This window comes from Paenibacillus cremeus (assembly GCF_007786445.1).
Classification (GTDB): domain Bacteria; phylum Bacillota; class Bacilli; order Paenibacillales; family NBRC-103111; genus Paenibacillus_G; species Paenibacillus_G cremeus.
In genome coordinates, this window is sequence record NZ_VNJI01000009.1 from 56,301 (window position 1) to 111,206 (window position 54,906).

Here is a 54,906-nt window from a genome sequence, read left to right on the forward strand (position 1 = left end):
CCCATTTGCCGGATGATCTCCGTCGCATGGTTGATTGCGTCCACCCCATGGACCACCACGTACAAAAACTCCCACTCGCCTGCATCCTCCGGCAAATAGTACTCCTGATCGCCCGGCACCACGGTCAAAAATCCGGTCTCCTTTGGCACCGCGTACTCCTTCTCCCCGTCCCGCAGCATCCCTTTGCCATTCAACGTGTATTGAAACACGACATAGCCGCCGCCCCGCTGGAGGCCATGCCACCGATACGCCTCCGAGGTCACCCGATCCCAGCCGATATTGATCAGTCGAACCGGCAGTCCCGCCCCGCTCATATATTTAAAGCCAAAGCTGGAACGCTCGCACGCCTCATGGGGAAACAGCAATATAGTCGCATCCTTTCGAAAATATGTTATCATTGTAAGCTCTTGCAGCTATCCCTTATTATGGAACTGTCCGGATGAGCGTGTCAATATAACCAGCTACCACAGCCAAATGGAGGCGTTGTTACTCATGCTAAAAATCGCCATGATCGGCGCAGGCAGTATCGGATTTACCCGCAGATTAGTGATGGATATTCTTGCAGTAGAAGCTTTTAGAGATGCGCAATTTCGTTTCATGGATATCAATGAAGAAAATCTGACGATGGCCGCGAATCTATGCCGGCACATGATCGAGAAAAACGGCCTGCCAGCGACCATCCTGGCCACCACCGACCAGCGTGAGGCGATTGCCGGCGCAGATTATGTGTTCTGCACCGCCCGCGTAGGCGGACTGGAGGCGTTCAAGCACGACATCGAAATCCCGCTCCGCTATGGCGTCGATCAATGCGTCGGCGATACGCTTGGGCCGGGCGGCGTATTTTTCGCCCTGCGGACGATCCCTGTGCTGCTCGACATCGCTCGAGATATGCGGGAGCTCGCTCCAGGCGCGCTGCTGCTCAACTACTCGAACCCGATGGCGATGAACACGTGGGCGCTGCGGCGCGCCGGCGGCGTTCGCACGGTCGGCCTCTGCCATGGCGTGCAGCACAGCCATTCGCTGATTGCGAAGGCGCTCGGATTGCCCAAGCAAGAAGTCGAGTTCACCGCTGCCGGAATCAACCACCAGACCTGGTTTATCCGCGTCAGCCATGAAGGCCGGGATCTGGTGCCGGACATCTTGGGGGCGATGGAGCAGAACACCGAGATCGCGCAAAAGGAGCCTTGCCGGATCGACGTGCTGCGCCGCTTCGGCTACTTCTCTACCGAGTCCAACGGCCATTTGAGCGAGTATTTGCCTTGGTATCGGAAACGGAACAACGAGGAAACGGCGAAATGGATTTACGATAAGGTATGGATCGGCGGAGAAACCGGCGGGTATTTGAACCACTGCCTTAGCCGTGGAGATGAGTATAAGGAGAATTATCCGAAATGGCTGAGCGGCGAGATGGAGTTCATCCGCCTCGGAGAGCGTTCGGAGGAGCACGGCTCATACATCTTGGAAGCGTTGGAGACCGGCAAGGTATATCGCGGACACTTCAACATCGGCAACCAAGGCTTGATCACCAACCTGCCGAACGGCAGTACAATCGAGATTCCTTGCTACGTCGATAAAAATGGCATCCAGCCGACGTTCATCGGCGACCTGCCGCTCGCCTGCGCCGCCACGTGCCGCGCCAGCATCAGCGTCCAAGAGATGGCAGTCGAAGCTGCGCTGACCGGCAACCGGACGCTGGTGAAGCAGGCAGTGCTGCATGACCCGCTGACCGCTGCGGTCTGCACGACCGACGAGGTCTGGCGCATGTGCGACGACATGTTCGAGGCACTCGGTCCGTGGCTGCCACAGTTTAACGGCGAAGGCCGCACGTGGAAGGACATTCCGCTGCCGAACGGCGGAAGGCTGTAACGGCCAGTCGCTAATTTATGATTGGTGATCGTTAACGGAACTGAGATCCGTTATTCCACCCTTCAGCTGCTCTTGCTGAGAGCTAGCGGAACTCCATTCCGCTATTCATGCCTATTCCACCGATCAGACGCTGAAAGAACGGAAATAACGGAATTCAGTTCCGCTATTGTATCGCCCCCGCCAAACACAAAAAGACCGTCAAAAGCTTCACGCTTCTGACGGTCTCTTCCATTCCTACCGGAAATCCGGCGGAATCCGACGAGCGACGCCGGTTAAGATGGCAGCCTCGATGATGGCATGCCGTACCTTCGTAACCACTTGCTCGTTGAAAATACTCGGGATAATATAATGCTCGTTCAGCTCCGCTTCGGTAACGACCGAGGCAATCGCGCGAGCAGCGGCGAGCTTCATCGGCTCGTTGATGCGGCGTGCGCGGCAATCGAGCGCCCCACGGAAAATGCCTGGGAAGCACAGCACGTTGTTGATCTGGTTCGGGTAATCGCTTCGCCCGGTTCCCAGCACGCGCACGTGCGGCAGCGCCTCTTCCGGATCGATCTCCGGCTTCGGGTTGGCCATCGCGAACACGATGCGATCCGGTGCCATCGTACAAACATCCTCAGCGTTCAGCAGCCCGCCGCGGGATACGCCGATGAATACGTCGGCATCGCGCAGCACTTCTTTCAGCACCCCTGGCGTAGCTTCGACCTGTGGCTGCTCCGCAAGCCATTGCCACATGGGGTACTCGTAAGATCCGCCGCGAACGATCGCCCCTTCACGGTCTACGGGCACAAGGCGAGTGACGCCGGCAGCCAGCAGCATTTTGCAGATCGACACGCCTGCCGCGCCAATGCCGTTGACAACCACACGGACGTTTTCGATCCGCTTGCCGACGACCTTCAACGCGTTGAGCAAACCGGCGACCACAACAACCGCGGTACCGTGTTGATCGTCATGGAATACTGGAATGTCCAGCTCCTCCGCTAGACGCGTTTCAATCTCGAAGCAGCGAGGCGAGCTGATATCCTCCAGATTGATGCCGCCGAAGATCGGGCTGATCGCTTTAATCGTACGGATAATTTCTTCCGTATCCTTCGTATCCAGGCAGATTGGGAACGCATCCACACCGGCCAGCTGTTTGAACAGCATCGCTTTACCTTCCATAACCGGAGCTGCAGCGCTCGGACCGATATCGCCGAGACCAAGCACGGCCGTTCCATCCGTCACAACCGCAACGGTATTACGCTTAATGGTCAGCGAATAAGCTTTTTTCGGGTTTTCGTGAATCGCCGTACAAACCCGAGCCACGCCCGGCGTGTAGACGCGAGACAGGTCGTCCCGGTTTTTGATCGGCAGGGTCGGCTGAACCGAAATTTTTCCGCCCAAATGAACGAGGAACGTGCGGTCGGACACGTTGATTAACTTGATGCCCTCATGCTCCTTCAGCGCATCTACCACTTGCGCCTCTGCAGACTCCGCCACGTCTACGGTAATATCGCGAACGGACGACTCCTTGCCGGGACGAATAACGTCAATGGAAGTAATGTCTCCTCCGGCCTTGCTGATCGTCGCAGCTACATCCCCAAACGAAACCTTCTCGTGATTCAGTTCAACCCGCAAAATGATACTGGTTTGAGCCATTCGATAACCCTTCCTCTATAACAAAATAGTAACTAATTGGTCGTCTTTTGATAGCGCCTTCCTGATCGTAACATGAACCATTTTCTCCCGCAATGCGTCCCTTTAATGCGCCACATTAGTATAACCAAGAAGAGCTGGAGATTATTTCCCCGGCTTCGCTTTAGTCGCTGCTTCCTTTAACATATCCGCATTCATCGGCCCCGGATGTTTATCCCGGATCACGCCATCTCCATCAATAACATAGGTCGCCGGATACGCGTTCACGCGATACGACTGGCTGACGTCTCCTTTACTATCCAGTGCGACGGGGAAGCTGAGCCCCCACTCGTCCACCCACGCCTTCACCACCGGGACGCTCGCCTCCGTCGAGGTCGCATTGACACCCAGCACGACGACTCCATTTTTCTCATTCTCGGCAAAAAAGCTCTGCATCTCCGGCATCTCCGCCTTGCACGGGGGGCACCACGTCGCCCAAAAGTTGAGGATCACTGTCCGTCCCCGATAGTCCGACAGCTTGGCCGGCTGCCCGCTCAGCAGCATCAGGTCAAAATCAGGCGCCTGCTGGCCAACCTTCAGCCCCACGTCTTCCGCAACCGCGGTCGTTCCCGGTTTGTCCCAGCCATGCGCAGCCAGCGATTGAATCAACGCGTACCCCAATATAAACATGACCGCCCACTGCACGGACATGCGCCAATGCGTCGTAGGCCTGGAGCGCAGCCACAACACCGTCAGAACAACCCCAAGCAGCACAATTAAGCCTAATGTAATGCGGTTTTGCTCCCCTTCAAAAAAAATAAAAGCCAAATATAAGGAGGCCCCCCCTAAAATGGAACCTAACCCCGAATCTGTATAAATGGGTAGATTTTTTTTGTTTTTCCAGCCCATAAAGCCAACATACCCTGCCGCAAGCAGCGTGGCAAGCCAGACTCCGCGTTCGCCGCCGTTAAAATACAGCAGCGACACCGGATTGCGCAGCACGCTCATGCCATTGAACAGCAGGAGGCTGAGCTTCCAGCTTACGATCCAGATCAGCAAGGCGTTAAGCAAGACAGCGCTCACAGCCGCTGCCGACTCTGATCCTCGGAGCCGAAGCCTCAATATTCCGTAACCCGCCGCCGCAGCCACGATTGCAAATAGCATATGCTTTTGCAGCACCAACGGTCCCCACGTCATTGTATCCATCCGATCTTTCACCGTTCTCTCATTAGTTGTATTTCTTACCATTGTGGAGCGCAAGGAATCGGTTTGTCAAATGTGGTGTCCCAGCTTGCGCTTACTCGCCTGAAGCGATGCTGAGCCTAAGCTTGTACATATAAACTAACAACTAGAACTGCAGGAGGGATTCACCTTGAAAAGGCAAATCACAACCTTGTTACTCGCCACTACTATCGCCCTTAGCTTCAATGCCGCTATTACACCTGGACAAGCCCAAGCCGCGTCCACCGGCTCGATCGTGAGCAGCGTAAACTTTCGGTCACAGCCTAATGTGAACAGCACAAGCTACGGCTATCTGAAAGCCGGAGAAAAGGTATCGATTCTCAACAAGGTGAACGACTACTGGTACCAGGTTCGTGACAGCAGCGGACGCGTCGGCTATGTCTCCACCAGCAGCAAATATATTACAACCTCCGGTTCGGTATCGGCTCCTTCGAACTCTTCCGGTGGGACAAGCAGCAGCGCCGGTGATTCCACAGCCCTGCGCAACAAAATCATCAGCGCCGGCAAAAAGTACTTGGGCACGCCATACGAGTACGGCTCCGACCGCTCCAATACCAAAACGTTTGATTGCTCCGATTTTGTAAGACAAGCCTTCAAAGACGGTGCAGGCATTACGCTTCCGGGCGATTCCCGCGGACAAGCTAGCTACGTGAAATCGATCGGAAAAACGACGACGAATTGGCGCGATCTGAAACCGGGCGACCTGATGTTCTTCATGGAATACCGCGGTGTGGGTGGAACCTATCCAAGCAACAAATCGAATCAGACCGTTACCCACGTAGCGATGTACATTGGGAATGGACAAATCCTGTCCACATACTCTAAGCAATCCGGCGGCGTCCGTATCGACTCTATTGCCGGCACACATTGGGAAAAACGCTTTATTTTCGGCGGCAGCGCATTGAAATAACGCTTCAAACAGTCCGTCTCTCCAATCGGAGGGGCGGATTTTTCGTCTATTCTTCTAAAATATGGTATAGTAATTAAGCTGCTATCCTGAGCGCGGAGGTAGATGGATGAAAACAACGGTCTATATGGTACGGCATGCCGAATCGCCCTATACGGAAGGGGACGAACGGTCAAGAGGACTCACCCCTCAGGGATCGGAAAAAGCCAAGCGTGCTGCGGAATTGTTGAAGGATGCGGGGATTACCGTGGTTGCCTCCAGCCCGTATGCCAGAGCCATTCTCACGGTGGAGCCACTGGCCCAAGCGATCGGGTCGAAGATTGAAGTCGACGAGGACCTGCGGGAGCGCTTGCTGGCCGCTGAGGATTACGTCATCCCTAACGAAGAGTTCACGTCTACGATCGAGAATGTCTTTGCCAATCCGGATCTTACCCTGCCGGGCGGAGAATCCAATACGACGGCGGCTCGCAGAGGAGTCCAGGCGTTTCAGCGTCTTCTCGACAAGCATCGGGGAGAAACGATCGCCGTAGGCACACATGGCAACATTATGACGCTGATCATGCAGCAATATGATGCACAGTACGGCCTCCACTTCTGGAAGCAAACCTCCAAGCCTGATATATATCGGATGGACTTTGAACAGGATGCTTTGGTGCATGTGACCCGACTGTGGACGGAATGAACGAAGGAGCGAACCTATTTTGCTAACTAATATGAAACACCGAATTGGAGACGAGCAGGTCCTGGAGCTTCTTGTCTATGCTATGGTGGCGGACGCGGACCGAATCGAGCACAACCTGCAAGTATATAAAACGGATGCCTCCCGTGAAATCTACGGCTTGGAGCAAGACGGCGTAGTCCTGGCCGTGGCGGGCTTTACGCTCGATGACCAGCTCACGCTGGAGCTTCATCATATCGCCGTACACCCGGAATACCGCAATCAAGGGTACGGCCGCGGATTGCTGCTGGAGCTGCTAGAGACCAAACAGCCTAAGCTGATCCGGGCGGAGACCGATGAGGCTGCAGTTGATTTTTATCGCAATGTAGGCTTTCAAGTGATTAGCTTGGGAGAGAAATATCCGGGTGTGGAGCGGTTTGAATGTGTTTATGAAGTGGAACCCGAGGACGAGTAAACGAAAAGCCCCGTGAGAAAAGCAATCCAATGCCTCTCCACGGGGTATTGTTCTATGGTTTGTTGTTATTCTAAGGCTACAGCCATTTCAAGCTTGTACGCGATATCCAGGATGATCGGAGCACATAAGATAACCGAGCCAACAGAAGAAATCTCCATCCCGCTGCCCGTAAATAAGTTCGGCGGCGTAATGTTGATTTGAATCCCCCGATTCGAAAACACGGTAGCCGTATTCCCGATAATCATATTCATCAGCTCTTTAATCGCGCTTTTCGAGATTTCATCCAATTTCCGCAGGCTGGTGCCCATCATCTTACCCGCGACATAAAGGGCATCCTCTAAGGACATGGTCAAGTAAACCGAGCCCCGCATTTCCCCTGTTACGCCAACACTTACAACAACGGAGTCATTAACTACTACGATCTCCCGTTTGAGATGAGGCTTCCCCAGCTTAGCCGTAATATGGGCAACCTTATCACAAATATCAGTCGTGGTTTCAATAAACGGATTAATATAATTTACATTCATCACTACAGCTCCCCAAAAAGTGTAATTCCTCCGATGGTATCCATGCTTGTTCCGCTTCGTAAACCACAGAGTGAAATACTAGGGGCTGTGTTGGGAATCGCTCGCAGGAGGTTACAACCTATTCATAAAAATTTTACCATAGTTCAATCCGTTATTGAATAGAAAAAAGGAACCCAACCAACAGAGGCCAGATCCCTTTTTGTCGAAAATTCATGCTACGTTCCCAAAATCGCATCTAATACCGGCTTGGTCGCGCCGCCAGGATACATCAAATAAAGCATTACATATACCACAACACCGGTTGGAGCGGTAAGGAGCCAGATTACAGCCGTAATGCGGCCGATTTTACGATGCTTCGCGAACTTTTTGTTGAAGGCCAGCACCAAGGTTACAATTCCAAAGACGGCGGCAACGGTAGCCAAGGTGATATGGAAAAACAAGAACAGGTGATACGGAAGCTTCAAGCTGTCCGGCCCCCCGAAGGAGGTGTTGCCCACAAACAGCGTCCGGCTCGCATAAATGAGGAAGAAGGCCAGCGCAAACGCTGCGCCCCATAGCATCACTTTTTGGTGCGCTTCCCGATTTCCTTTAACAATTTGGTACCAGCCAATCCCCACCAGAATGGCGCTAATCACGATAAAGCTGGTACTGATCGTAGGTAATATAAACACGAATACTCCCACCTATCACAATTCTCTATGCTTGATTCATATGGATTTGGGCATGGAACGCTTCCTCGGCCAAATCCTCTTCCTCTTCCTGCTTGCGCTCCATGCGGTACCAACGGTAGAAGGAATATCCTAAAGCGAACCCATAGACAATCTCTTGGATGATTTTCATGATGACGCCGCCCAGCTGCTGATCGTCGAGCATCGGCAGCAATAAAAACTGATCCGAAACCGTATTGTACATCGCATACATCGGCTGATTCGCAAAGATGATCAAAGCGCACGCCGGTGTGAGCAATATTCCATTGAGAAAAATGTAGCCCATTTTTTTGAGCTCAGACAAGGTATTGTACTCTGGCAGCGGACAGAATACCAGGAACCACATCTGGAAGGCAGCAAACAAAAAGATGGCTTTGTACACGGCAAGCGCCGTCGTATGATCCATCAGCCAATCCATGACCATCGGAATGTGGTACATAGAGAATACGAAGTTGAAGAAAAACAGCGCCAACAGCGGATTCGTCAGCATTCGGACCACAAATTTTATTACGCTCCCCTTCAGAACCGAGCGAAGCAGCCACCCCGGTGTCCCCACCAGCAAAAACGGCGGCATCATCAAGTAAAGAATTGACTGCTGGAACATATGGACGCTGAACATATAATGCTGACCGTAGAAAGCGATTGGCGATCCTTCCGCAGCATACCAAAGCGCCAAGCCGATCCAAAAGCTCAGCTGCTGCTTGAACGACACCGGCTCGCTGTTTGCAAACTGATGCCGCCAGCGGCCCACGGTAAAGGTGTACAAGATGCCGATCACCAGCATGATTAACAGAAAGCCCGGACTCCACAGCTGCGCAAACGTCGCTGCAGCTTCATGCCCTCCATGTGACATAGGCGAGTTCATAGTAAGCTCCTTTTCTGCCGCAACCGTGTTATCGGTCGTGGACTTACAGTTATTACATGTGGCAGATTCGTGAAAACTTTCTCATACCTAAGCAAAAGAGAGGGGCTTTTCTTTCAAAGCCGCCTCTCCTGCATGTATGAACCTAATTTAACGAATTACCACCACAGCCAGTATACGGCCATAGCCACGGCTGTCAGGGCGACAAACGCCCCCATAGCCAACCCCATAATCGGGAAGAAATGACCGCGGTCCTTCATGTGCATCCAATAAGCCAACTGGAAAACAGCTTGCACAATCGCAAGACCAACGAGGAACAGGATGATAAACGAACGATCCAAACCTCCGTACAGCACGATGGCGAAAGCCAGCATGGTCAGTACGATAGAAATAATGTACGAAAGATAATGGTTTCTTGGTCCTTCTAAGCGATGACGCTCCGTACCCGTTGTTGTATGGTTATGGCTGCTCATGTTATGGACCCACCTTCCCCATCAGGTATACTACGGTGAAGATAAACACCCACACGACGTCGATAAAGTGCCAGTACAGACCGGCAACATAAAACTTCGGCGCGGTAACAACCGTAAGACCTTTTTTCATACTCGAGATAATCAGCAGCGTGATCCACAATACCCCGAACGCTACGTGAGCTCCGTGGAAACCAACCAGCGAGTAGAACGACGTTGCAAATGCACTCTTACTGAAAGTATGCCCTTCATGGACATATTCGAAAAACTCTTTAATTTCCAAGCCCAAGAAGCAAAGACCGAGCAATACAGTAATCAACAGCCAGCCTTGTACTGACTTCAACTTGCCGCGGTGCAAAGCCATCGTAGCAAATACGCTTGTCAAGGAGCTCGTCAAAAGGATGAAGGTAGACCATGCTACCGTACCGATCTGGAACAAATGCTGTGCTGTAGGACCATCTGGAACTTGGTTGCGAAGCGCGATGAACGATGCAAACAACGTACCGAACAATACGCACTCGCCGCCGAGGAAGAGCCAGAAGCCCATGACTTTATTTTTGCCTTCCAAAGTTGCTGTTTCTGCGTGAGGTGGCAAGGCGCCGCCTACTCCGTGATGTGCTGCACTCATGCCTTAACCCCCTTATCATTTAACTCTTCAGGCTCGATGTGGAAGCCATGATCGTCATAAACGGATCTCAAGAACATGCAAATCAGTGTGATCGCCATACCGATGAAGCTAAACAGGTAAGTGTGATACATGAAGCCGTAGCCTGCGATGAACAAACCTACAGACATCACGAACGGCAAGATCGATGGCGATGGCATATGAATCGAACCGATCGGCTCCGCTGGCGTCATCTCTTTGTTGCCAGACATTTTTTCTTTCCAGAATGCATCCAAACCACGAACAAGCGGAGTTTGTTTGAAGTTATATTCCGGCGGTGGCGATGGAATCGTCCACTCCAATGTACGAGCATCCCATGGATCCGCAGGAGCCGTCATTGGTTTGCTGTTTGTAGAAATGATGTTGATGATGAATACGATTGTACCGATACCCATCAGGAAGGCACCCATCGTACTGATAAAGTTACCTTGCTCCAGGCCTACACCCGGTTGATACGTAAATACGCGGCGCGGCATCCCCATCAAGCCGAGGAAGTGCTGCGGGAAGAATGTCATGTGGAATCCGATGAAGAAGGTCCAGAAATGAATTTTTCCAAGCGTTTCGTTCAGCATGCGGCCGAACATCTTTGGCCACCAGTAGTACATAGCAGCGAACAAGCTGAGCACAAGACCACCGACAATTACATAGTGGAAGTGAGCAACAACGAAGTATGTATCGTGATACTGGAAGTCTGCCGCCGGAACAGCAAGCATAACCCCGGTAACGCCACCCATAACGAACGTCGGAATAAAGGATGTAGCAAAAATGTTAGCTGTTGTGAATCGGATTTGACCGCCCCACAGCGTGAACAGCCAGTTAAAGATTTTAACCCCGGTAGGTACGGCAATCGCCATGGTCGCAACCCCGAAGATCGCGTCACCGACAGCACCGATACCCGTTGTAAACATATGGTGAGCCCAAACCATGAAGCCCAAGAACCCGATGAGCGCTGTCGCAAATACCATGGAGCTGTATCCGAACAAACGCTTTCTGGAAAAGGTGGCTACGATCTCGGAAACGACACCGAACGCCGGCAAGATCAGGATATAAACCTCAGGGTGACCGAAGATCCAGAAGATATGCTCCCACAGGACCGGATTACCGCCCTTTGCGACATCGAAGAAGCCGCCGCCGAACAAACGGTCAAACATCAATTCAACCAAACCAACCGTAATGGCTGGGAATGCAAACAAGATCAAGAAGGAAGTGATAAACGCTGCCCATGTAAACATCGGCATTCTCATGTACGTCATGCCCGGTGCACGCATGTTGATGATCGTAACGAGGAAGTTAATCCCCCCGATCAGCGTACCGATACCGGCAATCTGCAGACCGAGAACGTAGAAGTCAACGCCATGGAATGCGCCGGTGCTATCTACAATACCGGCCAGCGGCGGGTAAGACGTCCAGCCTGCATTTGGCGCACCGCCCAAAAACCAGGACGTGTTCATCAGCAAGGCACCGAAGAAGAACAACCAAAAGCCAAGTGCGTTAACGAACGGAAATGCTACGTCTCGCGCACCGATCTGAAGCGGAACGACCGCGTTCATGAAGGCGAAGATAACCGGCATCGCCGCGAAGAAGATCATGGTAGTACCATGCATCGTTGTTAACTGGTTAAACGTGTCGCCGATGAAAATCTTTTGGTCCGGATAAAGCAGCTGAATCCGGATCATAATCGCTTCGATCCCGCCCATCAAGAAGAAGAGGCCGCCTGCGAGTAAGTACAAAATACCGATTTTTTTATGGTCCACCGTTGTAAGCCAATCCATAAGACCGGTGTGACGCTTGACCTTGTGATCGTGAGCCACCGTATTAACCTCCTTTTTCCCTCGCTGCGACTGGAATGATTCTCTCGAATCCCAGCCCGCAGCCTAATGCTCGTTACTTTAACTGCAGCGAATCCAAATATTTAATCACATCATTGATTTGTTGATCCTGCAGCTTTGCTCCTGTAGGTCCGAATGCAGGCATTTGAGTGCCTGGCTTGACAGACTGCGGATTGGTGATCCACTTCTTCAAGCTATCGTCATTATGAGGCAGGATGCCGGCAATAAGCTCACGGGAAGCTAGACCGTTCAAGTTAGGACCTGCGCCAAGTCCTTGTGCATTCACCGCGTGACAGGACAAGCAGTTGTCTTTAAACACTTGCTCGCCGGCCTTCGCATCCGCTGGAACGACCGCTGGCGTCTTCATCTTAGCAACCCATTGGTCAAACGCAGCCGGGTCCATCGATTTCACTTTGAAGTCCATTAAGGAGTGAGATGCACCGCAAAGCTCCGCACATTTCCCTTTAAAGGTGTCGACTTCGTCCGCTTGCAGGTAGTACACGTTGGTGAGGCCTGGGTTGGTATCCATCTTACCGCCGAGCGACGGAACCCAGAACGAGTGCTTCACGTCTGCCGAAGTCAATTCGAAGGCAATCTTCTTGCCTGTAGGGATAACCAAGTCTTGCGCCGTTGCAATTCCCAGTTCCGGGTACTCAAACTGCCACCAGAACGCATGCGCCGTTACTTTTACATGGATGGCGTCTTTGTTTTGGCGATGATCCTCGAGCACCTTAAACGTATATTGAACGGTAGGTACTGCCAGGACCAGAAGCAAGATGATCGGAATCACTGTCCAGATGATCTCCAGTGTGTGGCTTCCTTCCACTTGTTTAGGCACGATGTCTTTGTCGCCTTTTTTCTTTCTGAAGCGAACAAGAACATACAAATAAATCAAGAAAACGACCACAACGACCAGAAGCATGATCCCAAAGCTAAGCTTCATTAGGAACAGCTGATCTCTGGCCACGGGACCTCTTGGCTGCAGGGTGGAAATTGTTTTGTCTCCACATCCCGCTAAAAGCATCATCATCAACCCGAAAAGAGGGATGAAGCGCCACAGATTTTGCCATCGATTCATCTTATCAATCCCACCTTATAAAGCAAATATTTTTCGTTCAAAAAAGGTCATTTTTTGTCAAATGAGCCTGTTCACCATTAATAACTATAAATTCGTGCCAATCTTTTGTCAATGAATCTAGGGAAGTTCACAAAACGTTCGGAACTCTTGTGGAACTTGGGTTTGCGGCCTCACGCCTCTACTTGGTTATTTCCATTTAGCGGTTGAATTATGCATGTTTTGGCCTTGCTCGATCAGCCGCATAATTCATCTTTTGGAGCCAATCCTAAGATCAAGTGGATCGACCCCGGTGCTGTCTTTTGATTGCAGCGCCACTCTTAAAAGGAGGTTTTCAATGGTGCGAATTTCTCGCTTTACGATGACGGCGGTCTCAATCAGCATGGCGACGGTTCTGTTAACCGGCTGCTTCAGCAAGTACGATTACAACAGCGCTAGTAATTACGGCAGCAAAAGGGATGCGCCGCGTCAAGACACCTCCCGCGCTTATCAGACTCAGCAGCAGTATGCCCCGGTTTCCCACAAAGTAACCAAACTGGAAATGAATCAATTTTTGTCGGATCAGGTCGCCGCAATGGACGGCGTAAGCAGCGCCATAATTATAATGGGAGACAATGTGGCGTATACGGCCATCACGATCGACGCCTCGGCAACAGGCACCAAAGGAGGCAGCGGAATATACGGAGCCGGTTCGGAAACGAACCATTATGGAATCGTAAAGGGCTTGTACAATCCGTATACGCCGCAGGACGATTCCCAGCATCCGAGCGTTCTAATCTCTCCAGGCAACGGCGCCGAGACGGAAATGCATCATGAGCATCTCTCGCATTTGTTCAAACAGAAGATAGCGGAAAAAATCCGCTCGCTCGATCCGTCCGTTCAGGACGTCTATATTTCCGCCAACCGAACAGTAGTGAACGAATTCAACCAGCTCGCGAAGGAAAGCTGGAACGGCCGGTCGCTGGAGCCTTACCGTGAGCAATTCATATCTTTGGTGGAGGGCACCTTCGGCACAAGCCCTACCATCCCGAATCAAGCGGAGGCCAATGGCCGGGAGCAATAAGATGCTGTCGAGAGCTGCACAAGGCGGGCTGCCGTGTGCAGTTTCTTTTTGTTCGGGATTCCTGTAGAATGCAATATTAAGTAGAAGCAGTCCAATGCCTATCGGACTGTATAAGGAGACATTATAATATGAAGAAAAATGATTTTGTCCAGCTTGGTGTAAGCGAGCCCATCGCTGAAGCGATGAGCCAGTTGGGGATTACCGAGCCGACGCCGATCCAGAAGCAAGCGATCCCGGCCGTGTTTGCCGGTAACGATATGATTGCGCAAGCGCAGACCGGTACGGGGAAAACGCTTGCTTTTGTGCTGCCGATTCTTGAGAGCATCGATCCGTCGCGTGAGCACGTTCAAGCGCTGATCGTGACGCCAACCAGGGAGCTGGCCATTCAGATTACCGATGAGGTCAAGCGCCTTGCTCCGATTAAAGGGCTGCGAGTGCTTTCCTGCTACGGCGGACAGGACGTCGAGCGGCAAATTCGCAAGCTCGAAGGCAATGTACATATTATTGTAGCAACACCAGGACGACTGCTCGATCATATGCGCCGTGAAACGGTACAGCTGCACAAGCTGGCCGTGCTGGTGTTGGACGAAGCCGATCAAATGCTGCATATGGGCTTTCTGCCGGAAGTGGAGCAGATTATTTCCGTCACGCCAAGCCGGCGGCAGACGCTGCTCTTCTCGGCGACGATGCCGCCAAAGATTCGCGATCTCGCCAAGGCTTATATGAAGCCGGCGGTCGAAATTGAAGTAAAGGCGAAACGCGTAACACTCGATGAGATTGAGCAAGTAGTGCTTAAGACTTCCGATCGCGGGAAGCTGGACGCGCTTTGCAAGTCGATTGACGAGGAAGCGCCGTACTTGGCGATGATTTTTTGCCGGACGAAGCTGCGGGCAAGCAAACTTAACAACGAGCTGCTGGAACGCGGGTACGCCTGCGATGAGCTGCATGGCGATCTGACCCAAGCGAAGCGCGAGCAAGTGATGAAACGGTTCCGCGACGCGAAAATCCAGTTTCTCGTAGCGACGGATATCGCCGCCCGCGGACTGGATGTCGAAGGCATCACGCATGTGTTCAACTATGACATTCCGCACGATGCGGAAAGCTATATTCACCGGATCGGCCGCACAGGCCGGGCCGGACAAACCGGTAAGGCGATCACCTTCGCCGCGCCGCGCGATGCCTACTATCTCGAGCTTATCGAGAAAGGGATTAAGGCTTCGCTCACGACGCGTTCGGCGAAGGCCTCGGATCGCGAGGTGGAGATTGCGGGCGAGACGGTACGCGGCGGACGTGGACGTGGTGGCGAAGGGCGAGGTACAGGACGCGGCCGGAGTGCAGGGCGCAGCAGCGGCGCGGAGCGTGGACGCGGCGGCGAGCGCAGCAGCGGTGCGGAGCGCGGGCGCAGCGGTGAGCGCAGCAGCGGTGCGGAGCGCGGGCGCGGTGGCGAGCGCAGCAGCGGTGGCGAGCGCAGCTTCGGCGCGGAGCGCGGACGCGGCGGTGAGCGCAGCAGCGGTGCGGAGCGCGGGCGCGGCGGCGAGCGCAGCAGCGGTGCGGAGCGCGGACGCGGTGGCGAGCGCAGCAGCGGTGCGGAGCGGGTGCGCGGCGGCGAGCGTAGCTTCGGCGCGGAGCGCGGGCGCGGTGGCGAGCGCAGCAGCGGTGCGGAGCGGGCGCGCGGCGGCGAGCGCAGCTTCGGTGCGGAGCGCGGGCGCGGCCGCGGTGGCGAGCGCAGCAGCGGTGCGGAGCGGGCGCGCGGCGGCGAGCGCAGCTTCGGTGCGGAGCGCGGGCGCGGCGGCGAGCGCAGCTTCGGTGCGGAGCGCGGGCGCGGTGGCGAGCGCAGCAGCGGTGTGGAGCGCGGGCGCGGCGGAGAGCGCAGCTTCGGCGCGGAGCGCGGGCGCGGTGGCGAGCGCAGCAGCGGTGCGGAGCGCGGGGGCGGTGGCGAGCGCAGCAGCGGTGCGGAGCGGGCGCGCGGCGGTGAGCGCAGCAGCGGTGCGGAGCGCGGGCGCGGTGGCGACGAGTGGTTCAACTCGGCGCCGAGCAAGCGTGGAGTGACGGCAGCGCGCGGGCAGAGCGCAGGCGCACGAGCAGGCCGCGGCGGCGATGCTGGGCGTGGCGGAGCGAAATCCGGCGGCGCGGGCGCGCGTAACAGCGGCAAAAGCAGCGGACCGCGTGGTCGGGGACGTTAATCAACAGCTATAAATTTCTGGAAACTACATCCAATACTTTCACAATAGCATCAGTTTGGATGAATTCCCAAACCGCCTGCGCAGCAAGGCTTCTGAGCAAATGAAGCTCCAAAGCTGGGCACTGGCTTTTTTGACCATCCGAGTGCTTTAGCACCTGGTAATGCTTTACCTCCTTTGCAGGGCCATGATAAGATAGTGGTAGTCTCATCGGCAAGGAACTGCACACTTCCCAAACGAAGGAGGGTTTCTATGTACGAATTGAAGGATAAGGAACTGATTTTTGTTTTTACGGGTCCCAATGGGGCCGGTCGAAGAACGGTGGCGCAAATGTCCGGCAGCACGCTGGGTATGAGACAGGTCATTTCATACACCACACGAACCCCCCGTTCATCCGAAGTCGACGGTCAAGATTATCATTTCGTATCCAAAGAGCAATTTGCTCAAGCCGAGGGTGACAAAGCCTTTGTCGAGGTCATCGAAATCGATGGCAACCGGTACGGGATCAAGGGTGCCGATGTCGCCGAAATGCTTCAAGCTCATGGCGCGGTGTATCTGATTCTGAATCGATACGGAGCGGAGACGCTCAAGAGCATTTACGGCGATCGTGTGGTCCGGATCTTCATCTATGCCGACCGCGAAACCGTCCTGAAACGGGAGCAGGAGCGCGGTGATTCACAAGAGCTGATTAACCGGTACATGTCCCATTTTGAAGAAGAAATGGCTTATAAAGAGTCCTGTGAGCACGCGTTTGAAAATACGGATCTGGCGCACACCGTCTTCGATCTGACCAAGGTGCTCGATGACCGCTACTTGCACCGCAAGCTGCTGGATCTGGACTAATCGAATTATACACAAAACAAATTAAAGGACCGGCTGGCTCAAATGAGCCGCGGTCCTTTTTAGCGAACATATTAGGAGGCGCAACCTGTTATGCCTATCATTTCCATCGAACCTACACCAAGCCCCAATACGATGAAGCTCAACCTATCGACTCGTCTTCCCGACGGCGTCAGACAGACGTTTACCCGCGAACAAGCGGCCACCGCGCCCGAGCCGGAGCTCCAAAAGCTGCTCGCCGTGCAGGGCGTGAAAAGCCTGTACCGCGCAGCGGATTTCATCGCCTTAGACCGGCTTCCCAAAGGGGACTGGCAGCATATTTTGGCTCAGGCGCGGGAGATCCTCGGTGAAATCGGCGCTGGGCAGCAGCAGCAGCCCAACGCTCAACCGACAACCGCTGCCGCACAAGCCCAGACCTCAGACCAAAACACCAGCTTCGGAGAAGTGAAGGTGCTGCTCCAGCATTTTCGCGGCGTGCCGCTGCAGGTTCGCGTCTCGAACGGACTGGAAGAGCAGCGTGCCGCGCTGCCGCAGCGGTTCAGCGACGCCGCCATTCGGGCTGCCTCCGCTTCCCCGAACCTCATTAAAGAACGTTCCCTTGATGAATGGGATACGAGATACGGCGAGCTGAAGGAGGTGCTGGACGAGGTGGTTCAAGAGCTGGACGCCACCTACAGCGATGAGCAGCTGGAGCACTTGATCGAACAAGCGGCAGCAGGACCGCTCACCGGCGAGGCCAAAGCGCTGGCTGACACCGGACGCCGCTCGCTCAGCTACGAAGAAACGCAGAAGCAGCTCAGCTCCGAAGACTGGAAGCAGCGCTACGCCGCCCTGCAGCAAATCAAGCCCTCGCAAACCACGCTGCCGCTGCTGATTCAAGCACTTCGCGACGAGCAGTCTACTGTGCGCCGGCTAGCGGCCGTTTATATCGGCGATCTGAAGGATCCGGAGGTGCTCCCTTACTTATACCAGGCGTTGCGCGACAGCTCTGCATCAGTGCGCCGAACGGCTGGGGATACGCTGTCCGATTTGGGCGATCCCGCAGCACAGGAAGCGATGATCGGCGCCCTGCAGGATTCGAACAAGTTGGTTCGTTGGCGGGCAGCCCGTTTTTTATACGAGGTCGGTGACGAGCAGTCGCTGCCTGCATTGCATCAAGCTCAGGAAGATCCCGAGTTCGAGGTCCGCATGCAGATCCGCATGGCCTTGGAGCGCATCGAAGGCGGTCAGGCGGCGGAAGGCTCGGTCTGGCAGCAAATGACGCGCCGCAATCAGCCATAAACTGACGGAGCCAAGGAGGCTAGCGCTGGCTTTTCCGCATATAATGCCGCGGCGATTGTCCGAACCTCCGCTTGAACACCCGCTCGAAATGCGTCAGCGTGTTAAAGCCGGAGGCATGGCAAATTTCCGTCACCGGCAGATCGGAGGCGGTAAGCAGCGACCGCGCAAACGTAAGGCGCAGATCCAGCAAATACTGCTGGAAGGAGTGTCCAGTCATTTTGCGAAAGCACTCGCTAAAATAATTCGGATGCAGCTGCGCCTGCCCTGCTGCGTCCTCCAGGGTCAAGGGGCTGCGGAAATGGTGATGCATATACACGAGCGCCCGATGCACCGTTGGATACAGGGTCGAGCCGGACTCGCCAAGCTTCCTGAATTCCAGAGTCTGGCGCTCACACTCGCGGACGAGCTCAATGAGAATGCGCTCCAATGTGCCGCGCACCACCATCGCTCCTCCAGTCCGCGGCTCCATCGCTTCCTTCCATATGCGCCGGAACTCCGCCTCCATGCCGGACGCCTGCTCTGCTTCGAACCGGACAGCCAGTTCGGCCAAATCCCGGAACAGCAGCTCATGAATGGCTTCGTCGACGCATCCCTCTTTGAACACGACGTTAAACAGCTCGATTCGGCCGCCGTCATCCGGATAAATCTCATGAAAATCCGCAGGCGTGAGCAAAAACATACTGCCAGGCGCCAGCCTGTGCGGCTCCCCATTCAAAATATTGGTCCCGCTGCCGCCGATCACAAAGCAGAGCTCATAAAACTCATGCCAATGCAGCTCCCACCTCTCCCGCACCAGCTGATGATAAATATGAAAAGGAGCGGACGGCGACAAGAACTGGTCGTTCGTCAGACGCCTTGGCTGCTGATTCCCGCTTCTCATCCCTTCCACTCCTTTGAACCGATCCATTTTGCTTCAATAATATCAGTGTAAGCGCCGTGTCCCGAAAAATCCAGACCTCTCCTCGCTCGCACTGCGTTTACGCGTTTACGAATGGGCTGCCTGCGATATCTTTTCCTCGAGCTAGCCAAATTTTGAAATTCGGGTTCCGTTCTGGAAGCACCTTGCGCTCCGTGGAAAAGTACCGCATCGTATACCCGCACCGGCGGTACGGGCTTGTATTGGGCGTGGCACCATGAATGATCCTCGAGTCGTGCAGCGAGCACTCCCCTCGCTCCAGCTCGAAGTACACGGCCTTGCTGTCGTCGATATTTTTAATTTGGGTGCGGAACAGGTTTTTGCTGCCGTCCACTTCCTCATAGTCGGAAAATCCGTTGTTGTGCGTACCGGGAAGGACGCGCATGCAGCCGTTCTCCTTGTTGCTCCGGTCGATAGCCAGCCACACGGTCACGATCTTATCGAAGCCGTTCAGCCGCCCCTTCCAATACGCGGAGTCCTCATGCCAAGGGGTAGCCCGCCCTACGTAAGGATCCTTACAAATAAAGTGACTGGACCACAGTCCGATGTTCGGCCCGAGAATCGGCTCGACCAGATCGAGCACTTTGTCATGCAGCAAAAACTTCAGCAGCCGCTCCTCGCGAAAATGCGGTGTATCCAGCTCATCGGACAGCTTGCTCCCCTTTTGCGCCAGCTGCTCTTCAAAAATGTCCGTCAGCTCCTGCAGCTCCTCCGGCGAAAACAGTTGGCTTTTGTACAGATAATAGCCGTTCTTCTCGTAGTCCCTCACTTGATCAACGGTCAGCGTACTCATGAACAACACCCTCCTCGCTAATTGGTTCCACCCTTTCACTATAATCTTCTTTCGTAAAAATGACTTATGGAATCGTAGGCAAAAGTTAGCGTATCTTCAGATGCCGTTGTTCCGCCCGAACTGCTATAATGTCGGTATAGGTTGGAATGATCGGATGGAGGCTTACAACATGAAACAACGATATGTGATATTTTCCGGAGGGATGCTGGGTCCTTGGGCGCTCCGAGAAATTGCCGAAGGCGACGTACTGGTCGGGGCGGATCGGGGTGCGCTTTATTTGGTTGAGCATGGGTACCGGCCGTCCATGTCACTCGGCGACTTCGACTCGATCTCCGAGAGCGAGCTGGAGCAGGTGCGGGAAGCCAGCGATCAGCTGCTCTCGTGCGATCCCGTGCTCAAAGACTTAACGGACACGGACATGGCCGTGACGTGGGCGCTCGACCAAGGGGCGGGCGAGCTCGTGCTCTGCGGTGCGCTCGGCACACGCTGGGACCACTCGCTGGCCAACGTCCATCTGCTGCGCAAGGCGCTCGAGCGCGGTGTGCCGTGCCGCATCGTGGATGGGCATAACGCGCTCACGCTCATGGACGGGCGGGCGAGCTTGACGGTGCAGCGCGGGCGGTACGACTACGTGTCGCTGCTGCCGCTTAGCCTTGAAGTGACCGGCATCACGCTGCAGGGGTTCCAGTACCCGCTGCAGGACGCCACGTTGACGATCGGCCAATCGCTGGGGATCAGCAATGTGCTGCTGGGGGAAATCGGCACGATCACGGTGCGGGACGGCCTCCTGCTCGTCATCCAGAGCACGGATACGGCGGCGCCCGCAGCAGACTGAAAAAAGCACGGAACCAACGGGATGCCCACCAAGGGGCACCATGTTAGGTTTCGTGCTTTTTTGCGCTGCTGGCTCAAGTCGGGATGACGGCCGCCGCTCCCGCTCCGCCTTCCTTGACGCCGGATTGGAGCTGGTACATCCGGTAATAGCGGCCCTGCAGCTTCATCAGCTGCTCGTGGTTGCCGCGCTCCACGATCTGACCGCGGTGGAGCACCAGAATTTGATCCGCCTCGCGGATCGTCGATAGCCGGTGTGCGATAACGAAGGTGGTCCGCCCTTCGCTCACCACGCGCAGCGCCTCCTGTATCAGCCCTTCCGTCTCGCTGTCGATGCTGGCCGTCGCCTCATCGAGAATGAGGATGGCCGGATCAAAGGCGAGCGCCCGGGCGAAGGAGATCAGCTGCCGCTGCCCCGCAGACAAGGTGCTGCCCCGCTCCACCACCGGCTCGTCGTAGCCGCCGGGCAGCTGCTCCACGAAGGAGGCGGCGCCGACGTCGGCGAGCGCTTTTTTCACCTGGTCGAGGCTGATCCTGTCATTGTACAAGCTCACGTTGAACTTGATATCGCCCGCGAACAGGAACGGATCCTGCAGCACGATGCCCATATGCTTGCGCAGCGCCTGCTTTGACATCGAACGGATCTCGCGACCATCGATCCGAATCTCGCCCTCCGTCGGCTCATAGAAGCCGAGCAGCAAATTCATGATCGAGCTTTTGCCGGAGCCGGTGTGCCCGACGAGCGCAATCGTTTCGCCCTTTTTCGCTTCGAAGGAGATGCCTTGCAGCACCGGCTCGCCGATCTTGTAGCCGAAGGTGACGTTGTCGAACACGACACGGCCTTCTGGACGCGGCACTTCATCGGTCTTAGCAATTTCCGAGCCCTCGATGTCCATGATGTGAAACACCTTCTCGGCCGAGATGATCGCGCGCTGCGCATTCATGATTTGATCGAAAATGCCGATGATCGGCTGAAAAAACCGCCCCGTGTAGTCAATAAACGCGTAGAACACCCCGAACGAAATGGCCGACTGAAGCGACTTGCCGCCAAAATACCAAATCGCACAGGCCGTAAACAAAGAGCCGACCAAGCCGGTAAAATTACGCGATGACAACGAGAACACCCGCATCTGCTTCCGGTTATTCTGGTACCGGTCGTCATTGAGCTTCTCAAACTCCTGCAGCCGATTTTTCTCTTGGCGGAACGCCTGCAAAATCGGCATCACGTTGATCGATTCGTTAATCATTGCGTTCATATCGCTGAGTCTTGCGCGCATGACCATGACGTACTTTTTGGAAAACTTGAGATGCACCATGACCACGACCGTAAACAGCGGCATGAACAGCAGCGTCACCAGCGCCAGCCTCGCATCCAACAGGAACAAGGCGATGTAGATGCCCGTGATGTTGATCGTGCTGACCACGAAGGTGGCCATGAAGCTCATGAACAGATCGCGGATGGCCTCCGTATCGTTGGCGATCCGCGAGACGACCTGGCCGATCGGCGTGTTGTCAAAATAGCGGATCGGAATACGCTGGATGTGGCGCATTAAGTCCATGCGCATGCGCTGAATGATGCGCAGCGCCGTCGTCTGCAGGGTGAACGCCTGCACGTAATGCAGCGCGCTGCCCACAAGCAGGAGGCCGACGAAGAGCGCCAGCCAGCGAATCACCGGGCCGACGTCGTTCGCGTAGAACTGCCAGACTTCTGCCTCAGATAGCTTCAGTGCAGGATACGTCTTCGTCTCCCCGCCGGGGAGCGTTTGGCGAACCTGAACTTGGGCCTCGGCACTCTTATCCGTGCTCCCGCCTTCGCCCACCAGCGCCCAGCTGCCTTGGTCAAACGCCGCCGGCTCCCGCAGCAAAACCATCCCGTTCCCCAGCTGCAGAATGCGTACCGGCTTCCAGCCTGTGCGATCGACCGCTGCGCCCGGCGCCCAATCCTCCCGCACAAACGTGCTGCCTAACAGCCCCACCCGCTTCATATCCGCGGGCAAGCTCATTCCGGCGTTCAGCTCGTACCAGGGCTGCTGGATGGCACCGATATGGCGGTCGATGATCGTTTTCGCGATGAACGGTCCCGCGAGCTCCGCCCCTACCGCACAGCAGAGCACTAACAGCGCGGCGGCAATGCGAAACTTGAACAGCATCGCATACGCCATCAATCGCTTGAAGATATGCGTCTTCTCACTAGACAGATTGTTGATATTATTGGAATTGGAATTCGGATCCATGCTCATGCCTTCCTTCGCACGTCCTTCCTCTGCATCTTATAATGAAGCCTCGAGCAAATGCGCCTCCAGCTGCTGGCGCTCGAACTGCTCTTTGTACCAGCCGCCGAACAGCATGAGCTGCTCATGCGTCCCTTCCTCGGCAATGCGGCCGTCTTCGAGCACGATGATCCAATCGGCGTGCATGACCGCGGAGAGCCGGTGGGTGGCGATGAGCGTCGTTTTGCCGGCGCGTTCGGCGCGGATATGCCCGAGGATTGCACTTTCCGTACGGGCGTCCACGGCGGAGAGCGAATCGTCGAGCATAAGAATCTCCGGATCGATCAGCAGCGCCCGGGCGATGCTCACCCGCTGCTTTTGACCACCGGAGAGCATGACGCCGTTCTCGCCGACGATTGTCTGCAGCCCGTCCGGGAGCTGCTTCACGTCCTCCGTGAACGAGGCCATCTCGATCACCCGGCTGATCGCTTCCGGCGAAGCGTCCGGCCGCCCGAGCGCAATGTTGTCGCGCACGGTCTTGGAGAGCAGCAGATGCTCCTGCGGCACGTAGCCGATCCACCCGCGGATGCGCTCTGTCGCCAGCTGCTCCACCGGCACATCCGACAGCCGGACGCTGCCCGGCGCCACGGGATAGAAGCGGAGCAGCTGCTTGAGCAGCGTGCTCTTGCCGCCGCCGGTACGCCCGACGATGCCCAGCGTCTGCCCGCGCTCCAAGCGGAGCGAGACACCGCTCAGGCTGTCGCTTGTTGCACCCGGATAGCGGAACGTCAGCTCGCGCAGCTCGATCGATTCCGGCCTTGCCAGCTCCACGGGCTTCGCCGGGTCCTGCACATCGGCCTGCTGCTCGAAGCTGCGGGACAGCCGGTCGACCGAAGCCGTTCCGCGCTGCAGCACGTTGATGAACTCGCCGAAGGAGATCATCGGCCAAATCAACATGCCGAGGTAAATATTGAACGAGACGAGCTGCCCCAGTGTAATTTCATTGTGAAAGACCAGATTCGCGCCGTAGCCGATGCCGATCACATAGCTCATGCCGACGATCACCGAGATCGTAGGATGAAACAACGCGTTGATCGCCGAGACACGCACGTTCTTCTCCATCACATCGCGGGTGACGCGGTCGAACGCCGCCAGATCGTGATCCTCCTGCACATACGAGCGAATGACGCGCATCCCGGAGATCGACTCCAGCGCTTGATCGTTCATGCGACCGAAGGACGCCTGCGCCGCCACAAACCGCTTGCGCGTCTGCTTGCCCAGCACGCTGATCAGCACGGTGAGCAGCGGCAGCGGGATTAAGGCGGCCAGCATCAGCTTCCAGCTAATCAGCGAAATCATGGTGATCAGCACGACCGCGATGCCGACCACTGTAGTGACCAGCGTCATGACGCCGTAGCCGGACGTTTGGCCAATCGCCAGCACATCGTTGGTAGCCAGCGCCATCAGCTCACCGGTCGTATTTTTTTGAAAAAAGGATGGCGTCATCCGCGTCAAATGCTGCAGTAGTCTGCCACGCAGCAGCTTTTCCAGCAGCACGGAGTTGCCGAACAGCGTCGTGATCCACACGTAAATCATGCCGTACATCGCAACCGCTAGACAGACCAGCAGCAGCACTGCGTGCCGAAGACCTTCCGCCGTCAGCGACCCGGTGCGAATTTCGTCAATGACACCTCCGATCATTTTGGGCGGAATAATATTTAAGATGCTTACCGTGGCCATCAGCACGATCGCTAGCAGATACCGGCCCCAGCGTTCGCGAAAAAACCACGATAAACGAGCTATAAATGACATTGCGGTTGTCTCTCCTTTCAGCATCCCATGGGATATCCACTAGAATACCATATTTTGGTGCATTGAGCATCGGCAAGTAACATTTTAACGATGTGGTCCGACTCACCATAGCCCTTGACATGAAAAATCGCAATATGGTATATAAAAGGAAGAATTAGCACTCATCAATTAAGAGTGCTAAACAATCGAGAGGAGCTAGGTTCATGGCAAAGAAAGAGTTTAAAGCAGAGTCCAAGCGGCTACTGGAAATGATGATTAATTCCATTTATACGCAGCGGGAAATCTTTTTAAGAGAACTGATCTCCAATGCGAGCGATGCCATCGACAAAATTTACTATAAAGCGCTCACCGACAATGGGCTGGTGTTCAATAAAGAAGACTACTATATTAAAGTGACGGCGGATAAAGCGAACCGGACGCTGACCCTTTCCGATACCGGGATTGGGATGACGAAGGAAGAGCTCGAGAACAACCTCGGGGTCATCGCCAAAAGCGGTTCCCTGGCGTTCAAGAAAGAGAATGAAGCGAAGGATGGCCACAACATTATTGGGCAATTCGGCGTAGGCTTCTACTCCGCTTTTATGGTGGCAGATGTCGTTACCGTGATCAGTAAGGCGCTCGGCAGCGACGAGGCTTACAAGTGGGAATCCGAAGGTGCGGATGGCTACACGATCGAGCCTTGCGAGAAAGCAAGCGTAGGTACGGAGATCACCCTGCAGATCAAAGCGAACACCGAAGACGATCAATACGATGAATTCCTCGAAGAATACCGCCTTAAGGCGATCATCAAGAAATATTCGGACTTCATCCGCTACCCGATCAAGATGGAAGTCACCTCCCGCAAGCCGAAGGAAGGCAGCGAGAATGAGTTCGAGGAAGTGCAGGAAGAGCAAACCGTCAACAGCATGGTGCCGATCTGGCGTAAAAACAAAAACGAGCTGACAGCAGAGGATTACGAGAACTTCTACTACGAGAAGCGCTACGGCTTCGACAAGCCGCTCAAGCATATTCATATCAGCGCGGATGGCGCGGTCGTCTACAATGCGATTTTGTTCATCCCGGAAAATACGCCATACGATTATTACACCCGCGAGTTCGAAAAAGGACTTGAGCTCTACTCCAACGGCGTGCTGATCATGGACAAATGCGCCGATCTGCTGCCGGATTACTTCAGCTTCGTCAAAGGGATGGTCGACTCCGAGGATTTGTCGCTTAACATCTCCCGCGAGCTGCTGCAGCATGACCGCCAACTGAAGCTCATCGCCAAGAACATTAAGAATAAAATCAAAAGCCAGCTGCAAAGCCTGCTGAAGGACGAGCGCGAGGGGTATGACAAGTTCTACCAAGCGTTTGGCCGTCAGTTAAAATATGGTGTCTACGCCGACTATGGCATGAACAAAGAGGATCTGCAGGATCTCCTCATGTTCTACTCCTCGACGGAGAAGAAGCTCGTGACCTTGGACGAATACGTGTCGCGCATGAAGGAAGACCAAAAGTACATTTACTACGCTTCCGGAGAAAGCAACGCCCGCATCGAGAAGCTGCCGCAAACGGAGCTCGTGGCGGACAAGGGCTATGAAATCCTGTACTTCACAGACGAAATCGACGAGTTCGCCATCAAAATGCTGATGAAATATAAGGAGAAGGAATTCAAATCCGTCTCTAGCGGCGACCTGGGCATCGAAGCGGAGGACAAGGATCAGGCATCGGAGAATGATGAAGCGGCGAATAAGGAATTGTTCGACTACATGGCGGGTCTCTTGAACGGCAAAGTGACCAAGGTGAAAGCGTCCAAGCGGCTCAAGTCCCATCCGGTCTGCCTGTCCACGGAAGGCGAAGTCACGATCGAGATGGAAAAGATTTTGAAGGCGATGCCGAACAGCGGAGACGTCAAAGCGGACAAGGTGCTCGAGATCAACGTGAACCATGAAGTGTACCGCTCCCTTAAGGACGCGCTGAGCAAGGATAAAGAGAAGCTTACGCTCTACACCCACCTGCTGTACAACCAAGCGCTTCTCATCGAAGGCTTGCCGATCAGCGATCCGGTTGAATTTACGAACGATATTTGCAAGATCATGGTGTAAAATAGGCTCCCGAAATCGACAAAACCCGCCGCTGGCTTGAAGTCCAGTGCGGGTTTTGTTTTTGTTTGCGATGACTTGCGTTGGCTCGGACTACTGTCCCGCCCACCACAAGGCAAGATGCTTCACGAGCGGCACGGCCACTGCGGCTACGGCCAGCGAGGGGAGCAGGTTGGCGACGTTGATTTTGCGAATCTCCAGCATGTTGACGCCGATTCCCATGATCAGAATGCCGCCGACCGCCGTCAGCTGCACGATGATTTCGTCGAGCATCGCTTTATCGATCAGCGAGGCGATCCCGGAGGAGGCCAGCGCAATAATTCCTTGATACAAAAACACCGGCACCGACGAAAACAGCACCCCAACCCCCATCGTGGAGGCAAAAATAATCGCCGTGAAGCCGTCCAGCATCGATTTCGTGTACAGCACCACATGATCGCCGCGCAAGCCGCTGTCCATCGCGCCAAGAATCGCCATCGCTCCCACGCAGTAGATCAGCGTCGTGTTGACGAAGCCGACGGCGATGCCGCCCTGCTTCGATTCGCTGCTTCCCCTTCCGCCCTTGAAGCGCTTCATTCCCGCCTGCACACCGCGTTCCAGCTGCGCGCCGAGACGCTCAAGCCCTTTTTCCACGTTTATCAACTCACCGAGCACTCCTCCCACCACCAAGCTGCCGACGATGAGCAGGAAATTCCCCGACTTCAGCGCCATCGACAAGCCCAGCGCCACGAGCGCCATCCCGATGCCCTGCATCACTGTATTTCTGACGCTGTCGCTCATCCGCTGCAAAAAGAGGCCCAGCAGGCCTCCTAAGATGATGGCAGCGGCGTTCACGATCGTTCCCCATAAAGCCACTACGCTACATTCCCTTCTAAGCTGTGTTTGGATCGATTTCTTACCCGGTTCATCATACCGCGAAAATAAGCCTCTGACAATGCCGCTCGCTTGCCCGCCGGTTTCATACTTCCGCGCAAAGCGGGCATACTAACGTGCGAATCCATCATGAAGGAGTGTTTTGGCAATTATGGCAGAGAACAAGGATATGCGGCCGGTCTCCGGAGAAGAAGTCGAAACCGACGGCATCTACGAGAACGAATGGGGCCGGGAGGAAACGCTGAAGCGCGGAGACGAATTCCCCTTCGACCCGGTGATGGGACAAACGGAGTGGAGCCTGGCCAGTCTGGCGCTGGAAAGTCAGGAGGATCGCATGTACAAAGATACGAAAGCGAACACCGACAAACGCATGCATTTGGACGAGACAACCCGGAGTCCGAAAACCGGGAGATAAGAGACACAAACAAAAGCGCCTGCCCAAAGCCGTTCCCGGCCTTCATGGAGAGGCGCTTCTTTATTGATTGGCGGGGCGGGTTATACCTGCTGAATTTTGATCAAATTCGTTGTTCCCGATTTCCCTACGGGCACGCCTGCGGAGATTACTACGAGATCGCCTTCTGCGAACAGTCCGGTTTTGGCGCCGTTATCGAGGGCCGATTGGAACATCGCATCCGTCGTTTCGACCACCGGTCCTTTCACCGGAATGACGCCCCAGACCAGGCTCATCCGACGAAGTACCTCGTCGTGCGGCGTTACGGCGATGATCGGCGCTTTCGGCCGGTATTTGGACACCATCCGCGCTGTAAAGCCGCTCTCGGTCGGCGTGATGATCGCTTTAGCATCCAAATCGAGCGAAGCACTGACGACGGACTGGCTGATCACCTCGGTCGTATCGGCTTTGCGCAGGGCGCTTTTGGCTGCGAGCTGCTCCTGGTATGGGATGATCGACTCGGCTTTTTCCGCGATCGCCGCCATCGTTCGCACCGACTCCACCGGGTATTTCCCTGCTGCCGTCTCGCCTGAGAGCATAATGACGTCCGTGCCATCGAGCACGGCGTTGGCCACGTCGCTAGCCTCGGCGCGCGTCGGCCGCGGGTTGCTCTGCATCGAATCCAACATATGCGTAGCGGTGATGACTGGCTTGCCAGCCAGGTTGCACTTATGGATCATCTGCTTTTGGATCAGCGGCACGTCCTCGACCGGAATCTCAACGCCCAAGTCGCCACGCGCCACCATCAAGCCGTCCGACACGGCCAGAATCGCATCCAAGGCCTCGACGCCCTCTTCATTCTCAATTTTCGAAATCAGCTGAATATGTCCGGCTTTCCGGCTCTCCAGCATCTCGCGAATTTGCATAATATCTTCGGCCCGGCGCACAAACGATACCGCGATCATATCGATGTTCTCTTCAATTCCGAACAGGATATGCTGCACATCCCGCTCCGTAACCCCTGGCAGCGACGTGCGAATGCCCGGCAGGTTGACGCCTTTGCGCGGCTTAATGACTCCGCCGTTCACGATGCGGCAGTGGACCTCCGTCCCCATGACCTCCAGCACCTTCAGCTCAATAAGCCCGTCGTCGATCAAAATGCTGTTGCCCGGACGCACATCCTGCGGCAGCTCCTGGTAGGATACGGAGATGCGGCCCGCATCCCCTTCGATCCGCTCGGTCGTTAACGTCAAACGCTCGCCGGCTTTAAGCTCGTAGGACTTGTCCTTCAGCAGCCCGATGCGCACCTCCGGCCCCTTGATATCGAGCATGATGGCAATATGCGCTCCCGTCTCTGCTGCCGCCTGCCGGATCGTCCGAATCCGTTTGCGCTGCTCTTCTACGTCGCCGTGTGCCAAATTCAATCGGGCTACGTTCATCCCCGCGCCGATCAGCTCCTTCAACACTTCCACACTTTCACATGAGGGTCCCATTGTACAGATGATTTTCGTTTTTCGCATTGGTCTACGCCTTCCCCGCTGTTGATCTTGTTATTTTATAGTGCTCATTGTAGCGCGAACCGATGAAAGTGACTATGAACTATAGTATGGTAGTTGTATTATAGTATTATCAATGCAGATTGGAGGCGTGCAGCGAAATGCTACTAAAGATCAACGCGATACGACATGACACAGGAGCGGCCCGATGGTACGAGGAGGCAGAGAAGGAAAGCGCCGCATGGACGCTCGTCGTGGTCGGCTACGGCAAGTGCGTTTACTGGATCGAAGGCGAGAAGCTGCTGCTGGAAAAAGGGGACGTCGTGCTGATCCCGGATCATACGGGGTTTTACGGCAAGCCGATCCCATCGGTCTCGCACGAGACCTACGTCGTCACATTCACGCAGACGCGTGCGGACGGCACGGCGCCGCTGCTGCCTGTGCTGGCGGAGACCCGCTATGTCCGGCAGCGCACGGGCAAGCTCGAGCTGCTGCTCGCCCGGATGCAGACGATGGCGGAGCAGTGGACCGAGCGCGAGTCCTATTACGAGACACTTTGCCTCGCACTGCTGCTGGAGACGCTCACGCATGTGAACCGGGAGCTGGATCAGGGACGGTGGTCCTCCGTCAAATACCGGCACGCCGAGCTGATGAAAAGCTACATTCAGAATCACTACCGGGAAAAAGTGACCAAAGACGAGCTCAGCACCGTCATCGGCAAAAGCCCCAATCATACTGCTGCACTGTTCAGCGAAGTGACGGGGCAAACAATCAGCGATTATGTCAATGCGCAGCGGGTCAAGACTGCCGTGTACCTGCTCCGGCATTCTCAGCGTACAGTCGCCGATATTGCCGATTATTTGGGCTATTGCGATGCTTCTTATTTCCACAAGGTGTTCAAGCGCATCACCGGTCAAGCGCCATCAGCATATTTGAAGGATCGGGAGACGCCGCTTCGTTAGCATAGTTGGTGCGCTTTTTTAGACTTGTTGCTGATGCTGCTCCAGAATAGTTTTGATTTTCTCCAGATCCTTCTTGTTGGCTTTCCTCATCATCAACGCCATGAACGGTGCAAATAGCATCGAAAACCCTTTAGGATTGCCCCGGTTTCGCAGCGACATTCTCGTCGACTGGCCATCCACCGATTCCCACGTGTACGTCGTTTCCATCGGAAACGGGCCTTGGGCTGTCCGCATGACCAGCTTTTCCCCCGGAACGTATTCCACGATTTCATACACATAGGCTAGCTCCCGCCCTAGAAACTGCGCTTTAAACGCAATTTGGGAGCCGAGTGCGAGCGGCTTTGGCGTCCGCCACTCGGCGGAATCGATATTGACATACCAGTCAGGCGCGTGATCGGGATTGGCGGCATAGGCGGCTACTTGCTCCCGAGGGCGCTTAATGACGATGTCTGTCAGAATGTCCACCATATCTTTTTTCCTCCCTCCCCTTTTACGAGATAAGAATATAGCAGATCTGGAGCAGGCGCAATCTTTATTTAAGTTGACACTTAATTAAGTGTATGCTAAATTATCTTCATGATCGATAAAGCCATTCACGCATTAACGGAGCCTCGGCGCCGAGATATTTTGTATCTCGTCAATGATGGAGAGTTAACCTCCAGCGCCATTGCATCGCACTTTGAGATTTCCGCACCGGCGATCTCGCAGCATTTGAAAGTACTTGAAGAAGCCGGTCTCGTCGTTGTTCGGCGGGCGGGCACCAAACGATTTTATGGCATCAGGAGGGAAGGGTTTGCCGAGTTGAAGCAATACATCGAAAGCTTCTGGGATGACAGTCTGCTGCGCTTGAAGGCTGCCGCGGAGGAAGAAGAAAGGAGACAGCATGAAACCAAGTCCAAGCAGTGAACCGATTACGAAAGAAATTTTTATTGAGGCCCGCCCGGAGACGTTATTTTCCTTCTTCACCGATCCGGACAAGCTGGTCCGCTGGATGGGGCGCCATGTACTGCTGGAGCCGAGCATCGGCGGCAAGTACCGCATCGACGTCAATGGCAGTGACATCGCAATGGGCGAGTATAAAGAGATTATTCCCAACGAGAAGATCGTTATGACGTGGGGATGGGAAAAGTCAAAGATCGTGCCTCCGGGCTCCAGCACGGTGGAGTTCAAGCTGACGCCCAAGGACAACGGCACGCTGTTGACGCTTACGCATTCTAACCTGCCGGCCTCGGAGGTCGCATCCCATCAGCAGGGCTGGACGCACTACATGACCCGCCTGCAGACGCTCGCGCAAGGGCAGGACCCGGGCATCGACCCTTGGTCCGAGCTGGCTATGCATGAGAACGACTAATATTAATTTTAAGGAGCCTATTGAACGATATGAAAACCTTAATGTGCAATTGCGGATTTTCCATCACGAACGAGAACCCGTACCATGTTGAAGCTGCGATGTGGCATCATGCCATTCACGACCACGGGGACATGCTCAAAAGTATGACCGTGGAAATGCTCGAGCAGTGGCTCAAGGGCAAAGACGAGCAGTTAAAGGCGGGTGCGTAACTGATGTCCGCAGGGATTCACCAAGAGCTTACGATTCAAGCGGCCCCTGCCCGTGTATATGAAGCGCTCCTCAGCAGCGAGCAGTTCAGCCAAGCGACCGGCGGCGCCCCGACGGATATTCAGCCGGAAGCCAGCGGGACGTTCTCCTGCTTCGCGTCCTAAAATGCAAAAAAAGAAGCTGTCCAGTTCCGTTCTTACAACGTCTGGACAAGCTTCTTTTTGTTATTTCCGCCCATAGTCAGCCTTGATCTCGCCCCAGGCCTTCGTATTCCACTTGAGGATCTTGTTGGGGTAGCTGTTCTGACGCAGCCACAGCTCCGCCCGATCCACCAGCGTCCAAATCTCCTGCGTCGACGCGTCGCGCGGCAGGTTGGAGGCGACCTTCTTGTTGCGCACCCAGGCGAGCGCCGTCATGGAATCGCTGTAGATCGTCATGCTGCTGCCCTGCTTCTTCAGATACGCCAGCCCGTGCACAATGGCAAGAAATTCGCCCATATTGTTCGTGCCCTTCGAGATCGGCGGATGCGCGAAAATCACCTCGCCGGTTCTCGTATTCACGCCCTTGTACTCCACGATGCCAGGATTCCCGCTGCACCCGACGTCGACGGACAGGCTGTCCAGATCGACTTCCGTCGGCAGCGCGCCGCCAGCCTTGGAAGTACTCGCCGAGCCGGAGCCAGAGCCAGAAGCCGAAGCAGCCTTGGCAGCTGCGCTGCCGAACGCCTTCTTCCAGCCCGCAGCCAGCGCCGACTTTGCCTCCGCCTCACTTTCGTACGCCTTGAACTTCGCCTGCGGGAAGCCGTTCGTCTGAGCCTGGCATTCCGCCCAGCTCCGGTAAACCCCCGGCTGACGCCCTTCCCATACGACATAAAACTTTGACTTCGCCACGTGGTTCCTCCTACTCTATCCGCCCTTAGGTCCCTAAACCTTTAAGCGATTAAGCCTGCTGCTGTTGCTGCTGCAGCTGCTTGAAAAATTCGATGAAATACGCACCGTACTTGAAAAACTTCGCTTCCCCGATCCCCTTGATCTTGAGCATCGCCGCCGGGTTGGTCGGCTTCACGCCGCACATCTCCCGCAGCGTGCTGTCGGGAAAGACGATGTACGGCGGGATGCCCTCCCGCTTCGCGATCTCGGTCCGCAGCTGGCGCAGCGCGTCGAACAGCTCCGCTTCGACGTCCTTCACCGCCGGCGCCGCCGGCTTCACGCGCACCCGCTGCACGACGCGCTCCTCACCCGTGAGCACCGTGCCCGCCTTCGGCGTCAGCTTCAGCACCGGATACTTGCCCTCCGACAGCTGAAGATAGCCTTCGGCCACCAGCATCTGGATCAAATCGACGATGTCCTTTTCTCCCCGCTGCTTCATCAGCCCGTACGTGCTCAGCTCATCGAAGCCGAGCTCAAGCACCTTCTTGTTCCGCGAGCCCTTCAGCACCGAAGCGACCAGCGTCATGCCGAACCGCTCCCGCATCCGCCGCACGCAGGAGAAAATCTGCTGCGCCTCCAGCGTGATGTCCGTCAGCTGCAGGTCCGGGCTGGAGCAGTTGCTGCACTGGCCGCAGTCGCTCTCCGTATCCCCGCCGAAATAACGGACGATATACCGCTGCAAGCACTGCGGCGTATGGCAGTAGTCCGCCATCAGCTGCAGCCGGCGGTATTCCTGCGCCTGTCGCTCGGGGTCGCCAACGGATTGCTCGATGAGAAACTTCTGGATGTGAATATCCTGCGGACTGAACAGCAAGAGACAATCGCTCGGCTCCCCGTCGCGTCCCGCACGGCCGGCCTCCTGATAGTAGGCCTCCATGTTTTTCGGCATGTTGTAATGCACGACGTACCGCACGTTCGACTTGTCGATCCCCATGCCGAACGCATTGCTCGCGACCATGACACGCACCTCGTCATAGAGGAACTGCTCCTGCGCCTCCGCGCGCTCCTTGTCGCTCATCCCCGCATGATAGCGGCCCGCCGCCACGCCTTGGCGCAGCAAATACTCGCACAGCTGATCGACTTCCTTGCGCGTTGCCGCGTAGACGATGCCCGAGTCGTCGCCGTTCTCGCGGATCGTCGCCATCAGCACATCACGCTTGTTCTCGCCCTTCACCACCGTGAAGGACAAATTCTCCCGCGCGAAGCCGGTCACGAACACGCCCGGCTCCCGCAGCTTCAGGTGCTTCACGATATCGTCGCGCACCTGATCTGTCGCCGTCGCCGTGAAGGCCGACAGCTGCGGCCGCACGGGCAAGTGCGAGACCAGCTCGCTGATCCGCATGTAGCTCGGGCGGAAATCATGTCCCCACTGCGACACGCAGTGCGATTCGTCGACCGCCACCATCGGCACGGTCAGCTCCGACAGCAGCTCCAGGAACCGCTCCGATTCCAGCCGCTCCGGCGCCACATAGAGCAGCTTGTACTCTCCGCGCGCCGCCTTGCGGATGCGTGTCTCCACCTGCGCGTACGACAGCGAGCTGTTGATGTACGCCGCCGGCACCCCGATGCTGTCGAGGCCGTCGACCTGGTCCTTCATCAGCGAAATGAGAGGCGACACGACGATCGTCGTGCCGCTCATCATCAGCGCCGGAATTTGGTAGCAGATCGATTTACCGCCGCCGGTCGGCATGATCCCCAGCGTATCGCGGCCTTCCAGGATACTGGCGATCACCTTCTTTTGTCCTTCGCGAAAATCGCCGTAGCCGTAATATTTTTTAAGCAGCTCCCGTGCTTCTGCCATCGTTCCTGCCAACGTTAGCCGCCCCCTTCTGCCATCCGTCTTGAAATGATCGGTGCTCCATCCCACAGCACTTCCGTCTGCGCCCGCCGGACCTTGACCTCAGGCTCCTCCAGCAGGAGGAAAAAGTTTTTGGTCGGCAGTGTCCCCAGTCCATGCTTCGCCGATAGCTTGTCGAGATACGGCCGCATGTCCTCCAAATTGCCCGACATATTGTCCCCGGCCCCAGAGAACGCGTACAGCGCGCTTGCTACGGGCACTCTTTTGACCCGATAATGCTCCACCGCCTGCAGGAAAAAATCCCAGTCCCAGTAGTGGTACATGTCCACATCGAACGGCCCGAGCCGATCATACAGCTCTCTCCGGAACAGGCAGCCCGAGGAAACGAAGGTCGAAAACCGCCGCATCGCCTCGACATCATGCTCATAAGCAAAGACGAAGCGGCTCGTCGCCCGGCGCACCGGTCCCTCCAGCTTGTAGTCGAAAATTTCGACGTCCGAATACACCATGTCACAGTCTGCCAGCTCCCGCACCATCCGCTCGACATGTGTGGGCAGCAGCAGATCGTCATCGTCGCACAGCATGATCAGCTCGCCCCGAGCCAGCGTTAGCCCGCGATTGCGCGCATGGACGTGCTTGCTGTTACGCTCCATGTTCACAACCGTCAGATCAAGCTCCGGGTACAGCTCCCGTACAAAATCCACCGGCTCCCCCGCATCGTTCACCACGATAATCTGCAGGTTCCGATATGTCTGCCGCCATAGCGACTCCAGCAGCTCACACAAAAAATCCGGCCGGTTGTAGGTCGGAATAATGACCGATATAAGAGGCCTCTCCATCCCCGCTCCCTCGCTCTCCATAAAACATCTACTCTCCACTATACAAAAAAATCGGCCAAAGGGAAACTCTGTGGAAACAGCTGGCATCGAGCAAAAAATAAGCCTCCCGGCGTTCCTTTGGCGCTATTTTCCAGTACAAGCGGTGTGGTACAATGAGAATAATAGCAGCCCCATCCTATATGTTGGAGGTTCTTGACGATGCCCAGAAAAAAAGATCAGCCCGCCAGCAGCCCTGAAACGCTGATTCCGGTGTCCGCACCTGGGTCCGAGGAAGCAGCCGCTGCAGCCATAGAGCCGGCTCTCGAGGCCATTGCCCCGCAGCCAGCTTCGGACTCGCCCGACGAGCCGGAACCGCAGACAGCGCTTGCCCCAATCGCGGCGGATGAACCCGAAGCTCCCTCGCTGACGCAGGTGCTCGAAGGCAAGCTCAAGAAGAAGCAGCGCAGCGAGACCCATGACAAGGAACGCGTCTATCTCCGCAAGGATTTAAAGGAACGGCTGGACGCCCTATCCCTGAATCGCAGCAAAGGCTTCAAAACCCTCATCCTCAATTACGGCCTGGAGAAGGCATTGGACGAATTGGAACAAGCCGCGGCACAGCTTCGAGAGGATGAAAAGGCTGAGGAGCAGGAGGCCCTGCAAGAAGCAGCCGACGCATAACTTTTAGCAAACGTAAACCGTAAAAAAAGAGGTTCCCCCGCTGTCGCTGTCGGAGGAGCCTCTTTCTGCTTATTTCTGTACTGCTCTGCTAAATCGGCAGCAGCCTGATGGTATCTCGGCGCTTGAGCGCTTCCACCATATGCAACCACGCCTCCGGTTTTTGGGGCAGCACTGCGTAATAGCGCTCCAAGAACCGCCACACGAGCTCCGCCTTAACAGAATCGCCTTCACCGTCGACGGTCATAAAGCACAGGTCCAGCCCATGCACCGCTTCACCATCATTGTGCCAGGACGGATGCACGTACTCGAGGTCCAGCTTCCGGTAGCCCAGATGCGCCAGCACCTCTCGCCGCACGTACGGATTCATCGGCTTGACTCCTCCAAAGCCGAGCGACTCGGACAAATACGGGTTATAAATTTCCGCGAACATCCCCAGCCATCGGCTGCCCGAAGCGGCTACTACGGACCGCAGGTCACGCATCCGCTCACTCGCCAGAAACGGTCCGATCCCCAGGCCCTCACGGCCGATGATCGTAAAGTCCGTCATCGCCACCTCCAGGTCCGGGTAAAACCGATATTCCGTCGCGCCGACGACTTCACCTTCATGAACAGCGACGAACACCCGGATGCCCGGGTCCTGCAGCGGCTCCGCCCACAGCTCGTACGCGAGCACCTCTTCCGGCGGGAATACTTTTTGCATCAGCTCATGCATCGGCCGAAAATAAGCATCCTCAATGGTTGTAATTCGGTGGTACAGCATCGTGTCGTTTCTCCTCCTTCAGCCGAATCGTTCCATCCCCATTATACCATAGGAAAAAATATAAAAAGACGTTCAGCCCCCGCTCCCGCGATGCTGACGTCTCCTGATCAGGCTACTCCGCCCGGCGATGCGGCAGCAGCTTTCGAAACTTCAAATAGCTGACCAGCCGCCAAGGCATCACATATCCGATGGCAATGAAGTAAAACAGCATCCCGAGCTCCGCCGGATCGAGCCCCTGCAGATATTCCCTCAGCGCCAGCCGCAGAATAAGCAGACCTACAAGTGCGATTACGAAGGCTATGCTTTTTTTCGGATAAATATGGCCGTCATCCCGAACCTCATAATTCGTCGTCAAAATCATCGGGATCGAGAGCACCAGCCCGCAAAGAAACGATAGAACGACCTCTTTCACTGTCAAATGCAGCTGCGGATTCAATAATCCCACCATGCCAAACCACATGAACACCAGCGGCAGCAGCATGCGGTACCCGTTACCCTTGACCGGCTTATTCGTCGCCCGAAGACGGCGCCAAAGCACGAGGCTGACCATGATCACAACGGGAATCAGAGCCGCAAGATTCGAAGTATTCATGACGAGTCCTTCTTTCCGTAGGTTCCATTGGGCATAAATTCCATCCCTTATTTATAGTAAACGCAGCAGCGGGGTCAGAAGTTTCACTTATGAACATTATCCGTTAATGTCGGTCATACTAATCGGGTCAAGATTTTGGATGGGCGAAAGGAGAATGGGCCTTATGCAGGCTGCAACAACCAAATTGATCCACGAAATTAGGCGGCTCTCACTCCCGCTTCGTTCGCCGGACGACCTGTCACCTTTGGTCGAGGCCGCTGGGGAAGCAAAGTACGTTTTGCTCGGCGAGGCGTCGCATGGCACGTCCGAATTTTACACGGTGCGGGCGGAGCTGACGAAACGGCTCATTCTGGAGCACGGCTGCCGGTTCATCGCCGTCGAGGGGGACTGGCCGGCCTGCTTTAGCGTCAACCGCTATGTAAAAAGCTTGCCTGGGGCAGCAGCCGACGCCAAGACTGCGTTGCAGGCGTTCGACCGGTGGCCCGTGTGGATGTGGGCGAACCACGAAATATTGGAGCTGATCGAGTGGCTCAAGGCGCATAACGATGCGCTGCCGGCCGCAGAGCGAGTAGGCTTTTACGGGATGGACGTGTACAGCTTATGGGAATCGATGGAGGAGATTATTCAGTACCTGGAGCGCATCGGCTCCAAGCACGTGGAGGATGCGAGGGAAGCCTTCGCCTGCTTCGAGCCATTCCATCGGGAAGGCCAAAACTACGGCGTCTCGGCGGCGTTGTATGGGGAAGGCTGTACCGACGAGGTCGTAGCGCTGCTCACCAAGCTTCGAACCGACCGCGGCCGGGTGGAGGACCCGCAGGAAGCGGCGCTCGATGCGGAAATCAACGGCCTGGTGACGCTGCACGCCGAGCAGTATTACCGCGCGATGATTACCGCCGATGCGGAGTCTTGGAACATCCGCGACCGCCATATGGTCGAAGCGCTGCAGCGCATTGCTGCTTTTTATGGCCCTGGGGCCAAGGCGGTCGTGTGGGAGCATAACACACACATCGGCGATGCCCGGTCGACCGACATGCTGGAGGACGGCATGGTGAACGTCGGGCAGCTTCTGCGGGAGCAGAGCGACCCCGGCGAGGTGTTCGCCATTGGCTTCGGGACGCATCGCGGGACGGTGATGGCGGCCAGCCGCTGGGGCGTGACGCCCGAGGTGATGCAGGTGCCCGCTGGAATCCGCGACAGCTGGGAGGACCTGCTGCATGAGAGCCTGAACGGCGCGGATCATATCCTGCTGTTCGCCGGTCGCGATGCACCGGCACTGATGGACACCGTCATCGGCCATCGGGCGATCGGGGTCGTCTATCACCCGCGCCGCGAGCGCGGCAACTATGTACCGACCGTGCTGCCGCAGCGGTATGACGCCTTTGTCCATATGGATGCCACGACAGCGGTGAAGCCGCTTGCCGGCATTCCTGTTATGGTGTAAAGCAAAGCCGCTGCACGCTGCGCGCGGATTGACGCTCGGGTTCGTTTCCATTACGCTGAAGGAAAGGAAATACGTTCTCTAAGGCTGAATGAGGGAGGAACCATTCGATGTCCAAATCTTCTCCGGAGCCCGAGCGCCCGCACATCCCTTTGCCGAAGCAAACCCTGGAGGATACGGCGCTTCTGGTCACGCACGAGTTGAATAAGAAAGGCTGGGTCGATGAGGCCTACGAAGAGTTTGTGAACAATGGCGGGATGGACCTGCCCGGTCTAGGCAAGCCGCTCATCGTGCCGACCGACGATATTTTGACGACCATTCTAAAGAATGCAAAGGTGTCGCCGCCGTGGATCATGCTCCGCAAGGAAATCGGGGAGAACATGAGCAAGCTGCTGGAGCTGTGCGACAAAAGCCCGTCCGATCCTGAGATCGAAGCGCTGCTGGCGGACACCAACCAGCAAATTGCCGAGCTGAATCATCAGGCGCCGAGCCTGACCCTGCATCGGCTCAAGCTCACCCGAAGCAACCTGCGGGAGCAGTATGCGCGGTGGTATAGGTAGCTTCAAACCCAAAAGGGTGCCCTCAAGCCAGAGATTGGCGTGTGGGGCACCCTTTTTTTAAAAAGTGCAAGAAGGATTAGAAGCGCTCGTGAATTACAATCTGATCGAGCGGAAGGCGTCCTGTCGGACGAGCCGGGCTTACCGCTTTGCCGATTGGAACCATCATCACAGGGATGTAACGGTCCGGGATGTTCAATTCCTTCACGACCGCCGCTCGGTTATAGCCGCCCATCGGTACGGAATCGTAACCTTTCGCTTTTGCGGCCAGCATCAGCTGCATCGCTGCAAGCGATGCGTTACGGATCGCTTCGTCGCGAGCCACAGATGGGTCGCTAGCGTAGGCGCCATTGATTTGCTGAGCCATCATATCTTGAATTTCCTGCGGCGAGTTCGCGAACACAACCGGTGTCATCAGGTTGGCTTGCAGATCGCCAAGCACGATAACAACGGCAGAAGCGTCGGAAACCTGCTGCTGATTGAAGGCTAGCGGCAGCAGACGATCCTTCTGCTCCTGCTCACGTACCACCAGGAAGCGCCAGTGCTGCAGATTCCAAGAGGATGGCGCGGTGCCTGCCAAAGTTAAAATTTCGTTCAGCTCCGCATCGGAGATCTGGACGTCGCGCTCGAATTGACGAACGGAATGACGGCCGGTCACGACTTGACTAAAATCCAGCGTTTGATTAGCGGTATTCATAATTTCACTCCTATCAAAAAGTTATAAATGGACAACTATTATATACTATAACAACTTACTTACTTTTGTAAAGTATGACTGCATTTATACAGCGCGGTACCGCATTTCAAACACCATTCCCTTTTATTTTCCGCTTCACCACCCCAAATTATTCTCTTAAAAAAGCGCTTACATTTTATAGCTAATTCCTGTATAGTAGAGTTATCATGAACATAGGGAGTGATCGTCATGCTGATGCGAACGACCGAGTTTTATGAAAGTCTGCCTTTAAAATGCTGTGATGCCTGTGGTGAGACGATGGAGGAGATGGCGGACTGCTACAGCAGTACCTGTAATAAGTGCCGGGGGCTGACGTTTTATCCGTTAAGTCCGGCCACCTTCACCCCGCATACCTTGTCGAGTCCGCCATCCATTTCCCGCCTGGCATGGCCGCATAAAGAATAAATGCCAAAGAACCCCGTACCTAAACGGACCAACTGTCCGAGGTACGGGGTTCTTCTATACAGGCACATGGCTACAGCACTTCGCGCACCTTCCAGCTGCTCCAACGCCCAATCCGAACGGGCTGCTCCATGGGCGTCCGCAGCCGCCAGATCGCCTCCCACGCCTGCTGGGACGGCTGCGGGAAGCGGAACCGCCCCGCTTCCTCCCGCATGCCGCGCAGCATGTCGCGATCCCCGACCAGCTCCAGCAGCTGGTCCCGCAGCGTCCGGTGCTTCGCCGCCCGGACCGCCACACCGGCCTGCTCCAGCACCGCGGCATTGTCCTCCTCCTGGCCCGGGATCGGCTTGTAGAGCAGCATCGGCAGCCCCATCGCCACCGCTTCCGCCGTAGTCAGCCCGCCGGGCTTCGTGACCAGCAGATCGGCTACCGCCATCCACTCGTGAATTTCCTCCACGTAGCCTTTGACGATGACCCGGCCTCCCCGGTCGTGCTCCGGCTCGCTGCGCCGCAGCTCCTCCTCCAGCTCGCAGCGCACCTCAACATTACTGCCGCATAGAATAATGGTCTGCATATGCTGGCGAACCGACGGCGAGTTGATCAGCGAGCGGATCTCGGCGCCGAGCAGACCGCAGCCGCCGCCCATAACAAGCACGGTCGGCAGCTCCGGCGACAGACCGAACGCATGGCACAGCCGGGTGCGGTCGACCGGATCGAAGAACCGCTGCCGAACCGGGATCCCGGTCACGCACAGCCGAGCCGGGGCGATACCGCGCCGCTTCAGCGCGTCCGCCACCGATTCCGAGCCGACCAAATACAGGTCGGTATGCGGATGCAGCCACAGGCTGTGGTCCGTGTGATCCGTGATTACAGTGACCAGCGGGGACTTTAGCTGTCCTTTGGCTTTGAGCAGCGAAACCGCCGCCGCGGCCAGTGGAAACGTACAGACAACGATATCCGGCTGCTTCTCGGCCAGCAGGTCGGCCAGCTTGCCCAGCCCGAGCTTTAGAAACGACCGGAACGACATCGAGAGCCGCTCGCTGCTCTTTGTTTTGCGATATAGGTACCCGTAAAGGGAGGGAGCCTTCTCCAATCCCTTCAGGAAAAAATATTTGACCAGCGGGTGAAGGTGAGGATACACACCCTGCATAAAATCAATCTCTTCCGTTTGTACACGCGACCCGCAAGCCTCGGCCAGCGCTTTAGCCGCCTGCTTATGCCCGTCCCCCAGATCGCCTGAAAGCAGCAGGACACGTAGGGACGAACGGCGCTCCGCTTCGATTGGCTTCATTGAGATGACACCCCTGTTTTTCTATCTTTTCCTCTTATAGTAATACATTAGACGGAAAAACTGAAGAAATCCCTCCGTCCGACTGCAAAATCACACCGTTTCACTTAGGCTTGTCTGCTCCCCGCAGCCCGAAGGCCCGCCCGAGAAGCGACCTAGGGCCTGCTGCTGCAGTGGCAAGCAAGCCCTGGATCGAGCGCAGCAGCGCCTACTTAGCGAAGAAATCGCATATTCAGCAGCCCGCTGCCCTGCACGTTTTTGCCGTAGCCCCGCCGCAGGCGGATCGCATGCCGCTTCAGCGCCCGCTTGACGCCCGCCGGCGTCAGCTTCGGGAAGCGCTGCAGCAGCTGGGCCGCGGCACCGGCCGTGATCGGCGCCGCCATGCTCGTGCCCGACAGCGTGAAGTAGCGTCTGCCCACGCGTGCGCTGGGCAGCATGCGGTCGAGCACCGAGCCCGGTGCGCGCAGCGAGGTGATGCCCACGCCGGGCGCGACCAGATCCGGCTTCGTCCCGCCGCCCTTGGCCGGACCGCGTCCGGAAAAGCTGGGCACCGTCGTGCCGTGAACGTCCGCGGCACCGACGGTGAGCGCGAGCGGGCTGACGCCCGGCGTCGTGATCGTGCCCCGCCGGGGTCCGGTATTGCCGGCCACCGTCACGACGACTAAACCCTTCCGCACCGCCCGAGTCACCGCTTGGCACAATGGGTCGCGGGCGCTGGAGGACGCTGCAGGCCCGCCGAACGACAGCGATAGCACGCGTATGCCGTACCGTCGGCGATGCTGCAGACACCACTGAATTCCGCGGATAATCATAGAGTCGGAGCCGTTGCCCGACGCATCGAGCACCTTCACGCCGATGACCTCTGCTTCCGGCGCCGGTCCACGGTATTTGCCCTTCGAGAGAAGGCCGTTGCCCGCGGCATCTCCTGCGCAATGGGTGCCGTGCCCGTTATCGTCATAAGGCATGACACGGCCCTGCACGAAATCCTTGAACGCCGCAAGGCGGTTGCGCGGGCGCGTCAGATCGGGGTGCGGATACACGCCGGTATCCAGTACGGCAATACCGATCCCTTTGCCCGTGAAGCCCGAGCGCTGGGCGGCCGCGGCACCAATCGCCGGCGTGGCCCCATGAAGCAAAGCATGCTTCGTGCGATCCTTGTAGATGTATCGCACCTGGGGCAAGCGACAAGCCCGGCGCAACCCTTCCTCCGGCAAGCGAACCGCCACCGAGCGGATCATCTGTAGACCGACCGGACGCCGGGCGCTCAAGACGCCTAGGCACTGGCGCAAGCCCTCAGCTTGCCTGCCAAAGCGCGACGTCCGGTGAAACTGGATGATGACCGCGAGGTGCTGGCCTTTACCGCCCGCTGACTTTGTGGCCGCTCGCTCCCACCGGGCCCACTTGGCCACATCGGGATCCAGCTTGTGCCGATAGGGCCAAGACCAATGCCCCGGCATCGCACCGCCTTTGGTCTGGATTCGAATGCGTGCGCTTCCTGACTTGCGCCGATGCACATGCACCAAAGCCACCCCCTCTGATTCCTGTTTCCCATAGCATACGCGATGCCGGGCTGGGAGGCTGGATGCTGGCCCAAAGGAGCGCAAATTTTATCGGCGGCCCTGCTGCGCGCTATGCGTTCGCCCTTACACTGACTGCGGCAGCCTATGAATCGACGTTCGCGTGCCGATCCGGCCCACTACCGTCTGCTGGGTGGCCATTACAGGCCCGGCCGGGATCCGTTCGAGCGGTAGCTCTCCGCCCGAAGACGCCTGATACAAATAAATAAAATTCGGATACGTCACCTCGTTCATGAGGTAGGCGGACACGGTGCTGCCCGGGATACGGTGCTTGTTCAGCTTGCCAATAATTTTGTCGCTGCCGCCAATGCCGATCCCATGACCGAAGAATCGGTTCCCAGACAGCCGCACCACATTTTCCCCCTGCCACTCCATAGTTCTCGGGTTCACCTCTGGGTTCTTGAAGTACTGCACATCGCCTGGATAGGCCTCGTCATGTTCGTACATTGTAGTCAGGTGTAAATCGTTGTCATGATTCCAAGAGAGCAAATACAGATCCTTGAACATTCTGTTAAATGCTTCCGCGCCGATCGTATCCAGCAGGGCTTTATACAGAATGATAATGATGGCGGTCGCGCATTCAAAGGCATAAAGCGAGCTGTTGCTGAAAATATCCTGAATGGCATTGGAAGGCAGCACCCCGCTGCGCAACTGGAAGCCGCCCTTGTCCGTCCGGTCCCAAAAAGCCGGGTTGCAGCGCGACCGTTTGAACGAGGCGAACTCCGCCGCGCTCTTATCCAGCGCAACGGCCGCTTCCGTAATCGCAAGGCGAAGTCTCAGCTCAAAATAGAGCGCCTCCGGCGAATCATAATGATACGTCGTCTGACTGGCCTGCTTTTGCTGATAAATGTCCCGTTCTTTGGTGGTCAACCGCGAGGTGTCGATTTCCAGCTTGCCATAGGGTCCCAAGATCATATCCGTGTTCCTCCTCAGCCTAATGGTTATATATATGCCGAAGAGGAGGAGGATCAGACCCGCTTAATCCATCTCGTAGATCGAACCGGATTTGCTGGCGAACAGCTCGGCGTACACCTTTTCGGCGTACGCATCCGTCATCCCGGAAATGTAATCCGCGATGAAACGCGGCCAGGTCCATTTATCCTTATGAATTTCATAATTTTCAATCCAGTCGGGCGGGAGAATCATTCGGCCCTGCTCCGGCACCTTAAAGCTGTCCCACAGGCTGTGGATCATAATTTCACTGCGCTTTTGCAGCCGCTGGACCCGGAAATCCTTAATCAAGGTCACCCACGCCAGCTTCTTCAAAATTTCCATCGTCCGCAGCAGCTCCAAATCCTGCTGTCCGTCCCGAACGAAGGTGACCTTCTTCCAGCCCTTCACCGGATCATCGATGATGCCGACACGCCCGGCAAAGGCGCTAACCCAGCGGGCCTTCATTTCCCGGCGGGTACGCGAAGCCTCCTTGCCGCATTCCGCATAGATCGTCTCCCATTGCACCAGATAGTCGGCGAGCACCTGCTCCACCATCGCCCGAATGTCCACCTGATCCCAGCCGACCTCCAGGTTGCCCTGGTCGCTGACGATTTCTTGAATGAGGTTGGACACCAAACGTCCGTCCTCGAAGAACGTGCGGTTCATCTGGATTTTCCCCGCCCGAATGCCGTCCTCGATGTCATGCGTAGAGTACGCAATATCATCGCACAGGTCCATCAGCTGCGCCTCCAGTGTGGAGCAGCCTTCCTTCATGCCCCACTTGTCGCGGAGCTGGTGGATCTGCTCCCACTCCATCGTGTAGAGGCCTTTGAGCCGCCCAGGCGCATCCAGCAGATACGGGTACTTATTGATCGCCAGCAGCACGGCAGCGGTCAAATCGAGTCCGCTCCCGCTCCCCGCCCGCTTTTCCAGAAACATCAGAATCCGATAGTTTTGCGCGTTGCCTTCGTATTTCAGCCCATTTTCCTCGGCCAGCAGCTTATTCAGCACCTCTTCGCCCTTATGCCCAAACGGCGGATGCCCTAGGTCGTGCGCCAGCGAAGCTACTTCGACCACCGCCGGGTCCAGCATTAGTCCCGGATGCTCCTTGCGGCTGAGGAGCTTGTACTGCTTGCCCATCCGCCGCGCCACTTCCCGCGCAATCTGCGACACCTCCAGCGAGTGCGTCAGCCGGGTTCGGTAGTAGTCGCCTGAGCCGGCGCCGAACACCTGCGACTTGCCCTGCAGCCGCCGAAAAGCCGGAGACTGGATCAGCCGCGCGTAGTCCCGTTCATATTCATCCCGCTCCTCACTGTGTGTGGCCAGGTTCGGCTCGTCCAATCGTAGCTTGCGCAAGTCCATAGCAATCTCTCCTCCATTGAAAACATGGCAACTGTTACATCAAGCCCTGATGTCAGTTGTCCATCTAACCTTACAGGTCCTGCAAATTCATTTTGCAAAATTGTATCACAGGACTTCTCCAGAAGACAAAGAAATCGCAGTCGCCCCCTCCCAATAACGGCTCAAAAGCAAGCCGCGGAGTGAAGCAACTGCGATGGATGCGCTGCGCTCATTCAATCCATATCTGCTCATCCTGCCGCTGTACCCGAAGGTAGCGCACATACAGCAGCCCTTGCTCGAACCTCGCCGTCACCTGAGACAGGTCGCCCAGCTGCGGCAAAGGGACGGTCCGCTCGAACGGGCCGTAGAAGCGCTCCGTTTGCAGCGGAGTCGCATTATCCAACGGCGGCTTGACGATCCCTCGAATCGTCAGCGCTTGACCGGACAGCGACAGCTCGACGTCCTGCTTATACAGGCCCGGCAGCTCGATGACGACCCAGTTCTCAGGCCCTCGTTGATAAAGATCGACCTTCGGGAACGTCTCCTTCTTCTCCCGCCTGGCCGCTGCACCGTTTGCGGGAGAGCCGTTCACCTCTGTACCCGCCGGACTGTCGAATAGCCCCTTCCAGAAATCGCCCGTATCCATCTTTTGCGCCAAATCCATCCACTGCTTTAGCTTATCCAGTTCCATAGCCGCCGCTCATCCTTATACTTGGTTAAAGACTTCGTTAGCCGGGTTCGCCAGCTGCCCCTGGTCGCTAAAGTCCGGATCGAAAACCCCGTTCACCATGACCGAAGACGAAGGAGAAAAATCCCCGACCGCAATATTCCCCCCCACAATCTTGCTGTACGCGTTATGACCGCTCTGCACGACGTTGCCGAAGTCCAAATTTCCGTTGCTCGTCACGCCGTTGACTTTTATATTGAAAATATTAAATACGAAAGCCATAAGCTACTTCACCTCCTCACCCGCTTTGGTCGGTCCATAGTGCAGCTCACCTTGATCGTTTAGGTCGGGGTCAATATATGTATTGCGCATTTGCGCCACCGCCCCCGAGCTGTCGCCATAGGACGAATTCGTACCCGTCGACTTCGAATGCACGGAATGGCCATGATGGAACGTCTCACCGATGCTGAAGGAGCCGTTGTTGGAGATGCTGTTGATTTTAATAAGAAAAATATTGATGCTCGGCTTCACCCACACCACCTGCCTTCACCAGCCTTGTTCCCGACGCGGTACGCCTGGGAACTTGATTTCTAGAGTATATGCGGTGCGGCCCCCGATTTTGCCCATCCCCGCTGAAAAAAACAAAAACCGGCGGCTGCATGGCCTCAGCCACACCGTCCGCCGGTTTGATTCCGACTTTAATTCTCCGTGCCCGCCGCTTGAAGACGCGTCTCTCCGTCCGAGCCTTCGGCTACACCAGCCGTGCCGGATCCGGAGCCGGTATATTTGGCAAAATACTGCTTCCCGAACAGCTCATCATACTGCAGCTCCCGGTACTTCTCTACATCGGCTGACGCCGTATCCGGAACCGCCTGATGCAGCTCTTGGTTCGCGTCTACGACCAGGTTGCGCAGCAGCCCCGGCGTTTGCTTCGCGAGTTCATCATTCAGCGTCCATGCCGCCGGTTTTTCCATATTCAAACGATCCAGCACATAAGCGCCCAAGAACGAATCGCTGAGCACCGGTACGTCTTCCTTTTTCAAAGCCATATTGGTCCACGTCACAAACGGTACGCTGTGCATCTTTTTCTGCTCCTCGAGCGACCATTGATCGCTGTCACCGGTATGCACGAAGCCGGACTGGGCATACACATCGTAATCATAGCCGAGCATCGGCAGGTGATCGCCATAGAACACAATGATCGTCGGCTCGTCAGACTGCTCGAAATGATTAATCAACTGCTGCAGACTCGCATCCGCATCATGCGCGCCTTGCGTGTACGTCTCGAGCACATTTTTCGCGCTGTCGCTCAGCGGGCCTTTCGCCGTAATAGCGTTCTGACCGTAGCGGTTGTCGTCGTAAGGGCCGTGATTTTGCATCGTCACCGCATAGATGAACGTAGGCTCCTCGTTGGTGTCCACCGTATCGATAATGCGCTTGGATACTTCCGAATCGGCGATAAAGTCGCCTTTAATCGTCGGGTTCTCGAATTGATCCTTACTAATAAACTGGTCAAAATCCATCTGCTTATACACATTCTCCCGATTCCAAAACCATCCTTCATACGAATGGATCGCCGTACTGTTGTAGCCCTGCGATTTGAAATAGCTGGCTAAGCTCGGAATCGGCTTGTTGATGTACTGCTGGTACGGGATCGAGCCCGCCGGCAGGAAGCTCATCGAGTTGCCTGTCAGCACCTCATACTCGACGTTGCTCGTGCCGCCCCCGAATTGTGGGGACAGCAGATAGCCGGAGGTCGACTCCTGCTGCAACCGATGAATCGTCGGTACCGGGTCCTCAGAGAACTTCACATTCGTCATCAAGGTCGGATCCCAGAACGCCTCATTCATGATAAAAATGACGTTCGGCTTCTGCTGGCTTTTGCTTTTCGACGCCGTGGTGGTTGCGCTGGTCTGCGTTAAGCTTTGCGCCAAGCTGGCCATCGTAGGCTCACTGTACCCATCCGGCTTCGGTACGATCGAATTTTTGACGTTCATCGTAAAAGCCAAGGAAGTACCGTTGCTGCCGTAGTTCTCTTTTTGATTCCAGACGATCTCGCTAACGCCCGCTTTATCCAGCACCGTGCCGGTCCATGGCTGCTTCACCCCGAAGGCATACAGCGCGAAGACGGACAGGAGTCCCAACACAACGCGCGGCATCAGACGCAGCTTCAGCTTCGGCAGCCAAATGCGGCTCAGGAAGATCAGCAGCACCGCACCAAATACGATACCCAAGCGAACTAAAGCCTCCCGGCTCGTCACCAAGGGCAGAATATTCATGCTCTCTTTCTTGAGAAAAATATCCCACGGAAACAGCGGCTCCCCGATGAGCTTCAGTTTGAAGTAGCTCACCAGGGAGACCACTAGCATCAACAGCGTGCTAAATCCGGTGGCCGGAATCAGTGATCCAATCACCGTATACAATATGGTATAGACAAACATGACTAACATCGCATTCAATCCGAACAGCTTCGGATTAGCGGTCACCCAGCCCCACGTCTCGTGGATCGAGCCCCGCTGGATCAGCTCCATACCGAATACCAACAGCATGGGGACAACAATCAAAGCACTAATGATCGTAAAATAATGTGCCGCTCGGGCGTACTTTGACTGTGACGACTTCTGCTGTCCTTTTGTTTTTCTTGGACGCATCCTTCTCTCACACTCCTATTCAGCCCGCCATGTAACAGGTTCTGCCTCATTTTTCTCTATATAACGTTCGTAAGGGCTGTTGATTTGTTAACTCAGTGTAAAATCCAAAGATTAAATAAAACTTAAAATTCGCGTGAAAGGTAAAAATTGGTTCTTTAGTCGCAGAGAGTTTTTCACGAATTTGGGCAGAATCCTATAGAGAGCATTTAGAGTTCCATTATTCGGTGGATTGATTATCCGAGTACCATGTGGTAAAATAAGGTCATTCGTTTATATGAAGAACTTAATTCACATATGGGAAAGGGTCATCACTTATCGATACGAATGGTACTCTTCCCCATGTGTGATTTTTTTTCTTCAAGTAAGACGAACATTACCATTATTGGAGGTTTTTAGGAGCATGGAAACAGGTACAGTGAAATGGTTTAACGCAGAGAAAGGTTTTGGCTTTATCGAAGTAGAAGGTGGCAAGGATGTATTCGTACATTTCAGCGCAATCCAAGGCGACGGCTACAAATCTTTGGATGAAGGCCAACGCGTTCAATTCAACGTGGTTCAAGGCAACCGCGGTCCTCAAGCTGAGAACGTAGTGAAGCTGTAATAGCTCCCCTGCGCCCCAAACGAAGAACTGTCCTGGATCGGACAGTTCTTTTTGAGTTTATCTACTACCTATAGGGAGGACTTTTGGTATGTATTTCTCCAAGAAAACGATTGAGCCGGTTCAACAAGAAGAAACACCTGTTTGGAGCTGCAGCCAAGATCAATGCACATGCTGGATGCGAGCGAATTTTTCTTTTGAAGACGAGAGCCCGCAATGCCCCATCTGTCAGTCGGTGATGGTGAGAAATACAAAACTGCTTCCTCTCTTAAGTAATCACACGAAAAAAGCGTAACCCCGGATTATACGCACTTCACAGCAATACCAACTCCCGATATCGGAAACGAGCGGGGTCGTACACAGGTACAGCGCTGCATGCGAACACAAGGCTCGCCTGCCGACCTGATGGTCCCCTCGTCTCCAGATCGTTGGAGCCCCTCCGTGCCTTTCGTTCAATTCCTTTCTTCCCGCTCGTCCATATTCCATGAATGAATTTCACTTCGCCGCAATAAGATGAAATACAGCAGCATGTCCTGCCGTTCCTACCCTACGTCTGCCTTTAGGCTGGACATGGCTGCGATGTTCAACGAATGGGGGCATTGTCATAATGATGTCTTGGCCGCACTGGTTGGAGCAATGGCTCGCCCGTCACCCCTCTGACATTCATACGCGCATCGCACATCTGGAGCTTCAACTCGACCAATTGAAACAGCAACGAAGCAAAGAGTCTCCTGGAGAGATGGAGCCGCCGCGAGAGAGGGAAACCCCGCCGACGATCGTGATCGAGAATGTGAGCATAGCTCACTTGCATATCGACAAGCTGGAGCACAGCACCAACTTTGGCGCACTGGGCATTAAGGATTTGGGCGGAAAGCTGAATATCGGAGTCAACTACACGGGGCCGATCGGAGGGGAAACGTGGGAGCAATGGTTGTCCGAGGTGAAAAAGGAGGCCTCCGGCCAGCCGGAGCCGGCCGAAGGCAAGGAGCAAGAGATGCGCGCTTCGGCCGGACAGCCGACCTGCAATATCCGGCCGAAGGCGCTGTAACCACAGCTTGCGCTTACAAATGCTCGCGGAGCGCGGCGATAATCTCCTCGTACTCGGCATCCGTCAGCTGCTTGTTGTCCGCCGGGTTCATCTCGAACATTTTCCCCCAAGTGTAGCCATCCTTGTACTTCGGCACAATGTGAAAGTGCAGGTGCGGCATCGTATCGCCGAACGCGCCGTAGTTGATTTTGTCCGGCGAGAACGCCTTCTCAATCGCACCGGCCACTTGCGCTACATCGCGCATATAAGCGTCCTGCGTATCCTGCGGCAGGTGGAAAAATTCGTGGACATGCTCATTCAAAGCTACGATGCAGCGGCCTCTATAGGTCTGCTCGCGGAACAAAAACAATGTCGATACCCGGAGCTTGCCCACTTCGATCATCAGCTTCGCTTGCCGTTCGTCTTTGGAACAATAGATGCATTCTGGATTCATCCGGTATTTCCCCTGCCTTCACTAGGTTTTGTTGGCTGTAATGTTAACGTGTGCAAAGTGCTCTATATCCATATTAAAATGGCCCGGTCATTTTGTCTATCCCCCCGCTGTATTCTCTCCCCCTGATTGCCGCATCTAATACGGGTAATCCGCCGCGTGAAGGAAACTGCACATCGTTGGTCAAATGGTTTCGACAATGATAAACTTTTTCCACGAATGGAGTGGCGATCTCCTTATGAACTTATTCCGTGATCTGCTTGTCAATCATTAAATCCGTCACAGGTACTCGCCTCGTGACGGCTTTGGTTTAAGCTAATCCTAATAACTCTGATACCTTCATTTCCATCTCTAGCATGGAGAACGGCTTCACCATGTACACATCCGCTTCAAGCTCCAGTCCCTTACGGCTCTCTTCCTCTCGCTCCTGCCCCGAAAGCATAATGATCCGTGTGTTCGGTGAGCGGGTTCCTTCTTGCTGCAGGCGCTGCAGTACGCCGATGCCGTCCAGCCGCGGCATGATGCTATCCAGAATGCACAGATCGACCGGTTCGCCGGCCAAGATCCGGTAAGCCTCCTCACCGTCCTCCGCTTCGATGAACCGAAGAGGCCAATGCTTGAATTTATCCATAAGGATGACACGAATGGCCTTGGAATCGTCGGCAATCAGCACCCTCTTGTACTCGTGGTGATGAGACGAAGATAGGGACGCACGCTGCCCATAGTCCCCTTTGTTCGCGGTCGATTTGGCCACTCGATTACGCCCGTTGCGCTTGGCCTTGTACATCGCATAGTCCGCGTGGCGTGTCCAATCCAGGACCGATAACCCCGGATACCACTCTGTTATGCCGGCGGAAAAGGTGATGAAATGTTCTTGGCCCTCGTATCGTGCGATCGGCTTTTGCCGGATGCCGCTTAGAAGCGACGTAAGCAGATGGGTTGCTTCGGCTTCCGTCGTGTTCGGCATCAGGAGGACAAATTCTTCTCCCCCCAGCCGCGCGACCATATCGGTCTTCCGCAGCCGCTCCTGCAGGAACACCCCGATGCCCTGAAGCACTAAATCCCCCACGTGATGACCATAGGTATCGTTGACCTCCTTAAATTTATCGATATCGATGAGCGCAAGGGAAATCGGCGACGGATAGCGCATGACCCGGTTTAGCTCGACCTCGATATGCTGGTAAAAAAAACGGCGGTTATACAGTCCCGTGAGCGGGTCGCGAAACGCCATGAACTCAAAATCCATCGTTCGTCTCATGAGCCGCTTTATGCGGGCGAGGAGCTCTTCATATTGAAAGGGCTTCGTGAGAAAATCATCGGCGCCTAATTGACGATTTTTACTTGACCGGAGACACCCCGGCCGCGATGGCCGGTGACATGGAATACCATTTTGACATCAAGCTGTAAAGGGGGTCACTGGCTGCTGCGGCAGAGCAGCACCTGACGTGCAAAAGCGCCTTTTCGGACGACGCATCGGTCCTGGATCGTGAACCCGGCCTGCCCGACTAGCAGATCGATGGTCTCCGTCGTGACGATGACCGCCCGGTCCGCCAGCCGACGGAGGCTCTGCAGCAGGGACAGCTGCTCTTCCGTCGAGATGACGGAGCATAGATTATACGGCATATCCAGCACCGCAGCGTCGTAGCGGCCCGTGAGCTCCCGCATGTCGCGGATCGCTACGACCTCGGGCATGCCGAAGTGGGCCAGATTCGCCCGCGCCCCCCGCACGGCCAGCGGATTCAGATCGAAGCCCACGATCTCAATGCCCATCGACAGCGCTTCGATCAGCACCGTCCCGATGCCGCAGCAGGGATCGATCGCTTTGATGCCCTGAGGCCTAGGCACGGCGATGTTGGCGATGGCTCTGGCTACGCGGGTGCTGAGCGCCGTCGAATAATTTTGCGGCTTGGCCTTGTGCGCCAGCCACACCGCCTCGCTGCTCCGGCACGGCCCGAAGACGTACCGCTCGCCGATCGTGGCGACGCCGAACACGCGCTCCGGCCGCCGCATCTCCGCCTGGCCGCGGATCCGCGCGCCCAGCGCCCGCTCCACCTGCCGCTGCAGTTCATACTCCGCAGGCTCCGTCTCCATATAGACGACCTTGAAGGTCGCTCCATCCAGCTCCACTTCGACCATCCGCTCACTAAGCGCTTGCAGGCTGTCCGCCTCGAGCCAGACTTCCATTTGCTGCTTCATAAACGGACTGCGGCTCACCTCTACGTTGATGGCGCTCTCCAGATAGCCGACCTGCGGGTCCGCGCCAAATAAAGTTCGCAGCTCCAGCAAACAGAGCGGCAGCTCATCCTCATGACATGCGTAGGTATACACGTACTGGTTCACACGGTTCAGACTCACGAGCCCTATCTCCTAACGTATCCGTTGTCAACGGAAGCATCCACCTATTGTACCGATTTCCGGCCATAAAAAAAAGCCCGGCTCCCTCCACTCGAAGGTACGCCAGGCTATGACTCGCGAATCGTTATTCACTTTCCCTCTCGAAAATCTCATCGAGCTCCGAGTCGCTCTGATTGGCCGCTGCCAGCACGCTTTGATCCACTTCATTGGTCCCTTGAATCTCTTGCGCCGCCTGCGCCTGGGCGTTCAACTGCTCCTCCGCCTGGCCGATGCCATGCGCGCCTTGATGGTTTCTGCTTGAAGCCATTAGGTAGTCCCTCCGGAAGTCCATAGTTAGTTATGTGCAGCCCCTGTTTTGGGCACAGCACTTACTATGCTCCCGTCAGCGGGACATTATGCAGCTCGCTTACCTGGAAGTCGACAACCTCATCCTTCGCATTGAACGTGCACACAAATTCATAGCGGCCCCGCTGCTCCAGTACGTGACCCAAATACAGCTGAAGATGGCTTATGATGCCTTTATTTTGCTTATCCAGCAGCCAATCCGCCGTTTTCCAAGCCAAGATGCCCTCGGCCGTATCTCTCGGCGCAGCATATTGGAAGTCCACCGGTAAGTTCGCCACGAACAGATGCGCCCCCGTCATCACGCCCTGCGCATTGATCCAGTGGACGTGACCGGCGCTCACTAAATCGCTAACGAGAATGCCTGTCTCCTCATGGATTTCGCGGAACGCGTTCTGCTCCGGCGTCTCCCCCGGCTCGAGCTTGCCGCCGACTCCGTTCCAGCGCCCCATTCCGGGCGGCTTGCTCCGGTTCAGCATAAGCACCTCATGGCCTCGTTTCAGAAAGCATATCGTATATTTCAGCATGGCTTCCTTCCCCTTCCATTACCTTGCACTGCGGGCACCTCACAATCGGCGCAAGCGGTACTCGTAATTGTCTTTACACAGCTGCAGCAAATCATATTTGAGTCCCCGTAAGGGCTGGGTAATCTTCAGCTTTACTGCGCCTTTGCCTTTGACCCGCAACGCGGAACGAACCCGCTTGGTATCGCCGATCCGATTGACAATCAGCTCGGCCGGCCGCGCCTCCCCATATCGGGAGACGATAAACCGGTCGCACGC

The 54,906-nt window shown here is 55.7% G+C and carries 61 protein-coding genes (2 of these 61 running past the window's edge); 24 read left to right on the forward strand and 37 right to left on the reverse strand.

Annotation, left to right across the window (positions count from 1 at the left end; all coding sequences use genetic code 11):
- On the reverse strand, window positions 1–365 hold the 5' portion of the coding sequence (locus FPZ49_RS09070; RefSeq protein WP_144845744.1) for a helix-turn-helix transcriptional regulator. The gene continues 532 nt to the left of window position 1, outside the view; the window shows 365 of its 897 coding nt (coding positions 1–365); it begins with the start codon at window positions 363–365; the stop codon falls past the left edge of the window.
- 127 nt (window positions 366–492) lie between these two features.
- On the opposite strand from FPZ49_RS09070, the gene melA reads away from it, so the two are divergent.
- Complete coding sequence (gene melA / locus FPZ49_RS09075; protein WP_144845746.1) at window positions 493–1,866, forward strand: alpha-glucosidase/alpha-galactosidase; 1,374 nt, start codon at window positions 493–495, stop codon at window positions 1,864–1,866.
- Window positions 1,867–2,100: 234 nt separating this feature from the next.
- Here melA and FPZ49_RS09080 read toward each other — a convergent pair whose 3' ends face one another.
- Both FPZ49_RS09080 and FPZ49_RS09085 read right to left on the reverse strand, forming a co-directional pair.
- Window positions 2,101–3,504, reverse strand: a complete 1,404-nt coding sequence (locus tag FPZ49_RS09080) for an NAD-dependent malic enzyme (protein ID WP_144845748.1) — start codon at window positions 3,502–3,504, stop codon at window positions 2,101–2,103.
- A 141-nt stretch (window positions 3,505–3,645) separates the two neighbouring features.
- The gene (locus tag FPZ49_RS09085) at window positions 3,646–4,686 is read right to left on the reverse strand and encodes a peroxiredoxin family protein (protein ID WP_186445700.1); all 1,041 of its coding nucleotides are present in this window, start codon (window positions 4,684–4,686) and stop codon (window positions 3,646–3,648) included.
- A 166-nt stretch (window positions 4,687–4,852) separates the two neighbouring features.
- On the opposite strand from FPZ49_RS09085, the gene FPZ49_RS09090 reads away from it, so the two are divergent.
- The 3 genes from FPZ49_RS09090 to FPZ49_RS09100 all read left to right on the forward strand — a co-directional run bounded on the left by FPZ49_RS09090 (window position 4,853) and on the right by FPZ49_RS09100 (window position 6,762).
- Window positions 4,853–5,632 carry a C40 family peptidase gene (locus FPZ49_RS09090; protein ID WP_144845752.1) on the forward strand — a complete coding sequence of 260 codons (780 nt, stop codon included), beginning with the start codon at window positions 4,853–4,855 and terminating at the stop codon, window positions 5,630–5,632.
- Window positions 5,633–5,738: 106 nt separating this feature from the next.
- A complete protein-coding gene (locus tag FPZ49_RS09095) occupies window positions 5,739–6,311 on the forward strand; it encodes a histidine phosphatase family protein (protein WP_144845754.1) in 573 nt (190 codons plus the stop codon).
- A gap of 19 nt (window positions 6,312–6,330) precedes the next feature.
- A complete protein-coding gene (locus FPZ49_RS09100; protein ID WP_261381329.1) occupies window positions 6,331–6,762 on the forward strand; it encodes a GNAT family N-acetyltransferase in 432 nt (143 codons plus the stop codon).
- Window positions 6,763–6,827: 65 nt separating this feature from the next.
- Here FPZ49_RS09100 and FPZ49_RS09105 read toward each other — a convergent pair whose 3' ends face one another.
- The 7 genes from FPZ49_RS09105 to coxB form a co-directional block, all read right to left on the reverse strand.
- On the reverse strand, window positions 6,828–7,289 hold the full coding sequence (locus tag FPZ49_RS09105) for a chemotaxis protein CheX (RefSeq protein WP_144845756.1): 462 nt from the start codon (window positions 7,287–7,289) through the stop codon (window positions 6,828–6,830).
- Window positions 7,290–7,504: 215 nt separating this feature from the next.
- Window positions 7,505–7,960: a DUF420 domain-containing protein gene (locus tag FPZ49_RS09110; RefSeq protein WP_144845758.1), complete on the reverse strand. Its 456-nt coding sequence runs from the start codon at window positions 7,958–7,960 to the stop codon at window positions 7,505–7,507.
- 25 nt (window positions 7,961–7,985) lie between these two features.
- A complete protein-coding gene (locus FPZ49_RS09115; RefSeq protein WP_144845760.1) occupies window positions 7,986–8,861 on the reverse strand; it encodes a cytochrome c oxidase assembly protein in 876 nt (291 codons plus the stop codon).
- 155 nt (window positions 8,862–9,016) lie between these two features.
- Window positions 9,017–9,331 (reverse strand): cytochrome C oxidase subunit IV family protein, encoded by a 315-nt coding sequence (locus FPZ49_RS09120; RefSeq protein WP_144845762.1) that lies wholly within the window; start codon window positions 9,329–9,331, stop codon window positions 9,017–9,019.
- Between the two features lies 1 nt (window position 9,332).
- Entirely contained in the window at window positions 9,333–9,956 is a 624-nt protein-coding gene (locus FPZ49_RS09125) for a cytochrome (ubi)quinol oxidase subunit III (protein ID WP_144845764.1), read from the reverse strand.
- Window positions 9,953–11,764 carry a cytochrome c oxidase subunit I gene (gene ctaD / locus FPZ49_RS09130; protein ID WP_186445707.1) on the reverse strand — a complete coding sequence of 604 codons (1,812 nt, stop codon included), beginning with the start codon at window positions 11,762–11,764 and terminating at the stop codon, window positions 9,953–9,955. The genes FPZ49_RS09125 and ctaD overlap by 4 nt, the downstream gene beginning before the upstream one ends.
- Before the next feature lie 112 nt (window positions 11,765–11,876).
- The gene (gene coxB, locus FPZ49_RS09135) at window positions 11,877–12,899 is read right to left on the reverse strand and encodes a cytochrome c oxidase subunit II (protein ID WP_144845768.1); all 1,023 of its coding nucleotides are present in this window, start codon (window positions 12,897–12,899) and stop codon (window positions 11,877–11,879) included.
- A gap of 334 nt (window positions 12,900–13,233) precedes the next feature.
- On the opposite strand from coxB, the gene FPZ49_RS09140 reads away from it, so the two are divergent.
- The 4 genes from FPZ49_RS09140 to FPZ49_RS09155 all read left to right on the forward strand — a co-directional run bounded on the left by FPZ49_RS09140 (window position 13,234) and on the right by FPZ49_RS09155 (window position 18,260).
- Window positions 13,234–13,959, forward strand: a complete 726-nt coding sequence (locus FPZ49_RS09140; RefSeq protein WP_261381330.1) for a YhcN/YlaJ family sporulation lipoprotein — start codon at window positions 13,234–13,236, stop codon at window positions 13,957–13,959.
- 128 nt (window positions 13,960–14,087) lie between these two features.
- Window positions 14,088–16,142 (forward strand): DEAD/DEAH box helicase, encoded by a 2,055-nt coding sequence (locus tag FPZ49_RS09145; protein WP_144845771.1) that lies wholly within the window; start codon window positions 14,088–14,090, stop codon window positions 16,140–16,142.
- Window positions 16,143–16,391: 249 nt separating this feature from the next.
- Window positions 16,392–16,982, forward strand: coding sequence for a guanylate kinase (locus FPZ49_RS09150; protein ID WP_144845773.1), 591 nt, complete (start codon window positions 16,392–16,394; stop codon window positions 16,980–16,982).
- A 90-nt stretch (window positions 16,983–17,072) separates the two neighbouring features.
- On the forward strand, window positions 17,073–18,260 hold the full coding sequence (locus FPZ49_RS09155; protein WP_144845775.1) for a conserved virulence factor C family protein: 1,188 nt from the start codon (window positions 17,073–17,075) through the stop codon (window positions 18,258–18,260).
- Window positions 18,261–18,279: 19 nt separating this feature from the next.
- Here FPZ49_RS09155 and FPZ49_RS09160 read toward each other — a convergent pair whose 3' ends face one another.
- Together FPZ49_RS09160 and FPZ49_RS09165 are read right to left on the reverse strand one after the other, a co-directional pair.
- Window positions 18,280–19,140, reverse strand: a complete 861-nt coding sequence (locus FPZ49_RS09160) for an AraC family transcriptional regulator (protein ID WP_186445702.1) — start codon at window positions 19,138–19,140, stop codon at window positions 18,280–18,282.
- Window positions 19,141–19,237: 97 nt separating this feature from the next.
- Entirely contained in the window at window positions 19,238–19,969 is a 732-nt protein-coding gene (locus tag FPZ49_RS09165) for a phytanoyl-CoA dioxygenase family protein (protein ID WP_144845779.1), read from the reverse strand.
- Window positions 19,970–20,138: 169 nt separating this feature from the next.
- Between FPZ49_RS09165 and FPZ49_RS09170 the strand changes: the two genes are divergently transcribed.
- Window positions 20,139–20,804: a thiamine diphosphokinase gene (locus FPZ49_RS09170; protein WP_144845781.1), complete on the forward strand. Its 666-nt coding sequence runs from the start codon at window positions 20,139–20,141 to the stop codon at window positions 20,802–20,804.
- Between the two features lie 73 nt (window positions 20,805–20,877).
- Here FPZ49_RS09170 and FPZ49_RS09175 read toward each other — a convergent pair whose 3' ends face one another.
- The gene (locus tag FPZ49_RS09175; protein WP_144845783.1) at window positions 20,878–23,034 is read right to left on the reverse strand and encodes an ABC transporter ATP-binding protein; all 2,157 of its coding nucleotides are present in this window, start codon (window positions 23,032–23,034) and stop codon (window positions 20,878–20,880) included.
- A 36-nt stretch (window positions 23,035–23,070) separates the two neighbouring features.
- Window positions 23,071–24,822, reverse strand: a complete 1,752-nt coding sequence (locus FPZ49_RS09180; RefSeq protein WP_144845785.1) for an ABC transporter ATP-binding protein — start codon at window positions 24,820–24,822, stop codon at window positions 23,071–23,073.
- Between the two features lie 203 nt (window positions 24,823–25,025).
- Here FPZ49_RS09180 and htpG point away from each other — a divergent pair, with 203 nt between their 5' ends.
- On the forward strand, window positions 25,026–26,906 hold the full coding sequence (htpG, locus tag FPZ49_RS09185) for a molecular chaperone HtpG (RefSeq protein WP_144845787.1): 1,881 nt from the start codon (window positions 25,026–25,028) through the stop codon (window positions 26,904–26,906).
- A 90-nt stretch (window positions 26,907–26,996) separates the two neighbouring features.
- On the opposite strand, the gene FPZ49_RS09190 is transcribed toward htpG, so the two are convergent.
- Complete coding sequence (locus FPZ49_RS09190) at window positions 26,997–27,758, reverse strand: DUF554 domain-containing protein (protein ID WP_144845789.1); 762 nt, start codon at window positions 27,756–27,758, stop codon at window positions 26,997–26,999.
- 169 nt (window positions 27,759–27,927) lie between these two features.
- Here FPZ49_RS09190 and FPZ49_RS09195 point away from each other — a divergent pair, with 169 nt between their 5' ends.
- A complete protein-coding gene (locus tag FPZ49_RS09195; RefSeq protein WP_144845791.1) occupies window positions 27,928–28,191 on the forward strand; it encodes a hypothetical protein in 264 nt (87 codons plus the stop codon).
- Between the two features lie 80 nt (window positions 28,192–28,271).
- Here FPZ49_RS09195 and pyk read toward each other — a convergent pair whose 3' ends face one another.
- Window positions 28,272–29,687 (reverse strand): pyruvate kinase, encoded by a 1,416-nt coding sequence (gene pyk, locus FPZ49_RS09200; RefSeq protein ID WP_144845793.1) that lies wholly within the window; start codon window positions 29,685–29,687, stop codon window positions 28,272–28,274.
- 137 nt (window positions 29,688–29,824) lie between these two features.
- Between pyk and FPZ49_RS09205 the strand changes: the two genes are divergently transcribed.
- Window positions 29,825–30,625 (forward strand): helix-turn-helix domain-containing protein, encoded by an 801-nt coding sequence (locus FPZ49_RS09205; protein ID WP_144845795.1) that lies wholly within the window; start codon window positions 29,825–29,827, stop codon window positions 30,623–30,625.
- An 18-nt stretch (window positions 30,626–30,643) separates the two neighbouring features.
- Here FPZ49_RS09205 and FPZ49_RS09210 read toward each other — a convergent pair whose 3' ends face one another.
- Window positions 30,644–31,093, reverse strand: coding sequence for an SRPBCC family protein (locus FPZ49_RS09210; protein ID WP_144845797.1), 450 nt, complete (start codon window positions 31,091–31,093; stop codon window positions 30,644–30,646).
- Between the two features lie 108 nt (window positions 31,094–31,201).
- Here FPZ49_RS09210 and FPZ49_RS09215 point away from each other — a divergent pair, with 108 nt between their 5' ends.
- From FPZ49_RS09215 to FPZ49_RS35470, 4 genes are read left to right on the forward strand one after another with little or no spacing between them, the layout of a single operon-like run.
- Complete coding sequence (locus FPZ49_RS09215; protein WP_222429891.1) at window positions 31,202–31,531, forward strand: ArsR/SmtB family transcription factor; 330 nt, start codon at window positions 31,202–31,204, stop codon at window positions 31,529–31,531.
- Window positions 31,509–31,976, forward strand: a complete 468-nt coding sequence (locus FPZ49_RS09220) for an SRPBCC family protein (RefSeq protein ID WP_144845799.1) — start codon at window positions 31,509–31,511, stop codon at window positions 31,974–31,976. Before FPZ49_RS09215 ends, FPZ49_RS09220 begins: the two co-directional genes overlap by 23 nt.
- Window positions 31,977–32,005: 29 nt before the next feature.
- On the forward strand, window positions 32,006–32,185 hold the full coding sequence (locus tag FPZ49_RS09225; RefSeq protein ID WP_144845801.1) for a hypothetical protein: 180 nt from the start codon (window positions 32,006–32,008) through the stop codon (window positions 32,183–32,185).
- 3 nt (window positions 32,186–32,188) lie between these two features.
- Window positions 32,189–32,347 (forward strand): hypothetical protein, encoded by a 159-nt coding sequence (locus FPZ49_RS35470; protein ID WP_186445703.1) that lies wholly within the window; start codon window positions 32,189–32,191, stop codon window positions 32,345–32,347.
- 60 nt (window positions 32,348–32,407) lie between these two features.
- Here the strand turns inward: FPZ49_RS35470 and rnhA are convergent, their stop codons facing one another.
- From rnhA to FPZ49_RS09240, 3 genes are read right to left on the reverse strand one after another with little or no spacing between them, the layout of a single operon-like run.
- On the reverse strand, window positions 32,408–33,073 hold the full coding sequence (rnhA, locus tag FPZ49_RS09230; protein ID WP_144845803.1) for a ribonuclease H: 666 nt from the start codon (window positions 33,071–33,073) through the stop codon (window positions 32,408–32,410).
- A gap of 49 nt (window positions 33,074–33,122) precedes the next feature.
- Window positions 33,123–34,913, reverse strand: a complete 1,791-nt coding sequence (gene recQ, locus FPZ49_RS09235; protein WP_144845959.1) for a DNA helicase RecQ — start codon at window positions 34,911–34,913, stop codon at window positions 33,123–33,125.
- A 14-nt stretch (window positions 34,914–34,927) separates the two neighbouring features.
- Complete coding sequence (locus FPZ49_RS09240) at window positions 34,928–35,770, reverse strand: glycosyltransferase family 2 protein (RefSeq protein WP_261381331.1); 843 nt, start codon at window positions 35,768–35,770, stop codon at window positions 34,928–34,930.
- Window positions 35,771–35,947: 177 nt separating this feature from the next.
- On the opposite strand from FPZ49_RS09240, the gene FPZ49_RS36705 reads away from it, so the two are divergent.
- Window positions 35,948–36,409 (forward strand): hypothetical protein, encoded by a 462-nt coding sequence (locus FPZ49_RS36705; protein WP_261381332.1) that lies wholly within the window; start codon window positions 35,948–35,950, stop codon window positions 36,407–36,409.
- 88 nt (window positions 36,410–36,497) lie between these two features.
- Here FPZ49_RS36705 and FPZ49_RS09250 read toward each other — a convergent pair whose 3' ends face one another.
- Window positions 36,498–37,169 carry a GNAT family N-acetyltransferase gene (locus FPZ49_RS09250; RefSeq protein ID WP_144845805.1) on the reverse strand — a complete coding sequence of 224 codons (672 nt, stop codon included), beginning with the start codon at window positions 37,167–37,169 and terminating at the stop codon, window positions 36,498–36,500.
- A 112-nt stretch (window positions 37,170–37,281) separates the two neighbouring features.
- Window positions 37,282–37,761, reverse strand: a complete 480-nt coding sequence (locus tag FPZ49_RS09255) for a cytochrome c biogenesis protein CcdC (RefSeq protein WP_144845807.1) — start codon at window positions 37,759–37,761, stop codon at window positions 37,282–37,284.
- 163 nt (window positions 37,762–37,924) lie between these two features.
- On the opposite strand from FPZ49_RS09255, the gene FPZ49_RS09260 reads away from it, so the two are divergent.
- A complete protein-coding gene (locus FPZ49_RS09260; protein WP_144845808.1) occupies window positions 37,925–39,202 on the forward strand; it encodes an erythromycin esterase family protein in 1,278 nt (425 codons plus the stop codon).
- Window positions 39,203–39,309: 107 nt separating this feature from the next.
- Complete coding sequence (locus FPZ49_RS09265) at window positions 39,310–39,759, forward strand: DUF1992 domain-containing protein (RefSeq protein ID WP_144845809.1); 450 nt, start codon at window positions 39,310–39,312, stop codon at window positions 39,757–39,759.
- 76 nt (window positions 39,760–39,835) lie between these two features.
- Here FPZ49_RS09265 and FPZ49_RS09270 read toward each other — a convergent pair whose 3' ends face one another.
- Window positions 39,836–40,453 carry a nitroreductase family protein gene (locus FPZ49_RS09270; protein WP_144845810.1) on the reverse strand — a complete coding sequence of 206 codons (618 nt, stop codon included), beginning with the start codon at window positions 40,451–40,453 and terminating at the stop codon, window positions 39,836–39,838.
- A 228-nt stretch (window positions 40,454–40,681) separates the two neighbouring features.
- Between FPZ49_RS09270 and yhfH the strand changes: the two genes are divergently transcribed.
- On the forward strand, window positions 40,682–40,897 hold the full coding sequence (yhfH, locus tag FPZ49_RS09275) for a protein YhfH (protein ID WP_144845811.1): 216 nt from the start codon (window positions 40,682–40,684) through the stop codon (window positions 40,895–40,897).
- Between the two features lie 70 nt (window positions 40,898–40,967).
- Here the strand turns inward: yhfH and FPZ49_RS09280 are convergent, their stop codons facing one another.
- The 8 genes from FPZ49_RS09280 to FPZ49_RS09315 form a co-directional block, all read right to left on the reverse strand.
- Window positions 40,968–42,185 carry an MGDG synthase family glycosyltransferase gene (locus tag FPZ49_RS09280; RefSeq protein WP_144845812.1) on the reverse strand — a complete coding sequence of 406 codons (1,218 nt, stop codon included), beginning with the start codon at window positions 42,183–42,185 and terminating at the stop codon, window positions 40,968–40,970.
- Between the two features lie 209 nt (window positions 42,186–42,394).
- Window positions 42,395–43,702 carry a S8 family peptidase gene (locus FPZ49_RS09285; protein ID WP_261381337.1) on the reverse strand — a complete coding sequence of 436 codons (1,308 nt, stop codon included), beginning with the start codon at window positions 43,700–43,702 and terminating at the stop codon, window positions 42,395–42,397.
- Between the two features lie 123 nt (window positions 43,703–43,825).
- On the reverse strand, window positions 43,826–44,674 hold the full coding sequence (locus FPZ49_RS09290; protein ID WP_144845813.1) for a protein-glutamine gamma-glutamyltransferase: 849 nt from the start codon (window positions 44,672–44,674) through the stop codon (window positions 43,826–43,828).
- A gap of 63 nt (window positions 44,675–44,737) precedes the next feature.
- Window positions 44,738–46,054 (reverse strand): deoxyguanosinetriphosphate triphosphohydrolase family protein, encoded by a 1,317-nt coding sequence (locus FPZ49_RS09295; protein WP_144845814.1) that lies wholly within the window; start codon window positions 46,052–46,054, stop codon window positions 44,738–44,740.
- Between the two features lie 208 nt (window positions 46,055–46,262).
- Entirely contained in the window at window positions 46,263–46,724 is a 462-nt protein-coding gene (locus FPZ49_RS09300) for an Hsp20/alpha crystallin family protein (protein ID WP_144845816.1), read from the reverse strand.
- Window positions 46,725–46,739: 15 nt separating this feature from the next.
- Window positions 46,740–46,982 carry a spore germination protein gene (locus tag FPZ49_RS09305; protein WP_144845818.1) on the reverse strand — a complete coding sequence of 81 codons (243 nt, stop codon included), beginning with the start codon at window positions 46,980–46,982 and terminating at the stop codon, window positions 46,740–46,742.
- 3 nt (window positions 46,983–46,985) lie between these two features.
- The gene (locus tag FPZ49_RS09310; RefSeq protein WP_144845820.1) at window positions 46,986–47,231 is read right to left on the reverse strand and encodes a spore germination protein; all 246 of its coding nucleotides are present in this window, start codon (window positions 47,229–47,231) and stop codon (window positions 46,986–46,988) included.
- A 167-nt stretch (window positions 47,232–47,398) separates the two neighbouring features.
- Window positions 47,399–49,351, reverse strand: coding sequence for an LTA synthase family protein (locus FPZ49_RS09315; RefSeq protein WP_144845822.1), 1,953 nt, complete (start codon window positions 49,349–49,351; stop codon window positions 47,399–47,401).
- Window positions 49,352–49,751: 400 nt separating this feature from the next.
- Here FPZ49_RS09315 and FPZ49_RS09320 point away from each other — a divergent pair, with 400 nt between their 5' ends.
- The 3 genes from FPZ49_RS09320 to FPZ49_RS09330 all read left to right on the forward strand — a co-directional run bounded on the left by FPZ49_RS09320 (window position 49,752) and on the right by FPZ49_RS09330 (window position 50,997).
- Entirely contained in the window at window positions 49,752–49,952 is a 201-nt protein-coding gene (locus tag FPZ49_RS09320; RefSeq protein ID WP_144845824.1) for a cold-shock protein, read from the forward strand.
- 88 nt (window positions 49,953–50,040) lie between these two features.
- On the forward strand, window positions 50,041–50,244 hold the full coding sequence (locus tag FPZ49_RS09325) for a cold-shock protein (protein ID WP_144845826.1): 204 nt from the start codon (window positions 50,041–50,043) through the stop codon (window positions 50,242–50,244).
- A gap of 312 nt (window positions 50,245–50,556) precedes the next feature.
- Complete coding sequence (locus FPZ49_RS09330) at window positions 50,557–50,997, forward strand: hypothetical protein (protein ID WP_144845828.1); 441 nt, start codon at window positions 50,557–50,559, stop codon at window positions 50,995–50,997.
- Between the two features lie 13 nt (window positions 50,998–51,010).
- On the opposite strand, the gene FPZ49_RS09335 is transcribed toward FPZ49_RS09330, so the two are convergent.
- Together FPZ49_RS09335 and FPZ49_RS09340 are read right to left on the reverse strand one after the other, a co-directional pair.
- Window positions 51,011–51,430, reverse strand: coding sequence for an HIT family protein (locus FPZ49_RS09335; protein ID WP_144845830.1), 420 nt, complete (start codon window positions 51,428–51,430; stop codon window positions 51,011–51,013).
- A gap of 307 nt (window positions 51,431–51,737) precedes the next feature.
- On the reverse strand, window positions 51,738–52,673 hold the full coding sequence (locus FPZ49_RS09340) for a diguanylate cyclase (RefSeq protein WP_222429892.1): 936 nt from the start codon (window positions 52,671–52,673) through the stop codon (window positions 51,738–51,740).
- A 95-nt stretch (window positions 52,674–52,768) separates the two neighbouring features.
- On the opposite strand from FPZ49_RS09340, the gene FPZ49_RS37445 reads away from it, so the two are divergent.
- Window positions 52,769–52,834, forward strand: a complete 66-nt coding sequence (locus tag FPZ49_RS37445) for a hypothetical protein (protein ID WP_449289938.1) — start codon at window positions 52,769–52,771, stop codon at window positions 52,832–52,834.
- A 6-nt stretch (window positions 52,835–52,840) separates the two neighbouring features.
- Here FPZ49_RS37445 and FPZ49_RS09350 read toward each other — a convergent pair whose 3' ends face one another.
- The 4 genes from FPZ49_RS09350 to FPZ49_RS09365 form a co-directional block, all read right to left on the reverse strand.
- Window positions 52,841–53,782 carry a TRM11 family SAM-dependent methyltransferase gene (locus tag FPZ49_RS09350; protein WP_261381333.1) on the reverse strand — a complete coding sequence of 314 codons (942 nt, stop codon included), beginning with the start codon at window positions 53,780–53,782 and terminating at the stop codon, window positions 52,841–52,843.
- Between the two features lie 124 nt (window positions 53,783–53,906).
- Entirely contained in the window at window positions 53,907–54,089 is a 183-nt protein-coding gene (locus FPZ49_RS09355; protein ID WP_144845834.1) for a hypothetical protein, read from the reverse strand.
- A gap of 64 nt (window positions 54,090–54,153) precedes the next feature.
- A complete protein-coding gene (locus FPZ49_RS09360) occupies window positions 54,154–54,651 on the reverse strand; it encodes an NUDIX hydrolase (protein ID WP_144845836.1) in 498 nt (165 codons plus the stop codon).
- Between the two features lie 39 nt (window positions 54,652–54,690).
- On the reverse strand, window positions 54,691–54,906 hold the end of the coding sequence (locus tag FPZ49_RS09365) for a GIY-YIG nuclease family protein (RefSeq protein WP_144845838.1). The gene runs 861 nt beyond the window's last position; the window shows 216 of its 1,077 coding nt (coding positions 862–1,077); the start codon falls outside the window, past its right edge; its stop codon occupies window positions 54,691–54,693.

What these genes read in the sequence shown, in the direction of transcription:
- melA (WP_144845746.1), top strand. Translation starts at nt 493, where the DNA reads ATGCTAAAAATCGCCATGATCGGCGCAGGCAGTATCGGATTTACCCGC.
- FPZ49_RS09080 (WP_144845748.1), bottom strand. Translation starts at nt 3,504, where the DNA reads ATGGCTCAAACCAGTATCATTTTGCGGGTTGAACTGAATCACGAGAAG.
- FPZ49_RS09085 (WP_186445700.1), bottom strand. Translation starts at nt 4,686, where the DNA reads ATGGATACAATGACGTGGGGACCGTTGGTGCTGCAAAAGCATATGCTA.
- FPZ49_RS09095 (WP_144845754.1), top strand. Translation starts at nt 5,739, where the DNA reads ATGAAAACAACGGTCTATATGGTACGGCATGCCGAATCGCCCTATACG.
- FPZ49_RS09105 (WP_144845756.1), bottom strand. Translation starts at nt 7,289, where the DNA reads ATGAATGTAAATTATATTAATCCGTTTATTGAAACCACGACTGATATT.
- FPZ49_RS09115 (WP_144845760.1), bottom strand. Translation starts at nt 8,861, where the DNA reads ATGAACTCGCCTATGTCACATGGAGGGCATGAAGCTGCAGCGACGTTT.
- FPZ49_RS09120 (WP_144845762.1), bottom strand. Translation starts at nt 9,331, where the DNA reads ATGAGCAGCCATAACCATACAACAACGGGTACGGAGCGTCATCGCTTA.
- FPZ49_RS09125 (WP_144845764.1), bottom strand. Translation starts at nt 9,956, where the DNA reads ATGAGTGCAGCACATCACGGAGTAGGCGGCGCCTTGCCACCTCACGCA.
- ctaD (WP_186445707.1), bottom strand. Translation starts at nt 11,764, where the DNA reads ATGGATTGGCTTACAACGGTGGACCATAAAAAAATCGGTATTTTGTAC.
- coxB (WP_144845768.1), bottom strand. Translation starts at nt 12,899, where the DNA reads ATGAATCGATGGCAAAATCTGTGGCGCTTCATCCCTCTTTTCGGGTTG.
- FPZ49_RS09140 (WP_261381330.1), top strand. Translation starts at nt 13,234, where the DNA reads ATGGTGCGAATTTCTCGCTTTACGATGACGGCGGTCTCAATCAGCATG.
- FPZ49_RS09145 (WP_144845771.1), top strand. Translation starts at nt 14,088, where the DNA reads ATGAAGAAAAATGATTTTGTCCAGCTTGGTGTAAGCGAGCCCATCGCT.
- FPZ49_RS09150 (WP_144845773.1), top strand. Translation starts at nt 16,392, where the DNA reads ATGTACGAATTGAAGGATAAGGAACTGATTTTTGTTTTTACGGGTCCC.
- FPZ49_RS09155 (WP_144845775.1), top strand. Translation starts at nt 17,073, where the DNA reads ATGCCTATCATTTCCATCGAACCTACACCAAGCCCCAATACGATGAAG.
- FPZ49_RS09160 (WP_186445702.1), bottom strand. Translation starts at nt 19,140, where the DNA reads ATGAGAAGCGGGAATCAGCAGCCAAGGCGTCTGACGAACGACCAGTTC.
- FPZ49_RS09165 (WP_144845779.1), bottom strand. Translation starts at nt 19,969, where the DNA reads ATGAGTACGCTGACCGTTGATCAAGTGAGGGACTACGAGAAGAACGGC.
- FPZ49_RS09170 (WP_144845781.1), top strand. Translation starts at nt 20,139, where the DNA reads ATGAAACAACGATATGTGATATTTTCCGGAGGGATGCTGGGTCCTTGG.
- FPZ49_RS09175 (WP_144845783.1), bottom strand. Translation starts at nt 23,034, where the DNA reads ATGGATCCGAATTCCAATTCCAATAATATCAACAATCTGTCTAGTGAG.
- FPZ49_RS09180 (WP_144845785.1), bottom strand. Translation starts at nt 24,822, where the DNA reads ATGTCATTTATAGCTCGTTTATCGTGGTTTTTTCGCGAACGCTGGGGC.
- htpG (WP_144845787.1), top strand. Translation starts at nt 25,026, where the DNA reads ATGGCAAAGAAAGAGTTTAAAGCAGAGTCCAAGCGGCTACTGGAAATG.
- FPZ49_RS09195 (WP_144845791.1), top strand. Translation starts at nt 27,928, where the DNA reads ATGGCAGAGAACAAGGATATGCGGCCGGTCTCCGGAGAAGAAGTCGAA.
- pyk (WP_144845793.1), bottom strand. Translation starts at nt 29,687, where the DNA reads ATGCGAAAAACGAAAATCATCTGTACAATGGGACCCTCATGTGAAAGT.
- FPZ49_RS09205 (WP_144845795.1), top strand. Translation starts at nt 29,825, where the DNA reads ATGCTACTAAAGATCAACGCGATACGACATGACACAGGAGCGGCCCGA.
- FPZ49_RS09210 (WP_144845797.1), bottom strand. Translation starts at nt 31,093, where the DNA reads ATGGTGGACATTCTGACAGACATCGTCATTAAGCGCCCTCGGGAGCAA.
- FPZ49_RS09215 (WP_222429891.1), top strand. Translation starts at nt 31,202, where the DNA reads ATGATCGATAAAGCCATTCACGCATTAACGGAGCCTCGGCGCCGAGAT.
- FPZ49_RS09220 (WP_144845799.1), top strand. Translation starts at nt 31,509, where the DNA reads ATGAAACCAAGTCCAAGCAGTGAACCGATTACGAAAGAAATTTTTATT.
- FPZ49_RS09225 (WP_144845801.1), top strand. Translation starts at nt 32,006, where the DNA reads ATGAAAACCTTAATGTGCAATTGCGGATTTTCCATCACGAACGAGAAC.
- FPZ49_RS35470 (WP_186445703.1), top strand. Translation starts at nt 32,189, where the DNA reads ATGTCCGCAGGGATTCACCAAGAGCTTACGATTCAAGCGGCCCCTGCC.
- recQ (WP_144845959.1), bottom strand. Translation starts at nt 34,913, where the DNA reads ATGGCAGAAGCACGGGAGCTGCTTAAAAAATATTACGGCTACGGCGAT.
- FPZ49_RS09240 (WP_261381331.1), bottom strand. Translation starts at nt 35,770, where the DNA reads ATGGAGAGCGAGGGAGCGGGGATGGAGAGGCCTCTTATATCGGTCATT.
- FPZ49_RS36705 (WP_261381332.1), top strand. Translation starts at nt 35,948, where the DNA reads ATGCCCAGAAAAAAAGATCAGCCCGCCAGCAGCCCTGAAACGCTGATT.
- FPZ49_RS09250 (WP_144845805.1), bottom strand. Translation starts at nt 37,169, where the DNA reads ATGCTGTACCACCGAATTACAACCATTGAGGATGCTTATTTTCGGCCG.
- FPZ49_RS09255 (WP_144845807.1), bottom strand. Translation starts at nt 37,761, where the DNA reads ATGAATACTTCGAATCTTGCGGCTCTGATTCCCGTTGTGATCATGGTC.
- FPZ49_RS09260 (WP_144845808.1), top strand. Translation starts at nt 37,925, where the DNA reads ATGCAGGCTGCAACAACCAAATTGATCCACGAAATTAGGCGGCTCTCA.
- FPZ49_RS09265 (WP_144845809.1), top strand. Translation starts at nt 39,310, where the DNA reads ATGTCCAAATCTTCTCCGGAGCCCGAGCGCCCGCACATCCCTTTGCCG.
- FPZ49_RS09270 (WP_144845810.1), bottom strand. Translation starts at nt 40,453, where the DNA reads ATGAATACCGCTAATCAAACGCTGGATTTTAGTCAAGTCGTGACCGGC.
- yhfH (WP_144845811.1), top strand. Translation starts at nt 40,682, where the DNA reads ATGCTGATGCGAACGACCGAGTTTTATGAAAGTCTGCCTTTAAAATGC.
- FPZ49_RS09280 (WP_144845812.1), bottom strand. Translation starts at nt 42,185, where the DNA reads ATGAAGCCAATCGAAGCGGAGCGCCGTTCGTCCCTACGTGTCCTGCTG.
- FPZ49_RS09290 (WP_144845813.1), bottom strand. Translation starts at nt 44,674, where the DNA reads ATGATCTTGGGACCCTATGGCAAGCTGGAAATCGACACCTCGCGGTTG.
- FPZ49_RS09295 (WP_144845814.1), bottom strand. Translation starts at nt 46,054, where the DNA reads ATGGACTTGCGCAAGCTACGATTGGACGAGCCGAACCTGGCCACACAC.
- FPZ49_RS09300 (WP_144845816.1), bottom strand. Translation starts at nt 46,724, where the DNA reads ATGGAACTGGATAAGCTAAAGCAGTGGATGGATTTGGCGCAAAAGATG.
- FPZ49_RS09305 (WP_144845818.1), bottom strand. Translation starts at nt 46,982, where the DNA reads ATGGCTTTCGTATTTAATATTTTCAATATAAAAGTCAACGGCGTGACG.
- FPZ49_RS09315 (WP_144845822.1), bottom strand. Translation starts at nt 49,351, where the DNA reads ATGCGTCCAAGAAAAACAAAAGGACAGCAGAAGTCGTCACAGTCAAAG.
- FPZ49_RS09320 (WP_144845824.1), top strand. Translation starts at nt 49,752, where the DNA reads ATGGAAACAGGTACAGTGAAATGGTTTAACGCAGAGAAAGGTTTTGGC.
- FPZ49_RS09325 (WP_144845826.1), top strand. Translation starts at nt 50,041, where the DNA reads ATGTATTTCTCCAAGAAAACGATTGAGCCGGTTCAACAAGAAGAAACA.
- FPZ49_RS09330 (WP_144845828.1), top strand. Translation starts at nt 50,557, where the DNA reads ATGATGTCTTGGCCGCACTGGTTGGAGCAATGGCTCGCCCGTCACCCC.
- FPZ49_RS09335 (WP_144845830.1), bottom strand. Translation starts at nt 51,430, where the DNA reads ATGAATCCAGAATGCATCTATTGTTCCAAAGACGAACGGCAAGCGAAG.
- FPZ49_RS09340 (WP_222429892.1), bottom strand. Translation starts at nt 52,673, where the DNA reads ATGGATTTTGAGTTCATGGCGTTTCGCGACCCGCTCACGGGACTGTAT.
- FPZ49_RS09355 (WP_144845834.1), bottom strand. Translation starts at nt 54,089, where the DNA reads ATGGCTTCAAGCAGAAACCATCAAGGCGCGCATGGCATCGGCCAGGCG.
- FPZ49_RS09360 (WP_144845836.1), bottom strand. Translation starts at nt 54,651, where the DNA reads ATGCTGAAATATACGATATGCTTTCTGAAACGAGGCCATGAGGTGCTT.